Origin of the sequence: Mesorhizobium sp. WSM3864 (assembly GCF_002294955.1) — a bacterium.
In the GTDB taxonomy this organism is placed as follows: domain Bacteria; phylum Pseudomonadota; class Alphaproteobacteria; order Rhizobiales; family Rhizobiaceae; genus Mesorhizobium.
This window is the reverse complement of sequence record NZ_NSGD01000001.1, coordinates 171506-228634: the sequence shown is the minus strand read 5'-3', so window position 1 is coordinate 228634 and position 57129 is coordinate 171506. Positions and strand designations below refer to the sequence as shown.

At 63.5% G+C, this 57129-nt stretch carries 52 protein-coding genes, 4 tRNA genes and 1 pseudogene (2 of these 57 only partly in view); 26 read left to right on the top strand and 31 right to left on the bottom strand.

Translation table 11 applies throughout. The features are described 5' to 3' along the window. The 7 genes from CK215_RS01095 to CK215_RS30570 form a co-directional block, all read right to left on the bottom strand. Window positions 1-1550: the 5' portion of a valine--tRNA ligase gene (locus tag CK215_RS01095; protein WP_095829857.1), read on the bottom strand. 1234 nt of this gene lie to the left of the window's left edge; only the first 1550 of its 2784 coding nucleotides appear in the window; it begins with the start codon at window positions 1548-1550; its stop codon lies off the left edge, out of view. A gap of 219 nt (window positions 1551-1769) precedes the next feature. Continuing rightward, complete coding sequence (locus CK215_RS01090; RefSeq protein WP_095778435.1) at window positions 1770-2576, bottom strand: PopZ family protein; 807 nt, start codon at window positions 2574-2576, stop codon at window positions 1770-1772. Window positions 2577-2809: 233 nt separating this feature from the next. Further along, entirely contained in the window at window positions 2810-4204 is a 1395-nt protein-coding gene (locus CK215_RS01085; protein ID WP_095829856.1) for a TolC family outer membrane protein, read from the bottom strand. A 181-nt stretch (window positions 4205-4385) separates the two neighbouring features. Beyond that, complete coding sequence (locus CK215_RS01080) at window positions 4386-5060, bottom strand: protein-L-isoaspartate O-methyltransferase (RefSeq protein WP_095828910.1); 675 nt, start codon at window positions 5058-5060, stop codon at window positions 4386-4388. Between the two features lie 126 nt (window positions 5061-5186). Continuing rightward, a tRNA-Cys gene (locus CK215_RS01075) sits at window positions 5187-5260 on the bottom strand. A gap of 177 nt (window positions 5261-5437) precedes the next feature. Further along, window positions 5438-5698, bottom strand: a complete 261-nt coding sequence (locus CK215_RS01070) for a hypothetical protein (RefSeq protein ID WP_066999931.1) — start codon at window positions 5696-5698, stop codon at window positions 5438-5440. Next, a complete protein-coding gene (locus tag CK215_RS30570) occupies window positions 5699-5899 on the bottom strand; it encodes a hypothetical protein (protein ID WP_095780750.1) in 201 nt (66 codons plus the stop codon). It abuts the gene before it with no gap. Window positions 5900-5913: 14 nt separating this feature from the next. Between CK215_RS30570 and CK215_RS01065 the strand changes: the two genes are divergently transcribed. Further along, window positions 5914-5988 (top strand) — tRNA-Asn (locus CK215_RS01065). A gap of 92 nt (window positions 5989-6080) precedes the next feature. On the opposite strand, the gene CK215_RS01060 is transcribed toward CK215_RS01065, so the two are convergent. The 4 genes from CK215_RS01060 to CK215_RS01040 all read right to left on the bottom strand — a co-directional run bounded on the left by CK215_RS01060 (window position 6081) and on the right by CK215_RS01040 (window position 15059). Continuing rightward, window positions 6081-6971, bottom strand: coding sequence for an FHA domain-containing protein (locus tag CK215_RS01060; RefSeq protein WP_164747268.1), 891 nt, complete (start codon window positions 6969-6971; stop codon window positions 6081-6083). Window positions 6972-7864: 893 nt separating this feature from the next. Further along, window positions 7865-11011, bottom strand: a complete 3147-nt coding sequence (locus CK215_RS01050; RefSeq protein ID WP_095829854.1) for an efflux RND transporter permease subunit — start codon at window positions 11009-11011, stop codon at window positions 7865-7867. Between the two features lie 78 nt (window positions 11012-11089). Beyond that, window positions 11090-11968, bottom strand: coding sequence for a hypothetical protein (locus tag CK215_RS01045; protein ID WP_128373160.1), 879 nt, complete (start codon window positions 11966-11968; stop codon window positions 11090-11092). Then, entirely contained in the window at window positions 11955-15059 is a 3105-nt protein-coding gene (locus CK215_RS01040; protein WP_170950191.1) for an efflux RND transporter permease subunit, read from the bottom strand. The genes CK215_RS01045 and CK215_RS01040 overlap by 14 nt, the downstream gene beginning before the upstream one ends. Window positions 15060-15489: 430 nt before the next feature. On the opposite strand from CK215_RS01040, the gene CK215_RS01035 reads away from it, so the two are divergent. Then, on the top strand, window positions 15490-16794 hold the full coding sequence (locus CK215_RS01035) for a hypothetical protein (RefSeq protein ID WP_245418577.1): 1305 nt from the start codon (window positions 15490-15492) through the stop codon (window positions 16792-16794). A 152-nt stretch (window positions 16795-16946) separates the two neighbouring features. On the opposite strand, the gene CK215_RS01030 is transcribed toward CK215_RS01035, so the two are convergent. Both CK215_RS01030 and CK215_RS30565 read right to left on the bottom strand, forming a co-directional pair. Then, window positions 16947-17411, bottom strand: coding sequence for a hypothetical protein (locus tag CK215_RS01030; RefSeq protein WP_095778442.1), 465 nt, complete (start codon window positions 17409-17411; stop codon window positions 16947-16949). 771 nt (window positions 17412-18182) lie between these two features. Next, complete coding sequence (locus CK215_RS30565; RefSeq protein WP_141245436.1) at window positions 18183-18509, bottom strand: hypothetical protein; 327 nt, start codon at window positions 18507-18509, stop codon at window positions 18183-18185. On the opposite strand from CK215_RS30565, the gene CK215_RS01020 reads away from it, so the two are divergent. Next, window positions 18509-19243 (top strand): isoprenylcysteine carboxylmethyltransferase family protein, encoded by a 735-nt coding sequence (locus tag CK215_RS01020; protein WP_245418576.1) that lies wholly within the window; start codon window positions 18509-18511, stop codon window positions 19241-19243. The genes CK215_RS30565 and CK215_RS01020 overlap by 1 nt on opposite strands. Here the strand turns inward: CK215_RS01020 and CK215_RS01015 are convergent. Then, complete coding sequence (locus CK215_RS01015; protein WP_095829851.1) at window positions 19237-19416, bottom strand: hypothetical protein; 180 nt, start codon at window positions 19414-19416, stop codon at window positions 19237-19239. The genes CK215_RS01020 and CK215_RS01015 overlap by 7 nt on opposite strands. Before the next feature lie 270 nt (window positions 19417-19686). Here CK215_RS01015 and CK215_RS01010 point away from each other — a divergent pair, with 270 nt between their 5' ends. After that, window positions 19687-21765, top strand: coding sequence for a hypothetical protein (locus CK215_RS01010; RefSeq protein ID WP_095829850.1), 2079 nt, complete (start codon window positions 19687-19689; stop codon window positions 21763-21765). A 78-nt stretch (window positions 21766-21843) separates the two neighbouring features. Here CK215_RS01010 and CK215_RS31180 read toward each other — a convergent pair whose 3' ends face one another. Next, on the bottom strand, window positions 21844-22203 hold the full coding sequence (locus tag CK215_RS31180) for a hypothetical protein (RefSeq protein ID WP_170950190.1): 360 nt from the start codon (window positions 22201-22203) through the stop codon (window positions 21844-21846). 547 nt (window positions 22204-22750) lie between these two features. Between CK215_RS31180 and CK215_RS01000 the strand changes: the two genes are divergently transcribed. The 4 genes from CK215_RS01000 (at window position 22751) to CK215_RS00985 (ending at window position 25246) form a co-directional block, all read left to right on the top strand. After that, window positions 22751-23182, top strand: a complete 432-nt coding sequence (locus CK215_RS01000; protein ID WP_095778447.1) for a cupin domain-containing protein — start codon at window positions 22751-22753, stop codon at window positions 23180-23182. Window positions 23183-23364: 182 nt separating this feature from the next. Then, window positions 23365-24126 carry a copper homeostasis protein CutC gene (locus CK215_RS00995; protein ID WP_095780760.1) on the top strand — a complete coding sequence of 254 codons (762 nt, stop codon included), beginning with the start codon at window positions 23365-23367 and terminating at the stop codon, window positions 24124-24126. 14 nt (window positions 24127-24140) lie between these two features. Next, window positions 24141-24635 carry a GNAT family N-acetyltransferase gene (locus CK215_RS00990; RefSeq protein ID WP_095830146.1) on the top strand — a complete coding sequence of 165 codons (495 nt, stop codon included), beginning with the start codon at window positions 24141-24143 and terminating at the stop codon, window positions 24633-24635. Window positions 24636-24760: 125 nt separating this feature from the next. Then, window positions 24761-25246: an SRPBCC family protein gene (locus tag CK215_RS00985; protein ID WP_095778449.1), complete on the top strand. Its 486-nt coding sequence runs from the start codon at window positions 24761-24763 to the stop codon at window positions 25244-25246. A gap of 5 nt (window positions 25247-25251) precedes the next feature. Here the strand turns inward: CK215_RS00985 and CK215_RS00980 are convergent, their stop codons facing one another. Continuing rightward, window positions 25252-26274 (bottom strand): acyltransferase, encoded by a 1023-nt coding sequence (locus CK215_RS00980; protein WP_095829848.1) that lies wholly within the window; start codon window positions 26272-26274, stop codon window positions 25252-25254. 293 nt (window positions 26275-26567) lie between these two features. On the opposite strand from CK215_RS00980, the gene CK215_RS00975 reads away from it, so the two are divergent. The 4 genes from CK215_RS00975 to CK215_RS00960 are packed head-to-tail and all read left to right on the top strand — an operon-like array spanning window position 26568 to window position 29467. Then, window positions 26568-27266: a fumarylacetoacetate hydrolase family protein gene (locus CK215_RS00975; protein WP_095829847.1), complete on the top strand. Its 699-nt coding sequence runs from the start codon at window positions 26568-26570 to the stop codon at window positions 27264-27266. Further along, entirely contained in the window at window positions 27263-27913 is a 651-nt protein-coding gene (maiA, locus tag CK215_RS00970; protein WP_066999878.1) for a maleylacetoacetate isomerase, read from the top strand. Before CK215_RS00975 ends, maiA begins: the two co-directional genes overlap by 4 nt. After that, window positions 27903-28406 carry a DUF4262 domain-containing protein gene (locus CK215_RS00965; RefSeq protein WP_197504258.1) on the top strand — a complete coding sequence of 168 codons (504 nt, stop codon included), beginning with the start codon at window positions 27903-27905 and terminating at the stop codon, window positions 28404-28406. The genes maiA and CK215_RS00965 overlap by 11 nt, the downstream gene beginning before the upstream one ends. Before the next feature lie 20 nt (window positions 28407-28426). After that, entirely contained in the window at window positions 28427-29467 is a 1041-nt protein-coding gene (locus CK215_RS00960; RefSeq protein WP_095829846.1) for a zinc-dependent alcohol dehydrogenase family protein, read from the top strand. Window positions 29468-29476: 9 nt separating this feature from the next. On the opposite strand, the gene CK215_RS00955 is transcribed toward CK215_RS00960, so the two are convergent. Then, entirely contained in the window at window positions 29477-30340 is an 864-nt protein-coding gene (locus tag CK215_RS00955) for a DMT family transporter (protein ID WP_095778549.1), read from the bottom strand. 102 nt (window positions 30341-30442) lie between these two features. Between CK215_RS00955 and CK215_RS00950 the strand changes: the two genes are divergently transcribed. Further along, on the top strand, window positions 30443-31888 hold the full coding sequence (locus CK215_RS00950) for a PLP-dependent aminotransferase family protein (RefSeq protein ID WP_095829845.1): 1446 nt from the start codon (window positions 30443-30445) through the stop codon (window positions 31886-31888). On the opposite strand, the gene CK215_RS00945 is transcribed toward CK215_RS00950, so the two are convergent. The 3 genes from CK215_RS00945 to CK215_RS00935 all read right to left on the bottom strand — a co-directional run bounded on the left by CK215_RS00945 (window position 31885) and on the right by CK215_RS00935 (window position 34362). Further along, complete coding sequence (locus CK215_RS00945; protein ID WP_066999871.1) at window positions 31885-32382, bottom strand: MaoC family dehydratase; 498 nt, start codon at window positions 32380-32382, stop codon at window positions 31885-31887. The two genes, CK215_RS00950 and CK215_RS00945, sit on opposite strands and share 4 nt — an antisense overlap. A 188-nt stretch (window positions 32383-32570) precedes the next feature. Continuing rightward, window positions 32571-32999 (bottom strand): TIGR01841 family phasin, encoded by a 429-nt coding sequence (phaP, locus tag CK215_RS00940; protein ID WP_066999869.1) that lies wholly within the window; start codon window positions 32997-32999, stop codon window positions 32571-32573. 67 nt (window positions 33000-33066) lie between these two features. Then, window positions 33067-34362, bottom strand: coding sequence for a DUF445 domain-containing protein (locus CK215_RS00935; protein WP_095829844.1), 1296 nt, complete (start codon window positions 34360-34362; stop codon window positions 33067-33069). A 194-nt stretch (window positions 34363-34556) separates the two neighbouring features. On the opposite strand from CK215_RS00935, the gene rirA reads away from it, so the two are divergent. Further along, window positions 34557-35018, top strand: coding sequence for an iron-responsive transcriptional regulator RirA (gene rirA / locus CK215_RS00930; RefSeq protein ID WP_066999863.1), 462 nt, complete (start codon window positions 34557-34559; stop codon window positions 35016-35018). On the opposite strand, the gene CK215_RS00925 is transcribed toward rirA, so the two are convergent. The 5 genes from CK215_RS00925 to hemP are packed head-to-tail and all read right to left on the bottom strand — an operon-like array spanning window position 35015 to window position 39142. Next, the gene (locus CK215_RS00925) at window positions 35015-35803 is read right to left on the bottom strand and encodes a heme ABC transporter ATP-binding protein (protein WP_095829843.1); all 789 of its coding nucleotides are present in this window, start codon (window positions 35801-35803) and stop codon (window positions 35015-35017) included. The genes rirA and CK215_RS00925 overlap by 4 nt on opposite strands. Before the next feature lie 7 nt (window positions 35804-35810). Continuing rightward, the gene (locus tag CK215_RS00920; RefSeq protein ID WP_095829842.1) at window positions 35811-36911 is read right to left on the bottom strand and encodes an iron ABC transporter permease; all 1101 of its coding nucleotides are present in this window, start codon (window positions 36909-36911) and stop codon (window positions 35811-35813) included. A 6-nt stretch (window positions 36912-36917) separates the two neighbouring features. After that, window positions 36918-37811 (bottom strand): hemin ABC transporter substrate-binding protein, encoded by an 894-nt coding sequence (locus CK215_RS00915; RefSeq protein WP_095829841.1) that lies wholly within the window; start codon window positions 37809-37811, stop codon window positions 36918-36920. A gap of 11 nt (window positions 37812-37822) precedes the next feature. Next, window positions 37823-38884, bottom strand: a complete 1062-nt coding sequence (locus tag CK215_RS00910) for a hemin-degrading factor (protein WP_095830145.1) — start codon at window positions 38882-38884, stop codon at window positions 37823-37825. Window positions 38885-38935: 51 nt separating this feature from the next. Next, complete coding sequence (gene hemP, locus CK215_RS00905; RefSeq protein ID WP_066999851.1) at window positions 38936-39142, bottom strand: hemin uptake protein HemP; 207 nt, start codon at window positions 39140-39142, stop codon at window positions 38936-38938. 203 nt (window positions 39143-39345) lie between these two features. Here hemP and CK215_RS00900 point away from each other — a divergent pair, with 203 nt between their 5' ends. From CK215_RS00900 to CK215_RS00885, 4 genes and pseudogenes are all read left to right on the top strand, one after another. After that, the gene (locus tag CK215_RS00900) at window positions 39346-41535 is read left to right on the top strand and encodes a TonB-dependent hemoglobin/transferrin/lactoferrin family receptor (protein ID WP_095829840.1); all 2190 of its coding nucleotides are present in this window, start codon (window positions 39346-39348) and stop codon (window positions 41533-41535) included. A gap of 5 nt (window positions 41536-41540) precedes the next feature. Next, the gene (locus CK215_RS00895) at window positions 41541-41978 is read left to right on the top strand and encodes a hypothetical protein (protein ID WP_095828875.1); all 438 of its coding nucleotides are present in this window, start codon (window positions 41541-41543) and stop codon (window positions 41976-41978) included. A 216-nt stretch (window positions 41979-42194) separates the two neighbouring features. Further along, complete coding sequence (locus tag CK215_RS00890; protein WP_245418575.1) at window positions 42195-43055, top strand: TonB family protein; 861 nt, start codon at window positions 42195-42197, stop codon at window positions 43053-43055. Window positions 43056-43064: 9 nt separating this feature from the next. Further along, a pseudogene (locus CK215_RS00885) lies at window positions 43065-43187 on the top strand (antibiotic biosynthesis monooxygenase); the annotation flags it as partial. Between the two features lie 32 nt (window positions 43188-43219). Here the strand turns inward: CK215_RS00885 and putA are convergent. Next, the gene (gene putA, locus CK215_RS00880) at window positions 43220-46828 is read right to left on the bottom strand and encodes a bifunctional proline dehydrogenase/L-glutamate gamma-semialdehyde dehydrogenase PutA (protein WP_095829838.1); all 3609 of its coding nucleotides are present in this window, start codon (window positions 46826-46828) and stop codon (window positions 43220-43222) included. A gap of 165 nt (window positions 46829-46993) precedes the next feature. On the opposite strand from putA, the gene CK215_RS00875 reads away from it, so the two are divergent. Next, window positions 46994-47446: an Lrp/AsnC ligand binding domain-containing protein gene (locus CK215_RS00875; protein ID WP_067329432.1), complete on the top strand. Its 453-nt coding sequence runs from the start codon at window positions 46994-46996 to the stop codon at window positions 47444-47446. A 59-nt stretch (window positions 47447-47505) separates the two neighbouring features. Here CK215_RS00875 and CK215_RS00870 read toward each other — a convergent pair whose 3' ends face one another. Continuing rightward, entirely contained in the window at window positions 47506-48714 is a 1209-nt protein-coding gene (locus CK215_RS00870) for a cytochrome c peroxidase (RefSeq protein WP_095829837.1), read from the bottom strand. A 7-nt stretch (window positions 48715-48721) separates the two neighbouring features. Then, window positions 48722-49165, bottom strand: coding sequence for a FixH family protein (locus CK215_RS00865; protein ID WP_095830144.1), 444 nt, complete (start codon window positions 49163-49165; stop codon window positions 48722-48724). Between the two features lie 154 nt (window positions 49166-49319). Between CK215_RS00865 and CK215_RS00860 the strand changes: the two genes are divergently transcribed. Further along, window positions 49320-50240, top strand: a complete 921-nt coding sequence (locus CK215_RS00860) for a sugar kinase (protein ID WP_095829836.1) — start codon at window positions 49320-49322, stop codon at window positions 50238-50240. Here the strand turns inward: CK215_RS00860 and CK215_RS00855 are convergent. The 3 genes from CK215_RS00855 to CK215_RS00845 all read right to left on the bottom strand — a co-directional run bounded on the left by CK215_RS00855 (window position 50237) and on the right by CK215_RS00845 (window position 53916). Continuing rightward, on the bottom strand, window positions 50237-51259 hold the full coding sequence (locus CK215_RS00855) for an aldose epimerase family protein (RefSeq protein ID WP_095778465.1): 1023 nt from the start codon (window positions 51257-51259) through the stop codon (window positions 50237-50239). The two genes, CK215_RS00860 and CK215_RS00855, sit on opposite strands and share 4 nt — an antisense overlap. Window positions 51260-51355: 96 nt before the next feature. Then, a complete protein-coding gene (locus tag CK215_RS00850; RefSeq protein WP_095829835.1) occupies window positions 51356-52813 on the bottom strand; it encodes an NAD-dependent succinate-semialdehyde dehydrogenase in 1458 nt (485 codons plus the stop codon). Window positions 52814-52965: 152 nt separating this feature from the next. Then, entirely contained in the window at window positions 52966-53916 is a 951-nt protein-coding gene (locus CK215_RS00845; protein ID WP_095829834.1) for an AEC family transporter, read from the bottom strand. 163 nt (window positions 53917-54079) lie between these two features. Between CK215_RS00845 and CK215_RS00840 the strand changes: the two genes are divergently transcribed. The 6 genes from CK215_RS00840 to CK215_RS00810 all read left to right on the top strand — a co-directional run. After that, window positions 54080-54628 (top strand): histidine phosphatase family protein, encoded by a 549-nt coding sequence (locus CK215_RS00840; RefSeq protein ID WP_095829833.1) that lies wholly within the window; start codon window positions 54080-54082, stop codon window positions 54626-54628. A gap of 221 nt (window positions 54629-54849) precedes the next feature. Next, window positions 54850-54923: transfer RNA gene (locus CK215_RS00835), tRNA-OTHER, on the top strand. Beyond that, window positions 54924-54992 (top strand) — tRNA-Met (locus CK215_RS00830). A gap of 353 nt (window positions 54993-55345) precedes the next feature. Continuing rightward, complete coding sequence (locus tag CK215_RS00820) at window positions 55346-56491, top strand: slipin family protein (RefSeq protein ID WP_095829831.1); 1146 nt, start codon at window positions 55346-55348, stop codon at window positions 56489-56491. A gap of 177 nt (window positions 56492-56668) precedes the next feature. Beyond that, on the top strand, window positions 56669-56950 hold the full coding sequence (locus CK215_RS00815; RefSeq protein ID WP_066999801.1) for an acyl carrier protein: 282 nt from the start codon (window positions 56669-56671) through the stop codon (window positions 56948-56950). A gap of 46 nt (window positions 56951-56996) precedes the next feature. After that, on the top strand, window positions 56997-57129 hold the beginning of the coding sequence (locus CK215_RS00810; RefSeq protein ID WP_066999798.1) for a beta-ketoacyl-ACP synthase. Its footprint extends 1058 nt past the window's final position; 133 of the gene's 1191 nt are visible here — the first part of the coding sequence; it begins with the start codon at window positions 56997-56999; the stop codon falls past the right edge of the window.

Here is a 57129-nt window from a genome sequence, read left to right as displayed (position 1 = left end):
GGCGTCTGGTCAGGCCAGCCGAGCGTCGAGAACGGCCACAGCGCCGAGGAGAACCAGGTGTCGAGAACGTCCTCGTCGCGCGTCAGGATCTCGCCCGGCTTGAAATTTTCAAGCTTGTCCTCGACCCAGGCCTTCCACGGGCCTTCCAGCGCCAAATAATATTCGACCGCCGCGGCCAGCGCCTCCTCTTCGGTCTTCTCGACGAAGACGCGTCCGTCCGGCCCGTACCAGGCCGGAATCTGGTGCCCCCACCACAGCTGCCGCGAGATGCACCAGGGCTGGATGTTCTCCATCCAGTCGTAATAGGTCTTCTCCCAGTTCTTCGGCACGAAGTTCGTGCGGCCCTCGCGCACAGAGGCAATGGCCGGCTTGGCGAGCTCCGCCGCGTTGACGTACCACTGGTCGGTGAGGAACGGCTCGATCGGCACGCCGCCGCGATCGCCATGCGGCACCGTGTGGCGATGCGGCTCGACCTTTTCCAGGAACCCGCCGGTTTCCATCAGCTCGACGATCTTCTTGCGCGCCACGAAGCGATCCAGCCCGTCGAGCTCATCCCAGACGGCCTGGCGCTGCGGCGTCACTTCAAGACCGGCAAGGAATTCCTCGTTGTCCTTGAGCTTGATGTAGGCTTCGACGGTCAGGATGTTGATCGCCGGCAGCTTGTGGCGCTTGCCGACCTCAAAGTCGTTGAAGTCATGCGCTGGGGTGATCTTGACCGCGCCGGAACCCTTTTCCGGATCCGAATACTCATCCGCCACAACCGGTATCCTGCGGCCGACGATCGGCAGGATGACGTTCTTGCCGACCAGATCGCGAAACCGCTCGTCGTCGGGGTGAACCGCCACCGCCGTGTCGCCCAGCATGGTTTCCGGGCGTGTCGTGGCGACGGTGATGAACGTCTTCGGATTCTCGGGATCGAACGCCAGGCCTTCGACCGGGTAGCGGAAATGCCAGAGATTGCCGTTGACCTCATGCTGCTCGACCTCGAGGTCGGAAATGGCCGTCAACAGCTTCGGATCCCAGTTCACAAGCCGCTTGTCCTTGTAGATCAGCCCCTGCTGGTAGAGGGTGACAAACACCTCCAGCACCGCCTTGGACAGACCCTCGTCCATGGTGAAGCGCTCCCGACTCCAGTCGGCCGAGGCACCGAGCCGCCTCAGCTGATTGAAGATCGCGCCGCCGGATTCGGCTTTCCACTCCCAGACCTTGTCGATGAACTCCTCGCGCGTCAGGTCGCGGCGATGGATCTGCCTCTCCATCAGCTGCCGCTCGACAACCATCTGCGTGGCGATGCCGGCATGATCCATGCCGGGCTGCCACAGCACATTCTTGCCGCGCATGCGCTCGAACCGCACCAGGATATCCTGCAGCGTGTTGTTGAGCGCGTGCCCCATATGCAGCGAGCCCGTAACGTTGGGCGGCGGGATGACGATGGCGAAGGCTTCCGCCCCTTCCTCCGCGCCGGCGCCGGCGCGGAACGCATCGGCCTCTTCCCAGATTTTGGCGATCTTCGGCTCGACGGTCTTGGCGTCGTAGGTTTTATCAAGCATGGAGGAAGTCCGAACTGTCGGGAACAAGCGTCCGGTGTAAATCGGAAGCTCTTGGCCGAGTCAACCGCGAGAAGGATGGGCCCGCCTTGCCCAGATAGGCTTGCGGCGATCTGCGGCAAGCCCATGACTCATCGCAAGACAAATCGCGCGGCCGCATTTTCGCGGAAACAAAAAGCACCGCCCGACGGCGGCGCTTTTACGCTGAAAGCCCAGACGAAATCACTGCGCGCCGCGCGCCACGCGCTCGATTTCCTCGCGCACCAGCCGTTCGACCAGTGTCGGCAGGTTGTTGTCGAGCCAGTCCTGCAGCATCGGCCGCAGCATCTCCTCGGCCATCTCGTCGAAGCTCTTCTTGCTGCGGCTGGCGAAGGCATCGGAAAGCTCGCCGAAGGCCGCCGCGACCTGACGGCCCGCATGCTTGGACAGGATTGCCGGCCGGGCTGGCGGCAGGTCGGCCGAGGATGGCGCCGAAACGTTGTCGGGCGCCGCGGTTTCGGTGGTTGGCGCGGCAAGATCCTCCTCGTCGATCTTGACTTCGGGCGCCACTTCCGGAGTTGCTACCTTCGCCTTGACGGAGTTTCCGCCAACGGCGGCGATCTCGCGCCGCCAATCGGCGACGATGGTATCGGCACTTTGCGGCACGCTCTCCGCTGCCCTCGCGACCGCCGGGGTGTCCGGCTCGGCGGCTACCCTGGCCCCGACTTCCGCCAGGGTGGTGGGAGCGGGCGCGGTCTTCACCGGTTCAGGGCCGGTCTCGGCGATCGTCGGATCGGACGCCGCAAGCTGGGACTGTATCTCCGCCAAACTCACCGGCTTGCTGGGAGCGGATCCGGCGTTGAGCTCGGAACGGAAGGGGTCAAGGTCGGCCGTCTGCGCCGCCGGCGTCGGCCGGAGGTCCTGGCGAACGTCACCGTTGTCCGCCGCCGGTTGCTTGCGGCCGGTATCGCTGTCCTCGATGATCCTTCGGATGGAAGCAAGTATCTCTTCCATGGAAGGTTCGCGCTGCGCGCTGCTCGCTGTCGCCATCGTCACATCCGCCGCCTTTGTGACTTGTTCAAGATTTCCATTCCGGCAAGACCGGAATTCGAATCAATGCGGACAGCGTAACCGACCGATCGTCATCCGAGAATCCCCAATCTGGGGAGACGTTGGATTTCAACAGATTAGCTCGCTACGCCGCCGGCAGCCGACCGTCTGGTTCCAATGCAAAAGCGCCGCGCATCCATTGGACACGCGGCGCTTTTGGAAATGCCAAAGGTTCAGCGGCCGTCCGGCGTGCGCAGCCCGATCCACTTGTCCTTAACGGCGTTGTAGTGCTCTTCCGGGTTGTATTTCGTGACCGCCAGGCCGAGTTGGCCGGCGGACAGGCGGCCGATCGCCGACAGGATGGCGTAGCTCGCCACGACGACATCGCGCTCGGAGCTCGCCTGGTTGATCTTGGCGGTGATGACGGCGTTCTGCGCGTTGAGCACGTCGAGCGTCGTGCGCTGGCCGACATTGCGTTCCTCGATGACGCCGTTGAGCGCCAGTTGCGCGGCGGCGATCACCTGCCTGTTGGCATCCACGCTTTCGCGCGCGGCGGTGTATTGCGTCCACGCCGAAGCCACGGCCTGGCGCACCTGGTCGCGACTGACGTCGACCTCGATGCGGGCCTGGCTGAGCGATTCCTTCGATTGGCGAACCAGCGCAGAGGTGCGCCCGCCCGAATAGATCGGCACGGTAAGCGTTGCACCGATATTGGCCGAATTGGTCGTTCCTTCGGAACCCGCCGATGCAAAAACGCCGGGCGAGGTGTTGCGATACTGGCTCGAAATCCCGGCGCTGGCGGAAAGCTGCGGCAAAAGCGCCCCTTCGGCCGACTTAACCGAAAAGGCCGCGGCGTCGACGAGATGCTCGGTGGCAAGGATGGCCGGATGCTCCGCGGCGGCAATGGTGAAGGCCGAATCGAGGCTTCCCGGCAGCAGCTTTCCAACCGGCGCGGCCGCCTTGAGCTTGCCCGGCTCGTCGCCGATGATCTGGTGGTAGGTCGCAGCGCTCGCCAGCGCCGTCGCGCGAGCGCTGGCGAGTTGCGCCACCGCGGTCGCCCGCGAGGCATCGGCCTGTGCGACGTCGGTGCGGGTGCCCTCTCCGACCTCGAAGCGCGACCGCGCGGCGCGCGCCTGCTCGGTCAGGAATTGCAGGTTCTGTGCGGTCAGGACCGCGATCTGGCGATCACGAATCACATCCATGTAGGCGCTTACCGCGTTGAACAGGATGTTCTCTTCGGTGTTGCGGAGACTTTCTTGCGAGGCCCTGACCTGCGCTTCGGCGGCGGCGACATTGTTCTTGGTTTGAAAGCCGTCGAACAGCGTCTGGTCGATCTCAACCCCGAAATTGCCCGTAGTGATATTTAAGGTTTGACCCAGGTTGTTGTTGCGGCTGCTCGTGTAGTCGATGCTTGCCGATCCCCTGATCGTCGGGCGGTAGCCGGACTTGGCGATGGCCACTCCCTCGTCGGTGACACGGGTGCCCGCGCGGGCGGAATTCAGCTGGGAATTGTATTGATAGGCTTTGGCGAGCGCGCCGGTGATGGTTTCGGCGGATGCTGCCAGCGGCGAAAGCGCGGTCGCCGAAACAAGTATGGCTGATAGAAAAGTCTTGTGTAGGGGCGGCACGTATTATCCCTCATTCGTTTGCATGGGAACCACGCCGCGCACCTTTTCCTTCCGGATCAGCTAGCGCCGCGTGTTTATCGTCCCCCGCTGACAGCCCCCGAAAATGCACGTGAAGCAAATCAGCAACGATTGTTCAAGCGCAAGCGATCATGACAGCGCCTTCGCTGCAAGGCAAAACCGCTCAAAATTCGAACGCATGAGCACGTTCGAACCCCGGTAGTGGCTTAATTGCCGCATTAAATGCGCGTCTGCCGGTTACAACCCCCCCGGCCTTGACAAAAAGACGCGCAACGCCGGAGTTGCCCTGCCCCTCGACCACAACCAGCCGTCCGTCCTCGGCGAGCTGGCCGAGCAATGCCGCGGGCACCTCCTCGACGCTGCCGCCGATGAAGATGACGTCATAGGGCGCCGCGGCGGCATGACCCTGCGGTAACGGCCCGGTCACTACAGTGGTGTTCTGGCAATCCAGTGCCGAAAGGGTCGACTTCGCGGCTTCGGCAAGCGCCGGGTCGCTTTCGAGCGCAACCACCGATTTTGCGATTCGGGAAAGCAGCGCGGCCGAATAGCCGGTGCCGCAGCCGACATCGAGCACCGAATCGGTGTCGCTGATTTCGGCCAGTTGCAAAAGCTTGGCGAGCGGTGACGGTTCCATCAGATAGCGGGCACCGCCGCCACTGACGCCATCGGTGATACGGATGTCCTCGTCGATATAGGCTAGGTCCCGCTGCCCGGCGCCGACAAAAGCCTCGCGCGGCACGGAAAGCATCGCTTCGATCAGCGGCGCGCTGGTCACATCGGTGGTGCGGATCTGGCCATCGACCATCTTCACGCGGCGTTCGGAGAAATCAGCGTTCATGTCCCAACCAACCCGCTTCCCACGCCCAATTCGTGCCCCGCGCCCGATCCGATTTCCAGGCAAATGACGCGGGCCAATTCGACCGGAACCTAGCGCCCCGGCGCGACAGCGCCGGAGCCCGGGCATTGGAGGCCTCGCCCGGAATCGAACCGGGGTGCAAGGATTTGCAGTCCTCTGCGTAACCACTCCGCCACGAGGCCTTCCATGCTCCCGGCGTTCCGGGGCAACTCAATATGTTGGCGGTGAAAGGTCGTCAAGCACCGGCAAGTCATTCCCGATGCTTTCCCATTCCTCATCGAAGGCAGTGGTTGCCGATTGCTTGCGGCCGATCCCGATGGTGTCGCCGGCACCTGCCGGACTCTCTCCCTGCAAAGCTCTCAATCCGGCCGGCGGCGGCGTTCCCACCAGACCACGAAGCGGCGCCTGTGACGACGCACCAGTGCGAATTCGTAGGACAGGACCAGCAGGCCGATCGGAACCATCCAGAAACCGAGAATCGGCAGAAAGCCCAGAATCCCGCCGATTGTGAGCAGCACGCCGATCGCGATCCGCAATCCCCGCGAGCGCGGCATGGAGAAGTCGCGGCCGAAGACCGTGATCTTGCGCGCCGGTGGGTTATCGTCGTCAGTTGCCGTCATTCAAAGCCAGATCCCATCTGCGCGGCCGATGTCATAAATACCAAAGGACGACCAGCCGCATTGTTCCATGCCGGTGTCAAGCCGCTCATATGTGGGCACGCCGAAGCGATGCCACAAATCGCCGCACGAAAAACTGCAGAAAAATTGCGAATTGCTGCTTTGCAAAGCCGAAAGGTGTTTGCTATAGGCTGCGCCACTCACGTCAGAGCCTCCGTTCCCCGGTAGCTCAGTGGTAGAGCAACCGGCTGTTAACCGGTTGGTCGCTGGTTCGAATCCGGCCCGGGGAGCCAATCGCCATTGAATTTCACTGAATAAACTTCCGATTCTGCAAGCGCGCGGCGCTGGATCCGGCAGCATGCGGCAACGGTCAAGCCGGGCCGGGTCAGTCTGAGAAAATTTCGTAGTAAAGGATTTCGGCGTCGTCGAGGGACGATCTCCGTCCAGGCGAGATGACGCCGGAGCCGAAGAGAAGAATATCTTCGCGGCGCACGAATACCTCATGGTCGGGTCCCATCGACACAAATGTACCCGACGAGCTTCGCTCGATAAGCACGGCCTTGCCATTCGAAATGGTGAAGGTCGCGTGGTGCCTTGAGACCCAGGGCCGCTGGATGACGATGTTGCATTCCGGGGATCGGCCGATCGTCACCAATTCGTTGTTTCGGCAGGATCGCAACTGATCTCCATAGCGGATGACCAGATTGATCTGCCGCGGCGGGGCGGAGCGTCTCTCGATAACCGTGCCCCGGCTGACGATTTGCGTACTGAGGGCCCGATCCTCGCTCCCCAGGGTATAGACATCGAACAGTTCTTGCTTTCCCTTGAAAGCCATTTTGTCGAGGAGCCGCAGGGCACTGCGGCTATCCGCGCAAAGGGCTTCGAAGAAGCTCTGGCTGATCAGCACCTCCCCGGGGTTGGCCGTGGTGGACAACCTTGCTGTGACATTGATAACGTCTCCGAATACCGCGCCCCGCGCACGAATGACCGCCCCGAAATGCAATCCGATCCGGGCGTGCAACGGCCCTTTCGTCAGTTCGCTGCTGATTTGGAAGACGGCCCTCAGCGCCGCCTCCGAACTGTCGAACAGGCTGAGCACGTCATCGCCCTTCGAGTAAATGAAGTCACCGCCGTGCCGGGCGACGATCTCGCGTATCGCGTCGAGGCAATCCGAGATCTGCTGCAGAGCGGCATCGTCGCCGATGCGCTCATAGAGCGGCGTGCTGCCCACGACATCAGCTAGGAGGACTGCGGCCAGAAGTCTTTCCTGATCCATCGGCTCGTATCCGACCAAGAACGCAACGTATAGCATAAGTCGCCCTCCTTGCCCGCCTGGGAGCCGGTGCTGTGGTGTGACCATCTTGCACGGCGACAACCCGGCCTTGTTGCCGCCCCGGCAAATGCGCAAGAAACTTTCCACGGCTATGACCAAGGCTGCCAAGCGCACGTTGAAAAGCAAGCGGACGATGCGGTCCGGAACAGCATCCCGAAAGCGAGGACGAGGATAATAGGCGCGGCATACAGGCCGGTTCAGGGCAATGCTGGGTGGCGCGCGCGTGAGACGAGCGGGTGGAGTGTATCATTTTAATACAATCCTCAATTTGTAGACTCCTGCCATGCATCGGCAGCTAGTGTTCTCCGTCCAGGCTAGTGGAGGGAGCCGCGGACCGGGAGGAAAAAGATGTCCATCCAAAAGGAAGACTATCGCACGAACCGAGCCGACTATGCCCTTGCCGCGAAAGGCCAATCGGCCGTCGATGTGGGCCGCAACGAGATTCTAGAAAGAAGAAAGAAGACTGTCTGGCTAAGAGATCCGCGAATCGCGAGATTGGCCGCAAATCCGTGCGAAAGCCTTCCAGGACCAAAACCCAGACCGCGCGGGAATTAGCGACGCTGCTTCACCTATGGATGCGTGCCCCATCATAGCGGCAGGAGCGTATAGTTGCCGTCAGCCGGTGCCGTATTTCGTTTCCTAGCCCCCGCCGGCTAGCCCCGGCTCTGTCCGCCTGCTTTGTGAACACGGACGCGTTCCTTGCTGCTCCAAGTCCTCCGAGTTTTGTAAGTTGTCATGCTCTTTCGCTGCGCGATCGAGATGATCGCCAACGGTATAGCCGGTGGATTGGATGCGGTAGAGTCACGAACGTTCTGGTCTAGATCTCGGGCCTTGCATCAAAGGAGAGATGGTTCCAGGCCGAGACCTGTGGTCCGCGCCGGCGATCGCGCCTGCAGCGAACCGAGTCTGAGATAGATGGCAGGCACGACGAAGAGGTTCAGAAGCGTTGACGTGATCAGCCCGCCCAGAATGATGATGGCCATCGGATGTTCGATTTCCTGCCCGGGAATGTTGCCGGTAACAACCAGTGGGACGAGCGCAAGACCGGTCGCCAGCGTCGTCATGAGAATGGGCGAAAGGCGTTCACGCGCGCCGCGCAGGACAAGTTCCGGTCCGAAGGGCTCGCCCTCCTCGCGCTCCAGATGCAGGAAATGGTGGATCAGAAGCACCCCGTTGCGGGCCGCGATGCCCAACACCGTCAGGAACCCCACGAGGCCGCCTAGCGAGATGATGCCGTCGCCCAGATAGGCGGCGATGACCCCGCCGACCATAGCGGCCGGCAGTGAAAGGAAAACCAGGGCAGCGAGCCTCCAGCTTCTCAAGGAGGCCTGCAGCAGCATGAAGATTACGACCGCGGCGACGACAGAGGCATAGACGAGCCTGTTTTGCGCAGCGTTGCGTTCCGCCGCCTCGCCCAGCAGCTGGGCATGATAGCCGAGCGGAAACTCGATCTTGGCCAGGCGCTGCTCAACCTCATGGACGACGGAGCCCAGGTCGCGGTCGCGCACATTTGCACGCACGTCATGGCGGCGCGAGGCGTTCTCGCGTTTGATGGTGCTGGCCACCGGGGCAATCTTGACTTCGGCAACGTCGCCGAGCCGGACCTGACCGCCGTCGGGAGTATCCAGGAGAACGTTCTGCACGTCGTCGAGGCCGCGCCGCGATTTGGGCGTCGACCATACCATGACGTCATACACCTTTCCGATGCGATGAACGTCGCTCACCTCGTGACCGGCGAAGATCACGGCAGCAGCGCGACGAACATCGCCGGGCTTGAGACCTCTGGAAGCCGCCTTGGCGACATCCACGGTGACCTGAATTTGCGGTACCGTCTTCTGCGGCTCCTCGTGTAGGTCGATCAGGCCCTCGATGCCGACCAGGGCGTCGCGGACCCTCACCGCCTGCTCGCGCAACGCCGCCGCGTCAGGCCCGAAAATCCGAACCACTATCGACTCGCTCGATCCGGTGAGCACTTCCTTCACGCGTTCGCGAAGGTAGGTCTGGACGTCGCGATAGATACCGGGATAGCCGTCGACCGTGTCCTGAACGGCTTTCAGGGTCTTGTCATAGTCGACCTTTGGATCGACGCTGATCCAGTTCTCCGTGAAGTCGATGCCCACCACCTCGTCGGCCACCAGCGCCCGGCCGATGTGAGCGCCGAAGTTGCGCACTCCGGGAATGGATCTCAGTTCTTTGCTGGCAGCTACCGTCATCCGATACATCTCGGCGTGCGATGTCCCGGGCGGCGTCAGCCAGTGCATGAGGAAGTCACGTTCCTTGAAGGAGGGCAGGAGCGAGGTTCCGAGCAGCGGCCAAACGCCCAATCCCGCGACCACGACGAACGCGGTGATCCCAAACATCGCGCGAGGAGCAGCGATGATCCTCGACAGCATGGCGGCATAGCCTCGCTGCAACCACCCCACCAGCGGCGAGACGCGCTCGATCGGCGCTCCTTGAAGCAGGATAAGGCAGAGTGCCGGCGTCACCGTCAGCGCCACTGCCATCGAAGCGAGGAGCGCGATGGAATAGGACGTCGCCAGCGGCACGAAGAAAGTGCCCGACAGACCGCCCATGAAGAACACAGGAATGACCGAGATGACGATGATGAGGGTTGCGGCGACGATCGGGCTGCGGATCTCGAGCGATGCTTCCAGGATGACTGATGCCACCGATTTGCCAGCGCCGCTGCGGCGATTCTCGCGCAATCGCCGTGTGATGTTTTCGACGTCGATGATAGCGTCGTCCACCACCGATCCCACCGCCACGACGAAGCCGGCCAGCACCATCGTGTTGATGGTCGTCCCGAGCCAGTAGAGAACAAGTCCCGCGGCGACCAGAGAGAGCGGGATCGCCAGCAGGCTGATGAGCGCCACCCGCCACTCGAACAGGAAGGCGCCGAGAACGCAGACCACCAGGACCGATCCCACCAGCAAGGCCATTGTCAGATTGTGGATCGAGAGCTCGATGAACGTCGCCGGGCGGAAGATCTGCAGGTCGACGTCGATACCTTTGAGGCCGTCCTTCATTTCGGCGAAGGCTGCCTCGACGCCGCGCGTGACCTCCAGCGTGTTCGCCCACGGGAACTTCTCGACGATCAGCATCATGCCGGGACCGTCATTGATCACAGCGTCGCCGATCGGCAGCGGTTCCCCCCAGGTGACGTCGGCAAAGTCCGCCAGCACCAGTTGCTCGCCGGCCTTTGACTCGACCGGAATTCTCTTGACGTCTTCCAGCTTCACGCTGGACGCTACGTCGGCGCCGACATACAGCCGCTGGTTGGCGGTGTCGATGAAGCCTACGGTCTGGCTCTTGGCTGAGCTCGCCATCGGCAGCAGGCCGAAGTCCAGCGCATCGGCCGAAGCCTCCATGACCTCGTTCAGCGTCACGCCGCGTTTCAGCATGCGCGCGGGATCGACCTGGATCTGCAGCTGTTTGAGCTTTTCGCCCCACATCGCCACGTTGGCGACGCCGGGCACGCGCAGCAGGCGGAAGCGGATCTTCCAGTAGGCGGTCATCGACAGGTCGAGCTGAGTGAGCTCCTTCGACGAGAGGCCGATCTTCATGGTCCTGCTGGTCGACGACAAGGGCTGCAGCATGACGGGCGGGCTCGAGCCGAACGGCAGTCTGGCCGACGCAAGCTGCACGCGCTCCTGGACGAGCTGCCGCGCGTGCATGATGTCGGTTCCCCGCTTGAAGATCATGACAATGGAGGACAGCGACATCACGCTCTTCGAGCGGATGACGTCGAGTTCCGGTGTGCCGCGCAGTGCATCCTCGAGGGGAATGGTGATCAGCTCCTCGACCTCGGCGGTCGACATGCCGATACCCTCGGTCTGAATCTCCACCAGCGGCGGGGAGAATTCCGGGAAGACGTCCACGGGCATCTTGCGGAACACGTCCAGACCCAGCAGCACCATCAGCGCTGCCGCGGCCAGTACCAGATACCGGTATTTCAGATTCGTGCCGATGATCCAGCGGAACATGGCCCTGTCCTTTGTTCGGATGATTGGACGCCGGCTAACTCAGGCGTTCGCAAGCGGCGGAATGTCTTTCACGCCCGCTCAGTGCCCGCCAAACTTCAGTTCAACCCCCATCAGCTCGACCGCGCCGACCGACACGACCGGCGTACCGCTCGCTGGTCCGTCCGACAGAACTGCTATGTCGCCGAGGACGCGCTCGACAGCCACCTTTTGGCGGACGAAGACGAGCGGCTCCGGGTTGGAGTAGAGCCAGCTGTTCCCGTGCTCGTCGTAGATAACCGACGAGTAGGGCACGATCTTCGCCATCCTGCCGCTCTCCGGCGCCTTCATCGCCACGAACGCATGATCGCCGGGCTTGACGCCGCTGCTTGCCTCGAGGAATTCAAAGAACCGCCCGTCGTCCCGGTCCGTCACCGCCACCGGCCGCGCCTTGTAATATTTACCGGAGCGGCCTTGGCCGGTCAGCAGCACGACGACTAGACCATCCTTATCCTCGTCCGCCGGGTTGGCGACGCCGAAAATCTCGGCAAACTCGTCGTGGTCGCCGGTCTCGTCGTCGTCATCCTCGTCGGCGACAACCGCGATCAACATCTGGCTAGCCGCGTCCACAGGCACCTTGATCAGGGATTGCCGTGCTTGGCCGCTTTCACCGGCCGGCGCGATGGAAGCCGTCTCCGTAATTGCATTCACCGACGGTTCACCGCTCGCAATCTCGACCTGGGCGTTCATCATCATCCACCGCTTCGCCATCTCCTCGCGCACCGCTTCGGTCTGGATGCTCAGTCGTTTGGAGGCCTGTTCGGTCAGAACCACGCGTGGAAATGGTGAACCTGCGACCTCTACCAGCTTGGCAGGCGCGCCGGCGGGCGACTCCGCGGCCGCGAAGGATCCCGTGGCAACCACGACGAAAGCCACACCGGCGACGAGGGATGACGTAAGAAAAAGCCTATTGCGAAGCATGTGCAACTCCTCCAAGGCGTCGTGAAACCGGGCCGGAATGGAGCATCATGGCCGGTAGGACGAACAGATTGATCAGGACTGAAATGACTGCGCCTGCGATCACAACCCATGCCATTGGATGCAGAATCTCCAGACCGGCGGCGCTGCCCATGACCACTGCGGGAAGGAAGGCGAGGCAGGTGACCAGCGTGCTCGTCAGCATGGGCGCGAAGCGCTCGCGCGCGGCCGCAGCGACAAGATCCGGCCAGGATTCGTCACCTTCCCCGGTCTGATCGACGCGGCTGGCCAGAACCAGACCGTTGCGGAGTGCAAGCCCGAGGACGGCGAGAAGTCCGGCAAGCGCCCCAACCGAAACGGTGCCCGTTACCGCCACGAGGATCGCCGCGACGCCACCCGACACTGCCATCAGCGAAAGGAACATGCCGGTCGCCAGTCGCCAGCTTTGCAGCGCCGCCTGCAGCAGGAAGAAGATCAGGACTGCAGCCGACGCTGCGAAGAGCGCCACCTGCAGCATGGCTGCACGGCTCTCGGCATACTCGCCTCGAACGTAGGCATGGTATTCGAAGGGGAGTTGCACCTTCTTGAGTTCTGCCGCCACGTCTTCCGCCACTGCCGTGACGCTGCGGCCTGCGACGCTGGCGTGAACGTCCATGCTGCGCGTGACGCCGTCACGCTCGATGGTGCTCAACTGCGGCACCATCCGCACCTCGGCGATATCGCCGAGGCGTGTATGCGGGCGATCAGGCGTTTCGATCAGAAGATTCTCGACGTCGGCGATGCTGCTTCGTGCGTTGGGAGTCCCCCAAACGACCACGTCGAAGACCTTTTGCTGCTCGAACAGATTGCCAACCTCGAGCCCGGCGAAGACCGTCGCTGCCGCGCGCCGGATGTCCCCCGGTTTCAGTCCACGTGCGGCCGCCTCCGCAACGTCGACCTTGACCTCGATTTCGGGCGAGAAAGCGTTCTTGTCGAGACGTACGGAGTTGATGCCGTCAATGGCGGCGATTCTCGCCGCGACGAGCTTTGCCTGCTCTTCAAGCACGGCCGTCTCGGCCCCTTCGATGCGGACCACCACTGGTTCGCCGGCGTCGGCGAAGATCCGCCCGGCCGTACTGGCCAGATAGCCTTCAACCTTCACCTCGAGGTCCGCGAAGCCTTCCATCGTGTTGCGAATTTGCGACAGTGCCGCGGCTCGGTTCCCCCGCTCGTCGAGGCCAATCCAGAGCTGCCCGGATTCGATGCCGGTGACCTGGTCGCCCGTGATGGCCCTGCCGAGATGGCCAGCGACGGAGCTGACTCCGTCGATTGCGCGGACTTCGGATTCCAGTCGCGCCATCGTCCGGATCATGGCGGGCAAGGATGCACCCGGCGCGGCCTTGAACGAAACGCGGACGGTGCCTTCGTCAAAGGACGGCGACGGCGACCACTTCAGGGCGGGCGTCGCCGCGAGTAGCGCCAACGCACCGAGACCCACGATCGCATAGGCAGGACCGGTCGTCGCCGAGAACTTGCCCAGCAGCCGCCCGTAGGCTGCACCGAACAGCCGCGCCACCACAGGTTCGGACCTGTTTCCTGCTGCGCTGCCCGAGCGGAAAAAGACCATCGCGAGGGCGGGCGCCGCCAAGAGCACGACGACCATGGCAGCGGCCACCGTGACGCCATAGGCCTGAGCCAGCGGCCGGAAGAATGCCGCGGTTTCGCCGTCGAGTCCGAGTATCGGAGCGACCGCCAGCAGACCGATCACCGCTGCATAGATCATTGGCTTGCCGATTTCGCCGATCGCATCGAATAGAGGCGCGGCGAGCGGACGGACGCCACCGGCGCGGAGGCGCCGCCCGATGGCCTCGGCAGCCACTACCGCGGTGTCGACCACGAGGGAAAGCGCGGCCGCGAGGCCGGCCAGGTGGATCAGGTTGAAGATGGGGCTGCTGAAATAGAGAGCGACAAGTGCCGCGACATACGACAGGACGATCGCGACGACGGCGATGCTCGCCGCGCCGACCGGCGTCAAGGACAGGAAGAGGGCTACTGACACGACCACCATGGCGGCGATCACCATCCGGACCAGATTGGCCAAGGCGCTGTCGACGTAGTCGGAGGCGCGGTAGAGGGAGGCGTCGACGTCGATGCCCGGCATGCCTTGGCTCAACTCCGCGAGCGCAGCTTCGACCCCCGCTACGACCGCTTTGGTGTCGACGTTGGGAAGCTTCTCGACGACGAGAATGAGGCCAGGCTGTCCGTTGATCATCGCATCGCCGATCAGCGGCGGATGGCCTTCGACGACCTCGGCCACGTCTCCTAGCCTGAGCGCGGAAGACGGGACAGCAACCTTCGTCAGGTCGCTGGCCTTGCTGATCGGTTGCACATGCTGGATGCCGAGCCTCTGGTTCGGCGTGTCGATCCAGCCTCCGCTTCCGAGTACTGACGCTTCCAGATAACTGAGCGGCGAGACCCAGAGCGAATCCCCGGCGCTCTCTACGGCTTCATCGAGCGAGACGCCAGCCGATTCGAGGCGCTGAGGTTCGATTTGCACCTGAAGCTGGCGAGCGCGCTGGCCCCAGATCGCGACGTTGGCGACGCCCGGCACGCTGAGCAGCTTCGGCGTCATCGTCCACCGGGCCAGCACCGACATGTCGATCAGCGACACGGTCTTGGACGACAGTCCGACGATCATGGCACGGCCTGCCGCCGACTTGGGCTGCAGCATGGTGGGTGGCTTCGAGACATTGGGCAGGGCCCAAGCCATCGTAAGACGCTCCTGCACCATTTGTCGGGCTTTCATTGGATCCATGCCGGGCTCGAAGGTGAGCAACACCGAAGCCATCCCCGGCACCGACTTGGAATGAATCGATTTGAGGAACGGCGTCGCGGTCAGAATCTCTTCGAGATTGATGGTCACCAGGCTTTCGACTTCGCCTGTCGACAAGCCGAGCGCCTCGGTCTGCACCTCCACGACCGGCGCCCCGAACTCGGGAAGAGCGTCGATTCTGGCCTTGGGAAGAAGAACGGCACCCGCCGCTACCAGGAGTATCGCGGCTGCTATGACCAGATGCCGAAATTCCAGACTCAGCTTGACGAGCGTTTGCAGCACGGCAATCCCCCACGATTCCGCGGCGCGCGAAACCGCGCCTGCGACAGATCAGAGACAGTCCCAAAGCGTATCATGCGGGAGGGCGCCGCATAATTAATCAATATTGCAAGGCGCTTTTACCGTATATCCGGCGACCTCTAACTTTCGGAGTAGAGAAATAGTTCATACAAATTTATTATGATCGTGACTCACGCGTGAGTGCTCGCGTCGGTTGCGTGGGAGTGCGCCTCCAGCAAAAGGCTGGGCGTGCCGTGGCGCAGTTTGCTTCGGTCCGGGAGTGCCATGCGAACGAGGAAGGCGAAGCGGGACCGCCAATTTGCTGCGCCGGCGGTCCTCGGCGAGCGTACCGGGCGCGGAATAGCAAAGAAGTGTTGTAGAGATGCGACACGTTTGCGTTTGTATCGGACAAGTCGCGTTTGTAAGGGACAAAATGACGAAATCGCAGTTGCCACAGTGGACTCATCGGATATCATCGACGCGTGGTGCATCTCATGGGGGCTCGCAGGTCATTCGCCTTTTTATCTTAGCACTTAGTGGCATAGGGCTGCTGTACTCTTCGGCTTCGGCACTGGCAGAGGAGCACGAGCGGGCTCTGGCCGAAGAAACGATACCGGCTCTGGCCGAGGAATGCGCTGCGCCCTGCGCGGGGTACGAGGCTACCGCGGAGCTGCAGAACGACTGGATATTTGGCGCACATCCGTCTTTCCTGAGATCCGATGTGTTCTTTCCGAAGTTGGAGCTCGATCTTTTCTACGCGCCGACGGATTATCTTCGGTTCGTGAGTGCCATCATTACCGAGCCCGTGGTCGACCCGGAACCCGGGGAGAATGCGGCCTTTCAAGGGATCGGCACCTATGTCGGTGAGCTCTATGCTCTCGCTAAGGTCGATCCCCTGACCGTGAGGGCCGGAAAGTTCGACACGGTGTTCAGCCTGGCCAGCGAAGCCCTGCCGGGGATACACGCCCCGGATCTGGCGTCTGTTTTTGACGCTGACGAACGTCTGGGTGGCGAAGCTGTTGTTGGCTTCGAGGGCTTTGGGCTGAACAATGCCTTGGCCGCGACGGTATTCACGACCGACCGGACGTTCCTCAGCGAGTCGCTCTTTACCAACCGTGGACGGACCACGCTGGCGGATGGCGGTGCCGGCAACACCACCGGTTTATCCTCATTCTCGGTTACCCTTGATGGCTGCAAAGGGGCGGAAAAGGGCGATTGTTACAAGGACGGTGAATTCGGCTATCGGCTCGGCATCCGATACCAGAAGCCCGGGCTGTCCGCCGACACAGGGGAGGAGGAGGAAGAAGAAGAAGAGGAACCGCTGCCGGGGACCGGCAATGAATTGGCCTACCTTGCTGCCGCCACTGGAAGCTTCGACCTTAACGGGAACACACTGAGGCTTCTCGGCGAATCGGCCTACCTCAAGCATTTCGACGGCGGTCCGGACGACGCTCTGCTTCTCACCGGCTCTGTCGCGCTGGAAGTGCAACCTATGACCTACATAGCCACCTACACGCAGCAGCGGAACTTTGTCGCCGACGGTCCGGACACCCGCGAGCAATTGGCGGATTTCGAAGTGATTTATGCGTCCGGGGAAGAAGACGCGCCGTCCGGCGCGGCGAAATGGAACCTCGGCGCCGGCTACACATTCGCGGAGAATGCTGAGGACGAGAGAACGCACACCTTCAGTGTGCGCGCGACGCTCCAGTTCGGTGGACACGTGAAGTTAGGCAGGTAGGCTCGATCGTCCGGATGTCCGACGCTTGTTGACGGCTGCCTTCTGCTGAACTCGAGTGAGGTCCGCAAGCCCGTCTGCATGCGCCGAACTTGTTCCTTCCCTCAGGCTGATTGAAGCTATTCAGTGACCCTTCAGCACAAGAGTTGCGTCCATCAGCCCTTCACTTCCTTTCCATCCGGATCGAAGACGGGCTGAACGTTCTTGCCCTTGTAGCTTATCTGGAACTCGTAACTTACCTTGCCGTCGCGCATCAGCTTCTCCGCGAGCTTGATCTTTCCACCTGCGAATTTCGTATCAACGGCCGCGCGCACCGACTGAGGCACCGCTTCCATCGGAATTGATTCCTCGACGACGATGACCTTACCATCGCGATGGTAGAGCACATCGCGCGTCATTGCGCCCTCGACGCTTGCTATCTCGAAAACCAGTTCTCCGTTCTCGACCTCGCGGGCGCATGCCTTGACCTTGGCGACGGGAAAATCCTTGTGGAACATGTCCCGCACCACCAACGGCACCTTCTTGCAGGCTATCGGCTGTTCCGCGGCCGACGCGCCGGCCGCCCCGGCAAGCACGAGGACGAATGCGCCGGGCGCCAGGCAGTAACGAACAGGTTTCATGGGGGACCTCCTTCATATGACCTCATCGGCTTTCACGGAGCACCAACACTGGAGTCGACCAGACAAGCAGCAGTGCCGCTTTGCCGCCTCTGCCGCGGCGCCGAGTTGGCTTACTCCTAGTGGCTCTGCGGCGGTGTGCGGCTGTACGTATTTGCGCGAGCTTCGCCTGCGGCACTGCGACCCACCAATGGCAAGTGTTGCGGGACCCACGCGCCGCGCTACCCAGCGGAGCGTAGGCTGGCTAAGGCAGCCTGAGCGACCGTTGCCCGACATTGGAAACCCAAGATAGGACAAAGCGCGCCGGCGGACCGATAGCCCAAAACGGCTTTGCCGGCCTAACCGAAAGCCGTAGCGGCTCATGCGAAGTTCCGGACGCCCCCAGCGGAGGTGGCGCCGTTCCGGGGACCGTCGTCGCTCCCGTCGCGATCATGCCTTTTTTGCAGCCGCAGCTCCAGCGCCTGCTCGGCGACGACTTCCTTCAAGCGCTACAATGAGCCGAAATCCCGCTGTCGGTTAAGCCCACTCTGGCGTTGATGTCGGACATCACGGACGAGGCCCCTTCGCAAAAAGGGGTAATCCCTTCGCAAGCGAGTCAGCTCAACTGCCGAATCGTAAAGCCTAACGACTGCAGCGATAAATAGGCGCGTCAACCTGAAAGCGTGCTGGCAGGCACGAGGGAGCCTGCACTGAATGTCTCGCGGAAGTGTCGCCGTAGCGCCCGGCTCATCTGCTCACGTCTTCGCGCCCGAAGACCCTAACAAGTCCTATGGGTCACGAAAGGCGTTTTGCCTGCAGCGCCGTTTGGGCCGAGGAAGCCAAGAACCCGGCCGGCGCGCAGGCGGAACGATCGACACAGAAGCGACCTCCATCCGCATCCTGACGACCATTCTGCAGCCCATCACGGGACATTTTGTCAACGGAGACGCGGGCTGGCTGCGCGTCGAACTTCTTGATCCGACCAAAACACCTCCAAGCCGCCATCTCAACAACGAAATCCCGAACGTCCTGATCCGCGCCGAGATGCCGATTCTCGCCTTCGAGGCCGAGGGCGGGCGGCTCCAGGACGTCTTCCTTCAGCTTACCGAGGAGACGATCCAATGATCGATACCCCTCCTGTTCAACCGCACGGCCAGCAAAGCCTGGCAAGCGCAAGCGAGCCGCATATCGGGGGGTGCCGTCAAAATGCGGAGCCCAGAAACGCGGCCTCTTCATTGCCGGGGGCCTCGATGAGAGTTCAGTCAGTCAATCAAAGGATGCGAATAAACGCCGCTCGGGCAGCGGGGCTGGTTGCTGCAACCGTTATCCTGTTTTCGCACCCCGGATTGGGTGGGGGCGTACATGAACTGATCCAGATGGCGGGTCTCGGCCTGGTCCTCACCTGCTTCGTTGGCAGAATGTGGAGCATTCTCTATATCGGTTCAAAGAAGAATCTGGAGTTGATTACCTCCGGCCCCTACTCGTTGACCAGAAACCCGCTCTATCTCTTTTCTACGCTTGGAGCAGCTGGGATCGGATTGATCCATGGATCGATCGCCGTCGCTCTGGCGCTGGGATTTTCCAGCTATTGGATCTTGGTCATCACGGCAGCCAAAGAGGCCGAACACCTGAAGACGATCTTCGGCTCGCAATACGATTCCTATGCGCGCTATACGCCGCTGTTCTGGCCGAAACTGTCCCAATATACGGACTCTGCCGAAGTTGTCTTCTCCCCGAAAGCGCTCAAGCGCAACTTCCAGGATGGACTGTACTTCCCCGCAGCCTATCCCGCCATTGAAGCAATCGAACAACTGCGAGCAGGCAGTTACCTGCCGATCCTCATGACGATCTACTGAGATCCGCCAAGTGCCAGATCCTCTCTCAGCAGCAGGACCAAGTGGCCTGCCGATTTCGGCATCGTCACCAGTTCGTCGAGCTTGATGAGGTAGCCGCGGGAGTCTTGGCGCTCGTGCCGGGCACCGCGATGGCCATTTTGCATGGCCGAACTGTCGCCCAGATGGTTGACCACCGAGGTCTGTGACCTAGCTTAAACTTTACGATGGAGCTTCCAGACTCCGAAATGGTGGCATGGCGCGCACCGTGGGAGAACTCCCCGGGACGTTGAAGATGGAGAGGCGCGAGCTGGCTTTCGACCGGCGCCCAGCCATGCATCGACAAAATTCCCCCAGTACTGGGGCCGAAGCGATGACAACTTCGAAGGCAGGCAGTTAGCCAGGGCGAGGAGCCACACACCGCGTCACGAGCTTAAAGTTACATCGGAAACCGCGCAGGTACGGCAATGTCAGATCTTGCCGGGTTTTACGCAGACGACACAGGTCTCGCTCTCCTGGGCGGGATGACAATATTTGTATTGGTAGGCTTCTTCCTTGTGGTCCGGCGTATCCTCATCGCAGCGAGACGGCGTCACCAGTATGGCTACCTGAGCGAAAGCACGCCTATTCCCCTCGATGAGGCTTCTTGGGCCTGGGATCGCCCACGCAATCTTGCAGCCAAGGCGGCTTCTTCCCGGGCCGCCGTGCCCCCGGCCCCGGATGTTCAGGGTCTAAACTCCGGTAAGTCCGGGGTGCGAAAGGATTATCTCAACACGACGCCCGAAGCGGGCGAGAACTCGCGCGAGGACCTGCCCAATGCTTTCGCTCCGGCGACAAGCTTCGCCATGGCCTTACCTCCCCGTGTTCGCAGGCCGACGAGCCCCTTGTTACGCTTGAGCGTCGCCGCAATTTGTCTGGCCGTGCCGCTTGGCTATGCGTTGACGAGACAAAAGCCGGTCGAAAGCGCCCCCGCTGTTTCGCGGGCCGATAGCTACTCCCTTCCCGATCTTTCACGCCGCTTGGAGATTCCTGCCAGCACGGCATTGGATATGCCCGAATCAGCCGACGCACCCACGAGCGGCGAATTGCCGAACCCGGATCTCAACGCTGCCGAAGCACAGGTCGAGGCAGCTCGTGCTCAGGCAGCAGCTGCCACGGAATTGGCTGGCCAGGAGCACCGAGCGATGGAGGAGGAGCGCGCCAGGAGTGCCTCTCTGGAGAGTGCGCTCGCTGAGACGCGCAAGCAGATCGAGGTGCTGAAGACAAGCATGGCAGCCGCCGACGACGCCAACGAGGAGCGTTTGCGCAACGAACTTGTGGCAGCCCGCACGCTCGAGGCATTGCGGTGGATTGCGCAAGATGTCCGCGCGCGGATCAGCGAAACCATCGACCATGTCTTTATACAGATGCCCGCTGCTCGCCTCGAACGGGAGCGAACCGAACAGATGGCGCGCGACCTAGCGCAAGCGCGAGCGCAAATTGAACAGCTGGAAGCCAAAGCCGCCGGGGATCGCGCCAAAGCCGAGGCTTCGCTGGCGCAAGCGAGCGGGATGCTTGACGAGGAGCGCCGGAAGTCGGAGGACCTTCGTGGCGACATCGCTGAAATGGAGCAGTCCAAGGCCGCGATCGCGGACACGGCTGAGCGGGAACGGACCGGTGCCGCCACGACGCGAGCAAGGGTTGAGCAGACTGCTGCCGAGACGGCGCAGGCACTGGCGCGGGAACAGGCTTCGGCAGTCGCGGCCCGTGCGGACCTCGACAAAGCCCGGCTCGAGCGCGACGCGGCCGAACAGGAGCGAGCCAAGGCCGTCTTAGCCAAAGAGCGTGCCGAGCAGACTGCCGCCGAGACGGCGCAGGCTCTGGAACGCGAACGCGCTTCAGCAATATCGGCCCAAGAGGACGTCAACAGAGCCCGCCTCGAGCGCGACGCGGCTGAGCAGGAGCGAGCTAAGGCTGTCTCGGCGAAAGTGCATGCCGAGCAGGCTGCAACTGAGACAGCGCAGGCGCTGGAGCGCGAACGCGCTTCGGCAGTCGCGGCCCGTGAGGACCTCGACAAAGCCCGGCTGGAGCGCGACGCGGCGTTGCAGGAGCGAGACAGGGCTGTCGCAGCGAGAGAACGTGCTGAGCAGACTGCTAGCGAGACGGCGCAGGCGCTGGAGCGCGAACGCGCTTCAGCAATGTCGGTCGGAGAGAACCTCAACAAAGCCCGCCTCGAGCGTGACACAGCCCGCCAACTTTTGGGACAGGCCGCCATGAGGCTGAAGGAGGCTCTGGACAAGCAACGTGAAGCGACGGTTTCTTTCGCCCGCGAGCTGGCCGCCGCGCGCGCCGATAATGACAAGCTTCGGGCTCAGCGAAGCGACGCTCAGATCGAGCCTCCGCTGAAGCCGCGCACTGGCCGCGCATCGGCCAGCGCAGGTCAGACGAAAGCTGTCAGCCAAAAGAAGTCTACGTCCAGCAAGGTTCGCAAACCGGCGCGCGAAATCCGTGTGCGTGCCATCACGCTTCCGTTTTCCCTCCGGCCAAGCCATTCGACGTTGGACTGAGCTGGAACGACTGCCCTGGAAAATCGGGCGCTGGGCGGCATGAACTCGGACGTAAACGGCGAGGGCTCGCACTGTGCGCTATGTCAGCCCGATCACGCTGCCTTTCGCGTTCAATTCGCAGCCGACCGGCGCCTGGCGCGTCTCGACGCCGTTTTGATATCCGTAGTCGATGCTGACCTGGACGGGAGCCGATATCCTCTGACGGCTCAACCGCCGTACGGAACCTGCACTGCTGACGCGCACACTGGTCGCGCCAAACTGAGCTGCGGCCTGCTCGATTGCCTCACGGCAGGCACGAACGATGTTGTCCGGGACACCCGGCAGCACTTCGATTGGATGGACTGCCAGTGGAATAGCGCTGTCTTCGAAGGGCAGCAGGGCGGGCGGAAGGTCGAGCGACCTTCCGCCGTTGCCGGCTACGCCCGCCCTTGACGTCACTGACCCGGTTGTGGTGGGGCTGCTTCCGTCATCGTTAGAAGGTGGGGACGGTGGGTCAGACGGCGGACTGCCGCCGGAGCCACCGGGATCGCCGCTAGTTCCGTTGTGCTGACCGTTGTTGCTGCCAGCGCCATGACCTCCGTTATTCCCGTGATCGCCACCAGCGTTATGACCTTGGCCGCGCTCGCCGCCGGCCGCCGCTCCCGCGCAAGCTATCGCGACAGAGCACGCGAACGCGAAATGGGCCAAGCTGGATCCCAAATATTGACGCACGGCACCCTCCAAAGGAGCTTCGGCCGGCCGTCCTTCCGCCGCATGCCGTCAGAACGACGCAGCACCCTCAAGGCAAACTCGCGACTACGCCAGGGAAACTAACTAGGGGATGATTCCGGTCTATCAAGGGACTGGGTGCGGCAGCACCCAAGTGCGGGGCAGATTTGAAGGACCTGGCAGCTGATAGTTCATACAGCCCGGGAAGCCCAAAACCCTTTCTCCTTGCGTGTCGACAGCGCTTAGGCGATTTTGCCGATCATTTCGGGAGGAAATCGTGCGAAACATTCCGGCATCGGCGCTGCTGCTGGCGGCCGCTTTTTATGCAACCACCGCCGACGCTCTGGACAGTTCGGCCACACCTGTTGTCGTGACGCCATTGGCGTCGAAGACGACGACGGCATCCGGCCAGCCGATCAAGCTGCCGCAGAAGAATGTCGAGGTCCAGGTCTCGGCCTATCAGATCGCGCCCGGCGCGACGCTGCCGGTGCACAAGCATCCCTTCCCGCGCTATGCCTATGTCGAGGCAGGCACCCTCAAGGTCACCAATGTCGAGACCGGCAACAGCAACACCTACAAGACCGGCGATTTCATCGTCGAGATGATCGGCCAATGGCATCAGGCGACCAATATCGGCAGCGATCCGGTGAAGCTGCTGGTGATCGACCAAGTCGAACAAGGCGCCAAGAACACAATCCTGAAGCAGTAGCGAGGCAACGGGGCTCAGCTGTTCCGCGGTAGGGCGGCGCTCCAAGGCTTGAGCAATCAATAACTGCGAGCCGAACAAAACCGGAAGCGCAAAGTGACCGCTTCGCTTGCTGGACCGATTGATGCGGCTTTCGCCTCGATCGCCCCGATGCTAGGGCTGCGCTTTCTCTTCAACATGGATGGATGATGGTGACCGCCGCTCAAAGGCCCCTGATAGAACTCTGCGTCGAAGGCATTGACGGGCTGCTTGCCGCGCAGGCCGCCGGCGCCGACCGGGTCGAGCTTTGCGCCAGCCTCGTCGAAGGCGGCATTACGCCGAGCCTCGGCACGGTGCGCGTAGCACTCGAACGTGCGACTATTCCGTTTCATGTCATCGTGCGTCCGCGCGGCGGCGATTTTCTCTACAGCGAGGCGGAATACCAGTCGATGCTGGCCGATATCGGCGCGCTGCGCGATCTCGGCGTCGCCGGCGTCGTCGTCGGCTGCCTGACCGCTGACGGCGCAATCGATGAAGCCAGGATGAGCGAACTGGCGCGCGCCGCCGGTCCCCTCAACGTCACCTGCCACCGCGCCTTCGACATGACGCGGGACCCGGCCGAGGCGCTCGAAGCGCTGATCCGCTGCAAGGTCGGCCGCGTGCTGACCAGCGGGCAACGCGACACGGCGCTGGAGGGCTTCGATCTGCTCGCGCGCTTGGTTCGCCAGGCCGGCGCACGCATCATCATCCTCGGCTGCGGCGGGCTGGCGCCCGACAATATCGGCGAGGTCCGCCGGCAAACCGGACTGACCGAGATGCATTTCGCCGCGCTTGCCGACGTGCCGAGCGCCATGCGCTACCGCAACCCGCATGTCGGCATGGGCGGCACCGATCTCGATCGCGAGTACCGCAACACGGTGACCGACCAGGACTTGGCGGCGGCAACGATCGCGGCCGCGAGGGTCTGATGCGGGAAGTGACGATGTCGAAAGATCGCTCGCCGATCGAACGCGTTTCGCCTGCCGACGAGGCCGCCATTCTTGCTCTCAACAACGAGCATGCCGCCGAGTTGTCCTGGCTGGAGCCGGAGCGCCTGTCATTCCTGATCGGGCAGGCTTTCTATACGCGCCGCATCGGGGCGCTCGAAGCCTTCATCATGTGCTTCGATCAGGATGCCAGCTACGAAAGCCCGAACTTCCTCTGGTTTCGTGAGCGCTACCCCCGCTTCGTCTATGTCGACCGGGTGGTGGTCGCGGCCGAAGCGCGCGGCCGCGGCCATGCCCGCCGTCTCTACGAGGATCTGTTCGAGCATGTCAGGCGCGCATGCCACACGATCGTAACCTGCGAGGTCAATGCCGATCCCCCGAACCCCACATCGGATGCCTTTCACGCGGCGCTCGGCTTTGGCGAGGTCGGCGATGCCGTGATCCACGGCGGCAGGAAGTCGGTGCGCTACTACGCCAAGCCGATCGACTAGCGCATGGCCCTGGAAGCCAGAGGCTTTCAACCATGAGCCAAACAAGGTCTCATGCGGCCGCCGCACTGGCCACAAACAGAAGCTGCAGCTAATGTATCGTCTTCGCGTGCCGGGGGCGTGACATCATGCCAAGCAACGTCTTCCGCTTCGACGAGAGTTGGAACATTCCCGATGCCACGCCGCAGGAAGTGTGGGACGTTCTGTCCGACGCCGAGTTGCTGCCGCTCTGGTGGGGCGACGCCTACAAGGAAGTCGAGCCGCTCGACAAGAAAGGCAAGGCCGTCGTCGGGTCACGGGCAAGAGCCAGGGCGCGAGGCGCCCTGCCCTACGAGCTGAACTTCATCATCGAGGCCGCGGAGCTCGAGCCTGGCCGGCTGGTGGTGGTCAAGACCTTCGGCGATTTCGACGGCCTGTGGCGGGCCGAACTGTCGCCAGCCGGAAGCGGAACGCATGTGAAGCTCACCTGGCAGGTCATCGTGGAGAGGCCGATCCTCAAACTCCTGGCACCCTTGCTCAGGCCGGCTTTCGCGTGGAATCACCGCTGGACCACACCTCGCGGCGAAGCCGGGCTTCGGCGCTATCTCGCCGCACAAAAAACCGGCAAGGCCTGACCTCCTCACCAATTGCGGTTGAGCCAGCCGCGCGCCGGTTTCTCGACGATGTAGTAGCTCGCCAGGGCGCAGGCGAAGACTGCGGCCAGCATCGGGATCGGCGCCACGTCGCGGTCATGGACGAATTTGTAGAAGGGCTGCTGCCACAGATAGAGCGAGTAGGACCACAGCCCCAGCACCACCATCGGCCGCGACGACAGTAGGCCGGTCAGATAGCCGCCGGCGAAGTCGAGCGTGTTGACGGCGAGCGCCAGCAGCGGCACGCCCAACAGATAGTGCAAGGGCGTCGGCACCGGATCGAGGAACAGCAAGATACCCCCGACCGCGGCCCCCAGCGCCAGATGCCGGTTCCTGAGGAATGCCGGCAGGTGTCCATCGGCCTTGAGCAGGCAGATAGCCGCCGACAGCAGGATCGAGGCGATATGCACGTCGGTTCGCCAGTAGCTGGTTTCGTAGTCCATGCCGAAGACCCAGTAGGAAATAGCGCCGTTGGCCATAGCGAGCAGCGACAGCATGACAAGCAAGCGCACGACATTCGCGCGCCTGGAAACCGCCACGCTGATCAGCGCCAGGATGACATAGGAATGCTCCTCGATGGCAAGCGACCAGATATGGTCGAGCGCGCCCGCGCGATTGATGAGAATGCCGGCATAGTTGTAGGTGAATGTCAGCGCGGTAAGCGCCGCCTTCCATTTGAAGGCAATGAAGGTGCCGGAGAGCCCGATCATGACGGCAATCACGAACACCAGCAGGGCTGGATAGACGCGGGCGAAGCGGCGCTTGAAGAATTTCTTCAGCGGAAAGCGCTCGACGAACAGGATTTCTCCCATCAGCCGGCCGCTCAGCACGAAGAAGAACTCGACGCCGAGCACGCCGAGGTTGATGCCGCGAATCGGAAAGAAATGGCCGATCAGCACCAGGGCGATCGACAGGCCGCGCCAGCCGTCGAGATAGGCCAGCCTTGCCCGTGCCGCTTTGTCGGCTGCGGCCCGCGGCAGGACGCCGGCCGTCGCGGAGATGTCGGTCATGCCCGTCCCTTGCAACTCGAGGTCCCCGGCAAGCCGTGCCTGGAACCGCTTCGTTTTCCCCGCCGCATTTATTTTGCAGTGCGGAATAATCTTGTGCAAGTGCGAAGCAGCGAATTCACAGGCAGTTCCTGCCAAGCGATTGCGAACACAAAAGAAAAAGGGGCCGCGGGCGGGTCCTGCCGCCGCTTGGTGAAGCCGCCATAGTCGGCAATGTTTCGTGGCCTAATGCCTTGCCCGCCTGCCGAAATCGGCCGAATGTGCGGATCGATTCATATCCAACGCAGAGACCGCCTATGGCAGACTTCGTCCTCCCTCCGCCCGCGATCGCTTCGGTCGCGGTGACCGGCTCGGCGGAACGGTTTGCCGTGCGCCGCATCTTCTGCGTTGGCCGCAACTACGCGGCGCATGCGCGAGAACTCGGCAATGACGAGCGCGATCCGCCCTTCTTCTTCACCAAGCCGGCCGACGCCGTGGTCGACAGCGGCGCAGAGATCCCCTACCCGCCGCTGACTGGCAATCTCCACCACGAGATCGAGCTGGTCGTGGCGATCGGCAAGGCCGGCTTCCGCATCCCCCTCACCGAGGCGCTCGCGCATGTCTGGGGCTATGGCGTCGGCGTGGACCTCACTCGCCGCGACCTGCAAGACCAGGCGAAGAAAGCGGCTCGCCCCTGGGACTGGTCGAAGGCCTTCGACTTCTCCGCGCCTTGCGGCCCGCTGCTTCCCGTCGCAAATTCCGGCCATCCCGAAAAGGGCCGCATCTGGCTCGCTGTAAACGGTGACATAAAACAGGACGGCGACCTCGTCGAGCTGATCTGGCCCGTCGCCGATGTCGTCTCGATCTGCAGCGAAGCGGTCGAGCTCCAGCCCGGCGACCTGATCTTCACCGGCACGCCGGCCGGCGTTGGTGCGGTTCAGGCGGGCGACAAGATCACTGGTGGCGTCGACGGCATCGGCGCCGTCGAGGTCACCATCGGGCAGCCGAAGCGATGAGCGACCTCGTCCTCCATAATTATTATCGCTCCTCCACCTCCTACCGGGTGCGGATCGCGCTGGAGATGAAGGGGCGTGTCTACACCTATGTGCCCCACCATCTGCGCCATGGCGAGCATCTCGAGCCCGCCTATCTCGCGGTCAATCCGCAAGGGCTGGTACCGGCGCTGGTGCTCGACGACGGAACGCTCTTAACCCAGTCGCTGGCGATCATCGAATATCTCGACGAGATCGAGCCCGAGCCGCCGCTGCTGCCCAAGGATGCGCTGGGACGCGCCAGGGTCCGGATGCTGGCGCAGATGATCGCCTGCGACATCCATCCGGTGAACAATCTGCGCGTGCTCACCTCGCTGCGCACCTTGTTCGGCGCCGGCGACGAGGATGTCGTCAACTGGTTCCGGCATTGGGTGAATGAAGGTTTCCAGCCGCTTGAAAAGATTCTGGCCTCCTCGCCCGAGACCGGCGGGTTCTGCCATGGCGATACACCGGGGCTCGCCGATATCTGCCTTGCCGCCCAGGTCACCAACAATGCCCGCTTCGGCGTCGAGATGGCGGCCTATCCGGTGATCTCGCGCATCCACGCCGCCTGCATGGCGCTGCCGGCGTTCCAGAAGGCTGCGCCGCAGAACCAGATCGATGCCGAATAGAGTAGCCAGGGATCCCGACGAAGCTAAGACGCTCGCAGATATCGAGGAGTATGGCTGTCATATTCTCTACGTGCTGGAGGACGGCGAGCACCCGCCATTCGCTTACTCGGTGGGGATAGAGTACAATTTCAAAGCCCCTGAGCTGGTCGTCATCGGGCTCAAGCCGGAGCTTTCGCAGACCATCATCAACGAGTATTGCCGACGAGTGCGCAGCGGCGACAGGTTCAAGGTTGGAGAGCGGGCGCCGGGTTTCCTGGGAGGTGGCTTCGACTGTCAATTCGGTGCGGTCCATCCCGACCACTACCCTGAATATTTCGGTTGGGGCCTATGGTTTTACGACGGGATTATGCAGCTTATCTTCCGACAAACTCCGGTGTTTGGCCATGGGATGCCGAAGCCGGCGAGTGGTTTTGGAAGCGGCAACCATTGCTCGACCAACCACCATGGCCGACTTAGCTTGGGACCTATTACCCAAAATCGCCCTGCCCTTTGAACTGGATAGAAAGCACTCCCATGAAAGCTGTCGTCTTCGAAAAATTCGGCGAAGCTCCCACGATCCAGACCGTGCCTGACCCCAAGCCGGCGGGGGATGGCGTCGTCATCAAGGTCGAGGCGACCGGTCTTTGCCGCAGCGACTGGCATGGCTGGATGGGTCATGACGACGGCATCACGCTGCCGCATGTCCCCGGCCATGAACTGGCGGGCGTCGTCGTCGCCGCCGGCAAGCAGGTGAGCCGCTGGAAGGCCGGCGACCGCGTCACCGTGCCTTTCGCCGTCGGCTGCGGCCGCTGCTTCGAATGCAACTCCGGCAACCATCAGGTCTGCGAGCACCAGACCCAACCTGGCTTCACGGGCTGGGGCTCGTTCGCCGAATATGTCGGCATCGAGCATGCCGACACCAATCTCGTACGCCTGCCGGACGAGATGGAGTTCGCCACTGCCGCCAGCCTCGGCTGCCGCTTCGTCACCTCCTTCCGCGCCATCGTCGACCAGGGCCGAGTGACGCCCGGCGAGTGGGTGGCGGTGCATGGCTGCGGCGGTGTCGGTCTCTCGGCGATCATGATCGCCAGCGCCATGGGCGCCAATGTCATCGCCATTGACCTGACCGACGAGAAGCTGGAGTTTGCGAAAAAGATCGGCGCGGTCGCGACCATCAACGCTTCGACCACGCCCAATGTCGTCAAGGCCGTCAAGCAGATCACCAACGGCGGCGCGCATATTTCGATGGACGCGCTCGGCCATCCAACCACGTGCTTCAACTCGATCGCCAATCTGCGCCGGCGCGGTCGCCATGTTCAGGTCGGGCTGATGCTGGGCGACCATGCCCGCCCGCAAGTGCCGATGGACAAGGTCATCGCCTTCGAGCTCGAAATCCTCGGCAGCCACGGCATGCAGGCCTACCGCTATTCCGCCATGATGGACATGATCCGCACCGGCAAGCTGAAGCCCGAACTGTTGGTCGGCAAAAGGATCAGCCTCGATGAGGCGCCAGCCGCATTGATGGCGATGGGCGGCTTCGAGGGCATCGGCATCGGCGTGGTGACGAAGTTTTGAGTAGGCTTCCTACCTGGCGAACTTCTTCGCCCCGAACACGCAGGCCACCACGCCGAGCGTGACAACCACCATCAGCGGGCTGACCTGCTCGTGCAGCAGACTCGCCGCGAGCGCCAGGCCGAAGAAGGGCTGCAGCAGTTGCAATTGCCCGACCGCGGCGATGCCGCCCTGCGCCAGGCCGCGATACCAGAACACGAAGCCGATCAGCATGCTGAACAGCGAGACATAGGCGAGGCCGATCCATGCGCCGGAGCCGACAGCGGCAAAAGACGGCGGCAGGGTCGCAAAGCTCAACGCCAACATGACCGGCAGCGACAGCGCCAAGGCCCAGCAGATCACCTGCCAGCCGCCGAGCTTGCGCGACAGCGCCGCACCTTCCGCATAGCCCAGCCCGCAAGCGATGATGGCTGCGAGCATCAACCCGTCGCCGACCGGTGAGGCGGTGACGCCTTGCGACAGCGCGAAACCCGCGACGAGCGTGCTGCCCAGGCAGGAAAACAGCCAGAAGGCCGGGCGCGGACGGTCGCCGCCGCGCAGCACACCGAAGATCGCTGTCGCCAGCGGCAGCAGGCCGACAAAGATGATGGAATGCGCCGCAGTAACATGTGTGAGCGCCAGCGCCGTCAGCAGGGGAAAGCCGACCACGACGCCCAGCGCAACGACGACCAGCGAGACCAGATCCCCGCGATCCGGGCGCTTCTCGCGGAATAGGAACAGCATTGCGATGCCGAGCAGGCCAGCGATCGCCGCACGGGCCGATGTCAGGAAGGTCGGGTCGAAATCGACCACCGCCACGCGCGTCGCCGGCAACGAGCCGCTGAAGATCAGAACGCCGATGAAGCCGTTGAGCCAGCCGTTGAAACTCTTATCCATCATCCGCTCCGTTTGCGCTTCTGTACCGGCGCAGCGCATGGCGTTGCCAGAGACAATGGGGTACAATTCCGCAAAACTGTATTGGTCGACAGGGAAGTACAGATGGACACGCCCGACCCGAAGGCGACGAATGCCGGAACGCTCGTCGAAGCCGTCATGTCGGCAATCCGGCAGCGGATCGCCGCGCGCATCCTGACGCCGGGCGCGCGCTTGCCTTCGATCCGCGCCTTCGCCGGCACGATGCAGGTGTCAAAATCTACGGTGGTCGAGGCCTATGAGCGGCTTGCGGCGGAAGGCACGATCCGCTCGCGGCCGGGCTCCGGCTTCTTTGCCGCCGGCCCGCTTGCGCCGCTGTCGCTGGCCGAGATCGGCCCGCGGCTCGACCGCGCCGTCGACCCGCTCTGGGTCTCGCGGCAAGCACTGGAGGCAGGCGACGATATGCTGAAACCGGGCTGCGGCTGGCTGCCGGCTTCCTGGATGCCTCAGGCCGCGTTGCGGCAAGCACTGCGCGGCGCCGCCCGAGCCGACGATGCGACGCTTGCCGACTACGGCACGCCGCTTGGCCTGCCGGCACTGCGGCAGCTGCTTGCCCGCCGCCTGTCGGCGCACGGCGTCGAGGCTTCGCCGGACCAGATCATGCTCACCGAGTCCGGGACGCAGGCGATCGACCTATTGTGCCGCTTGCTCCTCGAGCCGGGCGATACGGTTCTGGTCGACGATCCCTGCTATTTCAACTTCCATGCGTTGCTGCGCGCGCACCGCGCCAAAGTGGTCGGTGTCGCGATGACACCCTCAGGGCCCGATATCGACCTCTTCGCGCAAGCGCTCGCCGAGCACAAGCCGCGCCTCTACATCACCAATTCCGCGCTTCACAACCCGACCGGCGCGGTGCTCTCGCCGCTTATAGCGCACCGGCTGCTCAAGCTTGCCGATCAATCGGATCTTGCCATCGTCGAGGATGACATTTTCGCCGATTTCGAGCACACGCCGGCGCCGCGGCTCGCGGCCTTCGATGGCCTCGGCCGCGTCGTCCAGATCGGTTCCTTCTCGAAGACGCTGTCGGCTTCGGTGCGATGCGGCTTCATCGCCGCGCCCCGCGACTGGATGGAACGGCTGATTGACCTCAAGATCGCCACGACTTTCGGCGGCGGGAGGCTCTCCTCGGAACTGGTGCTGACTCTGCTGAAGGACGGCAGCTACCGCAAGCATGTCGAGCAGTTGCGCACCCGCCTGTCGCGCGCAATGGCCGAAACAGCCGGCAGGCTGAAAGCAATGGACGTTATGCCCTGGATCGATCAGGCGGCCGGTATGTTCCTGTGGTGCCGCCTGCCCGACGGCATCGACGCCGCCGATGTCGCCCGCCATGCGCTGGCGGATAATGTCGTGCTGGCGCCCGGCAACGCCTTCAGCCTGTCGCACTCCGCCGGCCGCTTCATGCGTTTCAACGTCGCCCAATGCGCCGATGAGCGCAACTTCAGAGTGCTTGAAAGGGCAATGGCCGCGTCCCGCCGCAAAGGCGCGACGCAGCCCGGCAGCGGCAGAACTTAGGCGCCTGCCCGCTTGCGGCGCTCATACATCATCACCAGCGTCTCGGCAGTCAGCGCCGGCTTCTGCTCGCCCTCGATCTCGACGGTGTTCGCGGCCTTCATCAGATATTGGCCGGGGCCGCGGTCTTCCATGGTGAGCAGCGTCGTGCGCAGCCGGATACGTGCGCCGGACTTCACCGGCGCCAGGAAGCGCACTTTGTCGAAGCCATAGTTGAAGGCGGCTTGCGTGTTTTCCGGCACGATGCCCATCTCCAGCGCCAGCGCGCCGATGATCGACAGCGTCAGATAGCCATGCGCGATCGTAGTGCGGAACGGGCTCTGCCGCTTCGCGCGCTCCGGATCGACATGTATCCACTGGTGGTCGCCCGTGCATTGGGCGAACTGGTCGATGCGCTGCTGGTCGACCGTCGTCCAGTCCGAGACGCCGATCTCCTGGCCGGCCATTGTCCGCAACTGTTCAAAGGTCGGCGGCGTCCTCGGCCGATTTTCCGTCATTCCTGCTTTCCTGCTGGCTTCTGCCAATCTCCCGACCATGAACCGGCGGCTCCTGTCAATTCGCGGCGCCTCGATTTCACCCTCAGAGTTGACGGATTTACGGCAAGCCGCGAACGCGCAGCCGCACGCGCCGATTGCTCAGCCGCCTGAACCCGATCCGGAAAACCCGAATAGGCGTCCTGGATTGCTCACTTCCCGTCGTAGCCGGCCCGGATTTCCGCCATCGCGTCCTTGATCCTGTCGCGCAGGATTTCGACCGATTCGGTGCCGGATTTCCGAACCAGGTCGGCGACCTCGCCGGCATTCTTCAGCGTTGTCTCGAAGGATTTCCTGGCGAAATCCACCTGCTTCGTCATCAACTCCTGCGGATTGCCCGGAGGCTGGTAGTTGCGTGCCATCCGGGTAATTTCGCCGAGCGCCTCCTGCACCATTTCGTGCTGTCTCGACAGAATGGATGACGCGCCGGCGGCGCTTGCCCTGGCCGACTTCTCCAGAGCCTCGAGATTCCTGCGGTGGTGATCGAGGATCGCCTGGATGTCGACCTTCGGCAGCTTCAAGTCGCGGCCGAACCTGCTGAAGATGTCCAGAAACGAGTCGGATTCCGGTTGTCTTGCCATGTCGTCGCCTCCCGATCTGCCGCTTTTACAGCGCCCACTAGGGAGAATAGTGCGCGCCCGGTCCGCGTCAATTGAGGAGAAGCAGCCGCTCCGCCGTATAGAGTGCCAAGCCGGCCAGACCGCCGATCACCATGCCGTTGAAGCGGATATACTGCAGGTCCTTGCCGATATTGATCTCGATCAGCCGCGTCAGCTGGGCCAGATCCCAGCGCTTGACCTGATCGGCGATGAATTTCGACACGCCGCTCTTCTGGCTTTCGACGAAGGAGGCGAGCGCCACAACAAAACCCTGGTTCATGTCGGCCCTGATCTGGGCATCGTCGGCCAAATGTCGTCCGACCTCGACGAACAGGTTGGCGAGGTGCTCGCGAATCGTCGAATTGGCCGCGTTGGCGTCCTGCTCGATGAACAAGCGCAGGCTTGCCCAAGTGTCGCCGGCGAGAGCCCTGACTTCTGGACGGCCCAGGAAATCGCGCTTCAGCTTTTCGGCGCGCCTTGCATATTGCCTCGAGGTCCTGAGCCGCTCGACAAAGCGAAGTACGAAACGGTCGAACTCGGCGCGCGCCGGATGATCGGGATCGGCCCGCACCTCCTCCAGCAGCAACCCGGCGGAAGCGACAATCTTCTTGAGCAGATAGGCGTCGGCGCGAAACAGGTTGAACAGCGACGGCAGTTCCTCACGGATCTTTTCGCGCATCGTCGCCAGCGCCTTCTCGTCGTTCAGGAAGCGCCCGACCACCCTGGTGAACTCGTCGAACAGTTTCTGGTGGCGCCGGTCGTCGGTGAGCGCCGACAACAGCTCCGCGGCTAAAGGCGCCAGCGGCACTTTTTCGATCTGCTCCAGCAAGCGGCTGGTGACGAAGTCGCGCAGCCCGGACTGCTCCACGGCGGTCAGCGTCTGCGGCACCAGGCGGGCGACGAATCGCGACAGGTCGGCGGCGCGTTCGGCGTCGGCCAACCAGTCGGCGACGAGGGCCGCAAAGTCGACCTCGGCGAGCTTTTCCCGCACGGGCTCCGGCGCAAGGAAATTGGCCTCGATGAACCGGCCGAGATTGTCGGCGATGCGGTGCTGGTTCTCGGGAATGATGGCCGTGTGCGGGATCGGCAGGCCGAGCGGGCGCCTGAACAACGCCACGACCGCATACCAGTCGGCCAGCCCGCCAATGATCGCCGCCTCGGCGAACGCGGCAACAAAGCCGAGCCACGGATGGGTGACCTCTAAAGACTTGGCGAGCGCGAAGACAAGGATGCATAGGCCAAGCGCTGCCGCGGCGACGAACTTGGTCCGCCGCAATGCCGAGAGCTTTGCCTGCGCATCGGCGTCGAATCGAACCGGCGCGAGGGCCTGAGCTGATTGTGACATGGAAAGGCCTTCCCTATTGCACCCGGACTTATCTAGGGCCTGCGCCGGCGAAACGCTCGCTCAAAGCGCATTGCGATGCGATGGCGGACTCGCACAAAAAGTTGACAAGATAATTCAGCTATGTAGCGGTCCAGTCTGGAATTGCTCCAAACTATGGGCCATATTCGGCCCAAGCTAATCTCGCGAGGATCACCATGCGGCTCACGCGCCAGACGAACTATGCGATGCGCATACTGATGTATTGCGCCGCGAACAGCGATCGGCTGAGCCGCATCCCCGAGATCGCCACCGCCTATTCGGTTTCGGAGCTGTTTTTGTTCAAGATCCTGCAGCCGCTGGTCGAGGCCGGCCTGGTCGAGACGGTGCGTGGCCGCAATGGCGGCGTCAGGCTCGGCCGCCCGGCAGAGCAGATCAGCCTGTTCGACGTCGTGCGCGTCACCGAAGAGAGCTTCGCCATGGCCGAGTGCTTCGAGAACGACGCCGCCGAATGCCCGCTGGTCGACAGCTGCGCCTTGAATTCGGCACTGCGCGAAGCGCTCAACGCCTTCTTCGCCGTGCTCTCCCGCTACACGATCGCCGACCTCGTCGCGGCGCGCCCGAATGTGCGCCACCTGCTTGGCATCGACCTCCTGGAGCAGCGCGCCCCGGCCGCCTAAGCTGCCGATTGCGGCAACACGAACGGAACGCTTCCAGCAGGCAGTGCGCCGACCTTGAGCCGGCAGTCGAACACCTTTTCGATCAGCTCGTCATTGAGCACGTCTTGCGGTGAGCCGGCGGCAGCCAGCTGGCCACGAGAGAGCACGAAAATCCGGTCGGCATACATGGCCGTCAAATTGAGGTCGTGCAGGATCGCCACCACGCCGCCGCCGCGCCGGGCGAAATCGCGCGCAATATTCATGATGATCAGTTGGTGCTTGACGTCGAGGCTGGAGACAGGCTCGTCGAGGAAGAGGTAGCGCGGCCTGCCCTCGAGAACCGGCGCCCAGACCTGGCAAAGCACGCGGGCAAGCTGGACGCGCTGCTGCTCGCCGCCTGAAAGTTCCTGGTAGAAACGGCCGGCAAAGCCGTCGAGATCGACACGCGCCAGCGCCCGCTCGGGCAAGTGCGCATCCTCGCCGGGCAGCACCCCGGAACGCCCGCCGATCAGGCCGAGACGAACGATCTCTAGCACCGTGAAGGGAAAGGACAACGTGGTGAATTGCGGCAGCACCGCACGATGCGTCGCTGCCTCCACCGGCTTCATGGAAACCAGGTCTCGGCCATTGAGGATGACAGTGCCGGTATAGGAGAGCTCGCCCGTCAGCGCCTTGTGCAGCGTCGTCTTGCCCGAGCCATTGGGTCCGACGATTGCCGTTACCTCGCCCGGCCGCGCCGTGAAATCCACGTGCGACACGATGCGCCTGGAGCCGATCGCTACGGAGATGTCCCGGGCCCCGATCATCGGCTGCTCACAGATCAATGACGCCGCGCTTGCGCAGCAGGATCCACAGGAAGAACGGCGCGCCGGCCACTGCCGTGACGATGCCGATCGGCAGTTCGGCCGGAGCGACGATGGTGCGGGCGACCGCGTCGGCAAGCAGAAGCAACGAGGCGCCGAGCAAGGCCGAGGCCGGCAACAGGTAGCGGTTTTCCGGACCGATGGCGAGGCGCAACAGATGCGGCACGACGATGCCGATGAAGCCGATGCCTCCGCTGACGGCGACCGACGCACCGACCGCCGCCGACACGCCAACGATAGCCGTGTATTTTAGCCGCTGAACCGGAATGCCGAGATGGCCGGCGGTCGCCTCGCCGAGCGCCAGCGCATCGAGGCCGCGCGACAGGAACGGCATCGTCGCCAATGCCAGCAAGATCACCGGCCCGACCGTGCCGATTTTCGGCCAAGTGGCGCCGCCAAGCGAGCCGAGCTGCCAGAAGGTGAGGTCGCGCAATTGCCTGTCGTCGGCCACGAAGACCAGTAAGCCGGTGAGCGCCATGGCAAGGGCGGCGATCGCCAGGCCGGCGAGCAGCATCGTGGCGACTGACGTCCGGCCGTGGCGCGTCGCAATGGCATAGAGCAGCAGCGTCACCGCCAGGCCGCCGAAGAAGGCTGCCAGCGGCAGGGCAAGCGTGCCGAGGGCGAGCGTGACAGGCGCAAGCCAGGTTGTGCCGAGCACGATGATTGCCACCGCGCCAAGGCTCGATCCGGCCGAGACGCCGATCAGGCCGGGATCGGCGAGCGGGTTGCGGAACAGTCCTTGCATCACCGCGCCGGAGACGGCGAGCGCGGCGCCGATCAGCACGCCGAGCAGCACGCGCGGCATGCGGATGTCATAGACGATCAGCCGGTCGCGCGCGGCGAGCGCCGTATCGGCCGGCACGCCTCCGGTCAGCCAGTCGCGGATGACGCGAACGGCGGACGCGTCCGAAGCGCCCGAGGTCAGCGACAGGAATATGGACAGCGCAAGCGTGACAGACAAAAGCAGGATGACGATCCTTGCCCGCGCCGAGCGGTCGCCATCGGATGCCCTCACCCTGCCCGCCGGCCCCGCAATCGACTGTTCGGCCATCACCGCTCAGTCCGCGACCTGATTGCCGTAAAGCGAGACGGCGAGGTCGTGGATCGCCTCAGCCGTGCGCGGCCCGAAGCCCAGCAGGTAGCCGCCATCCATGCTGATCAGCTTACGGGCAGCTCCCGCGGGCGTCGAGGCGATCGAGGGTTTGGCGAACAGCTCATCTTCCGAGATCGGCGGACCGGCGTTCTTCATCATCAGGAGCACATCGGGCCTTGCGGTGACGATCGCCTCATCGGACAGTTGCTTGTAGCCGGAGAAACCCTCGACCGCGTTGACGGCGCCGGCAAGCTTGATGATACCGTCTCCGGCCGTATCGCTGCCCGCGGCCAGGATCTTGCCGCCCTGGATCGACAGCATGAACAGGACGCGCTTGCGCTCCTTGATCGCGGCCGTCTGCTTTTCGGCCGACTTCAGCTTCGCGTCCGTCTCCGCAGCGAGCTTCTCCGCCTTGGCCTCGACCCCCAGCGCCCTCCCGACGGTGCGGATCTTTTCGAGGATGCCTTCATGGCTGTAGCGCTCCGGCACCTCGATAAAGGGCACGCTCGATTTCTTCAGCACGTCGACGGTTTCCTTCGGGCCGCTGCCATGCAGGGCTAGAATCCCCGATGGATTGACCGACAGAACGCCCTCCGGCGACAGCGCGCGCATATAGCCAACATCAGGCAATTTCTGCGCGGCTTGCGGGAAAGAGCTGGTCGAATCACGGGCTACGAGATGACCTTCCTCGCCGAGCGCATAGACGATCTCGGTGATCGAGCCGCCGATGGAGGCAATCCGCGAGGTGTCGGAGAAGACGGCCCTACCTTCATCGGCTCCGGCAGGCAGAGCGGCGGCGGCAAGCAGAACGCCGATCAGCGGCGCAAGCGTAGAGCGGAAACGGTGAACGACACGCATCGAGTCTCGCCTCATGCAGCGGTCGGGCTGGGGATACGGGGCAGGTTCTCGGCCAGGAAGCGCCAGTCTTCGCGCTCGCCCTCGCCTTCATGGCGCTTGCCGAAGAACTGTATGATCATGCCCCCCTTGGCGTCATAAGCCTCGAGCGACGTGACATAGCCATCCTTGGTCGGCTTGCGCACCGCCCAGACTTCATGGATGTGATCGGTCCTCAGATGCAGGTGGAAGGTCTCGTCGAGCACGTTGATCCACGGCCCCATCGGCTTGACCGACTTGATCGGGCCGGAATGGATCTGGATGCAGCCGCGGTTGCCGACTAAGCACATGATCGGCATCTCGCCTTCCGCCGCGTGGTGAAACATGGCGCTGACGGCATCATTGTCGAGCAGCCATGCATAGTCCTGGCCGACCATGCGCACCGCCTCACGGCGGCTGAGCTTCAGCGTCTTCAGCATGCCGAAGAACTGATGCACGTCGGTCATCCGGCTCCAGCGGTCGCGGAGGTCGTCGATGCTGGCTACCGAGGCTTGCACCTCCACTTCGTCCTCCGGCGGGCTTGAGGCGATTGCGATCGTCGGCTCCTGGTTCGACGATTCAAGGCTCGCCACCAGCTTCTGGTAAGCATAGAGGTTCGAGGCCGCCCGCAGATGCACCTTGTGAACGGCCTCGCCGGCCGCATCGAAGAACTGCAGGCTGCGGCGGATCTCGCCCCCGTCGCGTTTCTCGACGGCAAAGCCATGTGCCCACACTTTCGGGAAGATGCGCAGGTCGATGTTCTCGCCGAGCACCATGGCATTGTGATTGCCAGTGACGACCTTGTCGTAGACGCCGATCTTTTCGTGCACGGCGCTTTCGTTGCGGGTCAGTGCCATCACTTCGCCGACCGCTTCGAGGCCGCTCAGCAGGTCGTTGACGCGCGGCTCCACGCGCACGGCGCCATGGCCGCAATGTGCCGCGACCAGCTCTGCTTCCGAAATGCCGAGTTGGGCCGCCGAATCGCGCTCGCGCATCTTCGGATTGTCTTCCCGCGCCCGCCGGATCTCGTCCAGCGACGGCTTCACGCGTCGGTCCATATCGTTCACCTGCCCACTTTTTTGTCTGCTCTGTTCGCCTGCCGATCGTGCTTACTTGTTGAGGATCAGCTTGCCCTGGCGGGTGATCTTCAGACGGTAGAGCGCGCCGTGATGTTCGATGCCGATCTCATGCTCGCCCTGGAACAGCGCGTTGCTGGAGAGCGTGCGCACTGACATCGCCACGCGGTCAAAACGCGCGGGCACGTCGTCGGAGCGGCGGCCGCGGTAGCGAAAGTCGCTTGGGTTATGGCTGTTCATCTCATTCGGTCCCTTTTTCCTGTGCCGGCCACCGGGCCGGTCGCCTCGTCAAATGCCGATTAAATTCTTGACTCGATTTCTCATGTTTACTAGTCGTGCATTACCGGACTAAATGAGTCAACATTTAAGACGCCGGACGCGATCAAAAATGCGAGCGAGCCCCGCGCCAGCCAGCATCGAGCCTGAGAATCTGGAGTTGGGGCATGGGGTTGGTGAATTGGGGACGGCCGACAGATCGGCCGATGGCGAAGGAAATGGCGGCCTTGCTGGCTGGCGCGGCGGCAATCGCGCTCTGTATGCCGGCGGCCAAAGCGCAACAGGCCACCCAGCCGGCGGCTGACCAGCAGAGCGACCAGACAAAGAAGACTGACCAGAAAAGTGCAGGCGACTCGACGCTGCTCGACAAGATCCTCGTCATTAGCCGCACCGGCGAGACGGCGATCCAGTCGCTGGCCTCGGCCAGCCATGTCGACAAGGAACAGCTTGAGCGCCGCATGGCGACGAGGCCGAACGAGATGCTGCTTGGCGTGCCGGGAGTTGCAGTGCAGGCCGACGCGCGACGCGTCAGCTCCAGCATCAACATCCGCGGCCTGCAGGATTTCGGCCGCGTGGCGGTGATCGTCGACGGCGCCAGGCAGGATTTCCAGCGCTCCGACCACGGCACGCAGTCGACCTTCTATGTCGATCCCGAGCTCATCAAATCGGTCGACGTGATCCGCGGCCCGGTCGCCAACACCTATGGCTCCGGCGCCATCGGCGGAGTGGTGTTCTTCGAAACCAAGGACGCCGGAGATTTCCTCAAGCCGGAAGAGACCTGGGCCGGATCGCTGACCGGTCGCTATGAAACGAATGGCAAGGGCTGGACCACCAGCGCTAGCGGCGCCTATCGCTTCGACGAGAACTGGGACGTTTTGGGCAACATCGTCTACCGCGACTACGGCGACTACAAGAACGGTGGCGGCGACACCGTTGCCGGCACCGGCTTCGACGTGCTGAGCGGCCTGCTCAAGACCACCATTCGCCCGACCGAGAACAGCGAGTTGAAGCTCGGCTGGATCGGCTCGAAGGACGGGTGGACGGAGACCAGTGGCGGCGTTCCGGCCAACGATGTCGACCTGAAATCGAATACCTTCACCGCCCGCTACAACATCACCGACGATGCCAAAAGCTGGCTCGATCTCCACATCAACGCCTCTTACAACAAGACGCTTCTCGATCTGACGACGCTCTTCCCGCAGAACCGTTTCGATCCGACGACCGGCCTGCCCGTGGTGCTGCCCGCCGGGTCGCTCTCGACTTTCGATGTCGGGACGACCGGCATCGACATATGGAACACGTCGCGATTCGAGACCGCCGGCATTGCGCATGAGTTGACTTACGGCGGTGACTGGGTCGGCGACGACGTCGAAACCGGGGGCACAGACGGCGGCGACAGCTTCTACACGCCGTCAGGTAAGCGCAACGTCTCCGGCGCCTATGTCCAGGACAAGCTGACCTGGGAATGGCTGGAGGTCATCACCGGCCTGCGCTACGACAGGTACAGCCTGAAGGAATCCGAGCACGAGACATCAGGCGACCGGCTGTCGCCGCGCATCACCGTCGGCGTATCGCCCTTCGAAAGCGCTGACCTCGCCGGCCTGCAGTTTTACGGCACCTATGCGGAAGGCTACCGCTCACCCTCGCTGACGGAGACGCTGATCAGCGGTAACCATCCGGCCGGCGTCACCTTCCCCTTCCTGCCCAATCCAAATCTCAAGCCTGAGACCGGCAAGACCGTCGAGTTCGGCGTCAACTACAAGCAGAACGACATTTTCGAAGGCGGCGACGCTCTGCGGCTCAAGGCCGCCTATTTCAACAACAATGTCGAAGACTATATCGACGGCGTCACGCTGTCGGCCTTCGACCCGACCAGCGGCTGCCCGTTCGGCCCCGGCATCCCGATCTGCTTCCAGTACCAGAACTTCGCCAAGGCCAAGATCAACGGTTTCGAACTGGAAAGCGTCTATGACGCCGGCTGGGGCTATGCGGGCTTCTCGGCCTCGATCGTCAACGGCCACACCATCTCGTATGAGGGCGAGCGGGCCGACCTTGCCACCATCCCCTCCTCGCAGGTGACGGCGCAGCTCGGCCTTCGCTTCCTCGAGGACAGGCTCACCGTCGGCGGTGAGGTGCAATATAACGGCAAGCCCAAGGGCAATCCGGTGGCCAAGGACTATACGCTGGTCAATGCCTTTGCCAGTTACCAGGCGACCGACAACCTCAGGCTCGACGTCCGCGCCGACAATCTGTTCGAGGTCAAATACACCAATCCGCTCAACGCAAGCACGACTGCCGTCCTCTACGAACCGGGCGTCACGCTGAAGCTTGCGGCAACCATGCGTTTCGGAGGCTGAGAACCATGAACTTGACGACATCGCTCCGTCTCTTGACATCGGCGCTGGCGATGTCGCTCGGCCCGGTGCCGGCATGCGCCCAGTCCGCGCCGGCGCCGGCCCTTAATCTCGAACTCAACGCCGTGCAGCCTTCGGACAAGGGCTGCCGGCTGACCTTCGTCGTCAACAACGCGCTCGGCGCCGACCTGTCGAAGGCCGCTTTCGAGATCGCGCTGTTCAATGAGTCAGGCGTTGTCGACCGCCTCACCGTGCTCGATTTCAAGGACCTGCCGCTCGGCAAGACTAAAGTCACGCGCTTCTATCTCGCGGGCGCCGAATGCGGCAAGCTCGGCCGCGTGCTGATCAACAGCGCGACGGAATGCGCTGGAACCGGCGTCGAGCCGACGGCCTGCATGCGCGACCTGAAGACCTCGACTAAAACCGCCATCGCCTTCGGCGTATAGAGGTGGGGATTGCATCCGGCCCGCCAGGAGATGCCATGGCGTGGGCCATAGGCGGCAACCGATCTTGATTTGACAATTTCTTATCGCGTACAGCAGGTCTCGGCGCGAGACATGCAGGACATCAATCACTCCTCCGATGCAGGCAGCGAACCGGCGATCACGCCGGCCGAGCCGCTCATGCAGCCGCGGCACTCGGCCGGGCATCGCAAATGGCCGGTGGCGATCATCGCTTCCGGCCTGCTCCATGGCGCTGCGGCGGCCGCGTTCCTGTTCGCGCCTGCCGGGATATTCGACTCCATGGACGCGATTCGGGCCGAGGGCACAGATCAGTCCGGCGCCAACGTCACCGGCAGCGCCCTGGACGACCAGTCGTCCGGCGCCGTGGATGTCACCTTGGTGCCCGAACTGCAGCCGGTGAAACGCCAGGCCGCGCAGCCCGCACCGCCGGTCGAAGCGCAGGAACCAGCAAGCGAACCCTCGACGCCTCAGCTTCCGCCGCAAGCCGTCAAGGAAGCCGCTTCCGCGCCGGATATCGTGGCGGCCACCAGCCCACGCGAGGATGACCAGACTGTCCCCGACGACAGCAAACCTACGCCCGCGACCGAACTGCAAAGCGCTGAAGCGCCCCTTGCCGAGCCTCAACAGCCACCGGTCCCCAGTGCGACATCGAGCGCCCCAGCCCCATCGGCAGCGGCAGACCAGACCAATGCAACCGGCGGCACGGCGGATGGCGATACACGCGACGCGCCTGTTGCCGCCAGCAAGGGCAAGAAACAGGCCGCTGCCGGCAATGCCCTGGAATCCCACTACAGCGGTGAAATCCAGAAGAAACTTGCGCGCGCCAACCGTCGCGTTTCGAAATCGATCCAGGCCAAGGCTCGCAACAACGCCAGGGTGGTTTTCGTCGTCGCGGCCGACGGCAGCGTCAGCGACCTGCAACTCGCTGAAAGTTCAGGGTCCTCCGAGCTCGATCAGTTCGCTTTGACGCTGGTGCGCAAGCAAGCCCCGTTCCCTCCCATTCCACCCGAGACCGGAAAATCAAGTTGGGTGTTCAAGGCGCGGATCGGCCCTTTTTAAAGCCTCCGCGATTTCATCGCCTGGACGAAGTCGGAGAACTTTCGCGCCGCCCATCGCAACGCCGGCACCGCCAAGGTGCATTATCTTGGCCACCCCGAGTTCGAAGGGTTTTTGGTCGTCGAGGGCGCCTGACCGCCGCTAACGCGGCGGCCTTCCGCACCTGATTAGGCCGCAGCAAGCAGGCTGGCATTGCCGCCGGCCGCCGTCGTGTCAACGCAGACCGCGCGCTCATGCGCATAAGCCGCCGGATTAAGCACTTCGCCGACCAGCGGCACGATCGGCCCGGCGCGCTCGGCAACCACCTTGCGCACGATGCGCGCCGCTTCCGGCGTGCCGGAGAAGGCAACGACGTCGACGCGCAGCGAGCGTGCCTCGACCGGGTCCGGCCGGCCGTCGATCGCCGCCAGCGGCAGGCCCTTGCCGGTCAGCGCCGACAGCGCCGCCGGCGCGCCTGGCGCCACTGCCAGAACGGCATTGCCGGCGGCTAAAGCCTGGATTGTCTGCGCAAGCAGCGTCTCGGCATCCGGCCCGAGGCAGAGCACCCGTCCGCGCGGCGCCAGCGACAGCGTGTTGGCCTCGCCGGTCGGGCCCGGCAGGTCGACCTGCCCGAAATCGAGGCTCGCTGCGGCGGCGATGGCCGCAGCCCCCTTGCCGCGCAGATGTTTTCTCAGAATCGCCACGCGATCTGGTCGCGTCGACCAGCCGCCAAGCGTCGGGTCCGGCAGATTGTCGGCGAGTTCCGTCGCCGTCACCTTGTGGCCGTCGCCGACTTCCGTGCCGGCTTGGGGGCCCTTGCGGAAGCGGCGCAGATAATGCGGCCCGCCGGCCTTCGGCCCGGTGCCGGACAGACCCTCGCCGCCGAAGGGCTGCGAGCCGACGACGGCGCCGATCTGGTTTCGGTTGACATAGATGTTGCCGGCATGGATGCCGTCGACGAAATGCTGGACGCGGCCCTCGATGCGGGTGTGCAGGCCGAAGGTCAGGCCGTAGCCCTTGCGGTTGATGCCGGCAATCACCGCGTCGATGTCGTCGGCGTCGAAGGTGGCGACATGCAGCACCGGGCCGAACACTTCGCGCTCCATCTCCTCGATGCCTTTGACCCGAAAGACATGCGGCGCGACGAAGCGGCCGGCAGCCGGCGCTTCGAGCTTGGCGATGAGGCGCCCCTCCAGCCCCTTTTTCTTGCAGTAGTCGCTGATCGAGGCCTGCGCCTCATCGTCGATGACCGGGCCGACATCGGTCGAGATCAGCCACGGATCGCCGACATTGAGGGCCTCCATCGCGCCCTTCAGCATGGCCAGCATCTTCTTCTCGACATCCTTCTGCACGTAGAGCACGCGCAGCGCCGAGCAGCGCTGCCCGGCGCTCTGGAAGGCGGAGGCGAGGATGTCGCGAACCGCCTGCTCGGGAAGCGCCGTGGAATCGACGATCATGGCGTTCAGCCCACCCGTCTCGGCAATCAGCATGGCATCGGGCGCCGCCGTTTCGGCCAGCTGTTTTTCGATCAGCTTGGCGACCTCGGTCGAGCCGGTAAAGCAGACACCTGCGATGCGCGGGTCGGCGGTGAGCGGCGCTCCGACCGACGCACCGTCACCCGGCAGGAGCTGGATGATATCCTCCGGCACGCCGGCCTCGCGCAGCATCTCGACGGCGCGGAAGGCGATCAGCGGCGTCTGCTCGGCGGGCTTGGCGATCACCGAATTGCCGGTGACGAGCGCTGCCGCGATCTGGCCGGTGAAGATGGCCAGCGGGAAATTCCACGGCGAGATGCAGACGATCGCGCCACGGGCTTCAGTGCCCGCTTCGGCATTCGCCGCCTCGGCCGCATAGTAACGCAGGAAATCGACCGCCTCGCGCACTTCGGCGACGCCGTCGGCCAACGACTTGCCGGCCTCTCGAGTGGCCAAAGCGAAGAACTCGGCGGCATTGGCCTCGTAGAGGTCGGCGGCGCGGTTGAGGATCGCGGCGCGCTCGGCAACCGGGCCTTTTGCCCAGGCCGGTTGCGCCTCCACAGCGATACGCACGGCCGTCGCGACCTGCTTGGCCGCCGCCTCATGCACGGTGCCGACGACCTCATCGGGCTTGGCCGGGTTGACGATCTGGCGCGGCTTGCCGTAGCCGGCGGCGCGCGTGATCGGCTTGGCATGCCAGCGATCCGCTCCCGCGAATTCCGCCCGTGCCCTGTCGATGGCTGCAAGAGTCACCGCGTCACTGATGTCGAACCCTTTTGAATTGCACCGGTGGGCGCCGAAGATCGCGGCGGGCCGCGCGATCGCCGGATTGGCGGCGGGCCCTTGTTTCTCTAAAGCCTCCAGCGGGTCGCGGGCGATTTCTTCCGGCTCGACCTCCTCGTCGGTCAACTGGTGGACGAAGGAGGAGTTGGCGCCGTTTTCCAAGAGCCGCCGCACCAGATAGGCGAGCAGGTCGGAATGCGCACCGACCGGCGCGTAGATGCGGCAGCGCGTCCTTTCGGCCTTGCGCACCGTCTCGTGCAGCGATTCGCCCATGCCGTGCAGACGCTGGAATTCGAAGGAGTCGCGATCCTTCGCCATCGACAGGACGGCAGCCACCGTGTGCGCGTTGTGGCTGGCGAATTGCGGATAGATGCGGTCGGTCATCGACAGCAGTTTTCGCGCGCAGGCCACATACGAGACGTCGGTGTTGGTCTTGCGGGTGAAGACCGGATAGCCGGCAAGCCCAAGCGTCTGTGCCCGCTTGATCTCGGTGTCCCAATAGGCGCCCTTCACCAGCCGCACCATGATCTTGCGGTCGTATTTTTTGGCAAGCGCATAGAGCCAGTCGATGACGAAGGCCGCGCGCGGGCCATAGGCCTGGACGACGACGCCGAAACCATCCCAGCCGGCAAGCTCCGTTTCGGCGAGCACGCGTTCGATGACGTCGAGCGACAAATCGAGCCGGTCGGCCTCTTCGGCATCGATGTTGAGGCCCATGCGCGAATGCCGCGCGGCAAGCGCCAGCGACAACAGCCGCTCGGCCATTACCGGCAGCATCTTCTCCTTCTGCGCCACCTCATAGCGCGGATGCAGTGCCGAAAGCTTGACCGAAATGCCGTGGTTGTAGCGAATGTCCGGGCCATTGGACCCCGCGTCGAGCGAGGAAATCGCATCCGCATAGGCGCGGTGATAGCGCAGCGCATCAGCCTCGGTGCGGGCCGCCTCACCCAGCATGTCGAAGGAATAGAGATAGCCCTTCTGCGTCATCGGACGGCCGCGCTTGACCGCCTCGGCGATGGTGCGGCCGAGCACGAACTGCTCGCCCATTTCGCGCATCGCCGCCGCCACGGCCTTGCGGATGACCGGCTCGCCGAGCCTGCGCACCATGGCGCGCAGCGTGCCTTCGATACCGCCCTCGCCTTCATCGAGCACGCGGCCCGTCAGCATCAGCGCCCAGGTCGAGGCGTTGACGAAAATGGAACTCGAGCTGCCCGAATGCGCCGACCAGTCATGGGGCGCGATCTTGTCGGCGATGAGATCGTCCATCGTCTCGGCATCGGGAACGCGCAGCAGCGCCTCGGCGAGACACATCAGCGCCACGCCTTCCTTGGTCGACAGGCCATAGGCCGAAAGAAAAACCTCCATCAGCCGAGGGTCGCTCGAGCCGCGCACCGCGCGCACCAGATCGGCCGCACGCGCCGAGATCGCCTTGCGCTCTTCCGCCGAAAGCCCGGCAGCCGCGGACAGTCGCCTCACCGCCTCGTCTTCGTCGGGCAAATAGTTGGCGCGGATCTGCTGGCGGATGGCATCGAGCGGCATGTCGGATCCATGAGAGCAAGCGTTAGCGAGCGGGTCTGGCGGTCGCCGGACCGATTGGCGCAAGCTAGCACAGCTGGGAGCCCAGGTCGGTCCAAAGAAATCGACGTGACAGTCCATTCGAGCTATCGTATAGGCTTAGCTCCCGCCATTTTGACCGTAAGACCGATGAACGAAGACCAATTGGACCGCATTGACCGCAACATCCTGGCCGCGCTCGGGCGCGACGGCCGGCTTTCAATGTCCGAGCTGGCTTTGAAGGTCGGGCTGTCGAAGACCCCGGTGCAGGCCCGTGTGAAGCGTCTTGAGAAGGAGGGCTACATCAGAGGCTATCGCGCGATCATCGACCGGGAGCGCATGGGCGAAGGCCATGTCGCCTTCGTCCAGGTGAAGCTGTCGGATACGCGCTCGGCGGCGCTCGACGCGTTCAACCGCGCGGTGCAGGGCGTGCCGGAGATCGAGCAGTGCCATATGATGGCGTCCAGCTTCGACTATCTCCTGAAGGTCCGCACCACCGATATCGCCGCCTACCGCCGCGTGCTCGGCGAGCGCATTTCGGCCCTTCCCCACGTGGCGCAGACTTCGACCTTCGTAGCGATGGAGACCGTGAAGGATCGCTAGCGGAATTCCAGGAAAGATGCGCAGCGGTTTTCCGTCCGGAATTGCACAAAATTAAGACTCTACTCCGACAGAGTCTTCAGAAACGCCACCAGAGCCGCGCGCTCGCGATCGGAGAGCTCGAGCGGGTGGATCTCCGAAACGCCTTCGACGCTGGACGCCGCTTTCGAATAATGCGCCACCACCTCGTCGAGGGTCGAGAACTGCCCGGCATGCATGTAGGGCGCACGCGTAGCTGCCCCCCTGAGCGACGGCGTCTTGTAGGCGCGCACGAGTTGCTGCCCGTCCTTCACCATGAAGCGCAATTCGCGGCAGGCGCTTTCATCGCCGTCGCGGAACTTGCCGAAGCAGCTGAACGGGTCCGCCTGCACTTGAGCGACGGCATCGACCCGGCCGCGGTCGGGCGGCAGATCCTTGACCGGCGGCACGCCGGTGTTGTGGAACGAACTGTCGGTGAAGCGCGGCCCATTATGGCAGGTCACGCAATTGGCCTTGCCGATGAACAGCTTCAGCCCGAGGATCTCTTCCGGCGAGAAGGCAGCATCGCCTTGCGGCTTGGTGCCGGTCGCGAGGTCGATGGCGAAGCGGTCGAAACGCGACTGCCCAGGTTCGATCGAGCGCTCGAAGGCCGCGATTGCCTTGCCGATATTGGCAAAGACGCGGTTGACGTCTTCGGCCTGGCTGGCTGGCATGGCGTTCCATGCCGCCTTTTCGGCCTCGGTGCCGAGAGGGCTGGCATTGGCCGGCACGGTGGAAAGATCGGGCAGCGGCCCGAAAATGCGCTCATAGCGCTCGCCGAACCGGTCCTTGATGTAATGCGCGAAGGCCGCGCGGTTGCCGGCCTGCTCCAGCGGGTTTTCGAGCGGTGTCAGCGCTTGCGCCCACAAACTGTCGCGACGTCCGTCCCAGAAGAACCAAGGATCGCGCGCCACGCCGGCCAGCGGCATGGTTCGGCGATTGGTGTGGCCGACGCCGACCGCCCGCGGCAGGTCGTCCTGGAACTGACGGTCGATCTTGTGGCAGGTCGAGCAGGACACCGTGCCGTCGCGGCTCATGCCGACATCGAAGAACAGCGTCGATCCGAGCGCTGCAGCGGCCGGCACATCGGCATACTGGTTCGTCGTGTCCGCTTTGAGCGCCGGCAGCGTGTTCAACGCCAGCGAGGCGATGGTCTTCTTCTCGGCGTCGCTGAACTCGGGCTCGCCGCAACCGCCAAGCCAAGCGAGCGCAGCCAGAGCGGACAGGCTTGCGAGGCGGAGAAGACGCTTCATCGGCCGCTCACAACACGATGTTGAAGACGACGGAATCGGAACCCGCCGCCGCCGAGATCGCGAAGCGCAATTGCCACCAGCCGGTCATGGTGAATTTCACGCCGTCGATGCGGTAGCGTCCCGCCCCCATATAGTCGGTCGCCTGCGGGCTGGTCGGCAGGCCGTGATTGTGCTGCGGCATGCCGCCGGAAACGGTGATCGCGGCCCCCTCCACCGGAGCGCCGGCGGCGGTCTTCAGCGTCAGCAACCAGGATTGCAGCTCGCCCTGCCGAATGACGCCGCGCTCCGGCTCGAAGCTCGCAACGAACAGGCCGCTCGCCGTCTTTTTCGAACGCGACTTATCGGGGCCTGGTGCCGAATGCGGCGTCGTCAGATAGACGACTGTCAGGATGCCGACCAGCAGGGCAGCAAGACCGAGACCCGCAAGAATGTAACGCCATATCGATGCCAAACCGGCTCCTCTTCGGCTGATAACGTCACAGGCTGCGCGCAGCATCCCTCCCGCCTGTGGGAAATCGCTTCTGGCGCAAAAATCGGCCTGCGCCAAGCATGGCGCTGCCGGCTGCAAAAAGCTACAGCACCAAAGCTTTAGGAGGACAAGTCATATGGAAGCCAATGGTGTCGCGTCGATCGGCGAATGCATGCTCGAACTGTCGGGCCAGGCAGGACCGAACTGGCGTATGGGCTTTGCCGGCGACACTTTCAATACGCTATGGGCGCTGCATGCGCTCAATCCCGGCCGGCCCGCGACCTATGTCTCGGCGTTCGGTGACGACCCTTTTTCCCGCGATCAGATCGCGTTCTTAGCCCAGAACGGCATCGGTATCGGCAGCAGCCCGGTCATTGCCGGCGCAAGGCCGGGCCTTTACGCCATCACGCTCACCGGAGCCGAGCGCGCCTTCACTTACTGGCGAAGCGATGCTGCCGCGCGCCAGCTTGCCTCCGATGCAGCGGCACTGGCGAAAAGTCTTGAAAACCAGGCGCTTGTCTATTTTTCCGGAATCACTTTGGCAATTCTGGATGATGCCGCGCGCAAAACCCTGCTTTCGGCCGTCGCGACAGCACGCGCGGCGGGTTCGCTGGTCGCCTTTGACCCGAATTACCGTTCCAGGCTGTGGCCGAGCCGTGAAACCGCTGAGGCTGCGATCTTGGAAGCGCTCGCCGTCGCGGATATCGCATTGCCCACTTTTCCGGATGAGCAGATGCTGTTTGGCGATGAGGCGCCGGAAACAACTGCCAGGCGTCTCGGAGGAGTGGTCGGCGAGGTTGTCGTCAAGAACGGCGAGCAGCCGGCATTGATTGCCGTGGACGGCGCCTCGGAAACAATCGAGGCAGTGCATGTCGCCTCGCCTGTCGATACCACCGGCGCCGGCGATTCCTTCAACGGCGGCTATCTCGCCGCCCGGCTTGCCGGTCACGACCCAGTCGACGCGGTTCGGCGCGCGCATCGGGTGGCTGCGGCCGTCGTACAGGTGCGCGGCGCGCTCGCGCCGTTCGAGATTCTAAGAACAGCCTTTGGGATCTAGCTAGGGAGCCGGAACCTGTATTCCGTCACCTGATGGTAGATCTGGCCCGGCCAAAGCGTGGCCTGTGGGAAATAGGGCCGGTTCGGCGCGTCGGGCCAGGTCTGAGCTTCGAGGCAGAAGCCTGAAAAGGCTTTGTAGCCGCGCCCGTCCAGCCCAGGGGAGGACGGCGCGACATACTGGCCGATATAGAGCTGCAGGCCGGGCTCGGTGGTCCAGACTTCCATTTCGACGCCGGAACTGGCGCCCTGCACCCAGGCTGCCTGGTGCAGCGGTCCACGGCTGGAGGCGAGGCAGTAATTCAGATCGTAGGGAAGCTGCTCGCCTTCCGATTCCATGCGCAGCGGCCGCGCCTGGCGGAAGTCATAGGGCGTGCCGTCGACGGGCTTCACCGCGCCGGTCGGGATCATCTCTGCGTCGACGGGCGTATAAGCGCCGGCATTGAGCATCAGCCGGTGGTCGAGAATGTCGCCCGCGCCCCCGTCGTCGAGATTGAAGTAGGAGTGCTGCGCAAGATTACAGAGCGTCGGCTCCTCGCATGTGGCGGTCAGTTCCATGCTGAGCGTGCCGGGGATCTTCAGCCGGTAGGTGCAGGTGACGTCCAGCGCGCCTGGAAAGCCCATCGTGCCATCGGGATCGTGCAGTGTCAGCGTCACGAAATCGCGCCCGTGCAGCGAGACCGACCATGGCCGGTGGAAATAGCCCTCCGAGCCGCCATGCAGCGTGTGTTTCCCTAGAAAATTGCGCTCGGTCTGGTAGCGCTTGCCGGCGATGGTGAAGCGGCCGTCGCGAATGCGATTGGCGAAGCGGCCGACGACGGCGCCGAAATAGGCGCGGTCGGTCTCATAGGGCTCGAACTGGTCGTAGCCCATCACCAGCGGCGCATCATGGCCGGCGAGCCGCAGATCCTGGATGATCGCGCCAAGCCCGATGATGTTGGCCGTGAGACCACCGCCACGGATGGTGAAGCGGCGAACGGCCTCGCCCGCCTGCGTCGTGCCGAAGACCTCGCCGTCCTTCATCGCTGTGCCCGAAAACGTCAGTTCATTGATCTGTGGACTACGCCGGCCGTCTCCGGCAAGGGCAGGCCTGATGCCTGCCCCACCAGTCGAGCGGTGTCAGAGGCCGAGGCCGCCGATGCAGACATATTTGGTGTCGAGATAGTCCTCGATGCCCTGATGTCCGCCTTCCTTGCCGAGGCCCGATTCCTTGACGCCGCCGAACGGCGCCTCGGGCGTGGTGATCAGGCCTTCATTGACGCCGACCATGCCGTATTTCAGCCCTTCCATGACGCGGAAGGCGCGGCCGAGATCGCCGGTGTAGAAATAGCAGGCGAGGCCGAACTCGGTGTCGTTAGCCAATGCGATCGCTTCTTCCTCGGTCTCGAACTTGAACACCGGGGCGACCGGCCCGAAGATCTCTTCCTTCATGAAGCGCATCTTGGGCGTGGCGTCGGCGATGACCGTCGGCTGGAAGAACGAGCCGCCGAGCGCATGGCGATTGCCGCCGGCAACGACCTTGCCGCCCTTCGAGGTGGCATCGGCGATCAGTTCCTCGACCTTCTCGACCGCTTTCTCGTCGATCAGCGGCCCCTGCTGCACGCCTTCTTCCAGGCCGGAGCCGACCTTCAGACTGTTGCTGGCAGCGGCCAGCTTCTCGACGAACTTGTCATAGATACCCGCCTGGACGAGGAAGCGGTTGGTGCAGACGCAGGTCTGGCCGGAATTGCGGTACTTCGCGGTGATGGCGCCGGTGACGGCGCGATCGATGTCGGCATCGTCGAAGACCAGGAACGGAGCATTGCCGCCGAGTTCCATTGACACTTTCTTGACCGTCGTCGACGACTTCTGAATCAGGATCTTGCCGACCTCGGTCGAACCGGTGAAGGTGATCTTCTTGACCAGCGGGTTGGCGCAGATCTCGTCGCCGATCTCGCCGGCCGAACCGGTCAGGATGTTGATGACGCCCTTGGGGAAGCCGACCTCTTCGGCGAGCGCGCCCCAGGCGAGGCCCGAATAAGGCGTCTGCGAGGCCGGTTTGACCACGGCCGTGCAGCCCGCGGCCAGCGCCGGTCCGAGCTTGCGGGCGAGCATCGAGGACGGGAAGTTCCACGGCGTGATGGCGGCAATGACGCCGACCGGCTCCTTCGTCACCAGGATGCGGCGGTCGCCCCAGGGCGACGGCACGATGTCGCCATAGGTGCGGCGGCCTTCCTCGGCGAACCACAGGATATAGCTCGCGGCCGAGCCGATCTCGCCCTTGGATTCGAACAGCGACTTGCCCTGCTCGATGGTGAGCAACTCGGCCAGCACGTCCTGATTGTCCATCATTGCGTCGTGCAGCTTGCGCAGAAGCTTCGAGCGCTCGAGCGCGGTAGTCTTGCGCCAGCTCTTGAATGCTTCATCGGCGGCCTCGACGGCGCGGCGGGTTTCGGCCTTGCCGGCCTTCGGCACGGTGCCGATCTTCAGGCCGGTCGCCGGATTGTTGACGTCGATGGTCTGCCCGCTGTCGGCCTGCACCCATTCGCCGTTGATGAGATTGGCCTGGCGCATGAAATGACTGGTTTTCTGAAGCATGGTCTGGCCTCCGTTTCGGCGCGCTGATCGGCCGTTTTTCTGGATATTCGGGGGCGTGCAAGGCTGCACGCCGGCGCATTGCTCTTACCTAGGGAAAGCCCGGCAAGCAATCACAAGATGGCATATGGGGGTTGGGCCAGCAAAAACGAGCGCTAGCCGAACACGTGCAGGACCACCGTCAGCCAGAAGGATGTGGTGAGCACCGCGCTGGCCGTGGCGATCGTCATCTGGTTGGACGCCAGCGCCTGGCCGGTGTTGAATTGGACGGCGATGAGATAGGAATTGATGCCGGAAGGCAGTGCCGCCACGACGACGGCGACCTTTGCCGTCAGCGGCGGCAGGCCGAGCAGCCAGACCGCGAGCAGCACCAAGGCCGGCATCAGGAAGAGTTTCAGCGCCGACAGCGCGAGCGCCGGGCGGATGTTGCCGGATATGCCGAAGCGGCACAGGCTGAGCCCCATCGCAAACAGCGCCACCGCCCCGGCCGTATCGGCCAGCGCGTCGACCAGCCGCCCGATCAGCGGCGGCATCGGCGCGCCGGTGAAGCGCCAGGCGAGCCCCGCGAGAATGCCAATGATAAGCGGGTTGACGAGCAGCCGCCTGAGGAAATTCCGGATGACGCGCAACGGATGCACGGACTCCTCGCCGCGACGGCCGAACATCTCGAACAGCACGATTGACGCCATCATCATGACAGGCAGGTGGATCGAGACCAGCAGCGACAGCACCTCGAAGCCGCTGGTGCCGAATATGCCGAGGATGAAGGGCGCGCCAAGCAGCACGACATTGGAATAGGCCGAGGACACGCCGCCGACGATGCCGGCACGGGCATCGCGGCCGAAGAGGCGCGTCATGACCAGGTGCCCGGCGGACCAGGTGACGGCAACCGCCGCAAAATAGGCGCTCCACAGCGACCATGGCGCCACGCCATGGAAATCGGACTTCACCATCGTCTGGAACAAGAGCAGCGGCATAGCCACGTTGACGGCGAATTCGGATATGCCCTCACCACTTGCCGGCTTCAGATAGCCGGTAAGGCCGGCGAGATAGCCGAGCGCAACGAGACTGAAGACGAAGAGGACGGTTTCGGTGAGCGGCGTCATTGTTCGGGCGGAGACATCCTTCGCGTGATAGGCAAGCCTCGAGCGCCGTGCAATCGGCCGTTATCCGGCCGACCGTTGGTCCTCTGCTTGTTTTTCAGCCGGCTTTGCGGTCCCTATATGCCGAACATGGCCCCGGCCTCTCCGGCCGCCATAAGGACTTCACATGCTGCGACTTGCCCTGGCGCTTTTCCTGCTTGCCGTTCCCACCCTCGCCCATGCAACCGACGCCGGCTGGGCACTGCTGCGCGATGGCGGCCATATCGTGCTGCTTAGGCATGCCTTCGTCACCGGGACCACCGATCCGGCGAATTTCGACATCGGCAATTGCGCCACCCAGCTCAACCTGTCCGAGCGCGGCAAGCAGCAGTCAAGCCGCATCGGCGCGCTGTTCGCGGCGCGCGCGGCGCCCATCGAGCGTGTGCTCTCCAGCCGCTACTGCCGCTGCCTTGACACCGCCCGCATCGCTTTCGAGGCCGAACCGAAACCATTTGCGCCGCTCGACCTGCTCAAGACCGACTCGGCTGAGAAGGCCGCTCAGATGGAGGCGGTGATGAAGGAGATCCGGGGCTATTCCGGCTCTGACAATCTGGTGCTGGTCACGCATCTGGAAAACATCCAGGCGCTCACCGGCGTCGCGCCGCGCGAGGGCGAGGCCGTGGTCGTGGCGCCGGATGGCGATGGCCTCAAAGTGCTCGGCCGCGTCACCTTCTGACGGCATAGGTCTGCACAGCTCAGCGCTGTGGCCGAAATGACACAGCCGCAAGAAGCCGCAAGCCCCCGCGACAATGCCGCTTGCGACAAGCCGTCGCAGGGTCTATAGGCGCGCTCCCGGTCACGAAAACCGAAGCGAGCACAACGGTTGGAGCTTTCGTCTCCGCCCGCGCAGCCGGCTTTGCCGCGCTGTGTACGGCGCCGTTTCGGAGTGTTGGGATCGCCGATGTAGCTCAGAGGAAGAGCGCCGGATTTGGGTCCGGAGGTCAGGGGTTCGAGTCCCTTCATCAGCACCACGGATAGCTCAGTTTGGTTAGAGCGTCAGACTCATAATCTGATTGTCGAAGGTTCGATTCCTTCTCCAACGGCCTGTTAAGCTGACACCTTTGGGTGGTGTTATCCAAAACGGTCCGGGGACCGGAATGCAGAAGACCTGACGGACGGCTAAGCCTTCGGGCCGATGCCGTATCGAACGGTCCGATGCCATCGGCTCGCGGCCAGGCTCGCGGTGACGATCAAGGCGCGGCAATGCCGGCAAAGTAGCCTTCGGGCGCCGGCGCCCGCCTTGCCGCCCCGCGATCCGCTCCCGAAGGCCCGCCGCCTGGCGATGCCACCGGTCTCCGGATCATCCGTGCCGGGAAACGAAACGAGAAACGAAAGGACGATCGACGCATGACGTGACGCCTCGCATGGGGCCATGCCCGACAGGAGTAAGACAATGAAGACCATTCTCGAAAAGGTTCTGGGACGCCAGCGCGTCCTCGTGAAGGAAAATGAACGTGCCGTCGCCCTCTACAAGGGCGAGATCCAGGCTGTCCTGATGCCGGGCGAACATTGGCTCGACAACCGGCGCGGAAACCTGGAAATCTCCAGGCACGACCTGAAGAACCCGGAATTCGTTTCGGCCTACGAGAAGGCATTGTTCGACAAGCTCCCGGATGTGGCCGCGCGTCACTTCACCGTGGTTCGCACCGGGCGCACCGACATTGCCGTGATCGAGCGCGACGGCGCCCTTCATGCCGTTCTCGCTCCGGATCGCAAGCTCGTGCTGTGGACGGATGCCGGCCCGTGGACGGTGACCTCCGTCGACACGGCGGCCGATCTGGCCGTCGATCCGGCCTTGATGCGCCGGATCGGCCAGGCCCGAAAGACGGAACACATGTTCCTGCATCCGGTCGTGGACGGTCAGGTCGGTCTGCTGTTCGTGGACGGCGTCTACACCCGCACGCTTGCCGCGGGTGTGCACGCCTTCTGGAATGTCGGGCGCATGGTCCAGGTGAAGGTCGTCGACCTCAAGCGGCAGTCGCTTGATGTCGCCGGGCAGGAAGTGCTGACCAAGGATCGCGTGACGATCCGCGTCAACATCGCCGCCGAATACCGGGTCGTCGATCCGGTGACGGCGGTGAGCACGGTGAAGGACTTCTCGGAAGTCCTCTACCGCGCCCTGCAGTACGCCTTCCGCAAGACGCTCGGCGCGCTCACCCTCGACCAGATCCTCGACAAGAAGATCACGGTCGATGAGGAGGCAGCCGCCAAGGTGCGTTCCGACATGGCCGCGATCGGCCTCGAGGTCAGCGATATCGCGCTTAAGGATGTGATCCTGCCGGGCGAGATGCGCGAGATCCTCAACCAGGTGGTTTCGGCCGAGAAGCAGGCCGAAGCCAACGTCATCCGCCGCCGCGAGGAGACGAACGCCACGCGTTCGCTGCTCAACACGGCCAAGGTGATGGCCGAGAATCCGGTGATGCTGCGGCTGAAGGAGCTTGAGGCTCTCGAGGCCATCGCCGGCAAGGTCGAGCGCCTGACTGTCCACAACGGGACGGGCGGGCTGCTCAACGATCTGGTCAAGCTCCGCGAAGGCTGAGCTTACGCCACGTAAAATGGGAAGGGCCGCCGGTTGCCCGGCGGCCCTTCTTGCGTCCACAAAGCCGGCATCCCATCTGCGCCCGGCGTGTCAGGCCTTTTCCTGCCCGGAAAAACCGATTAGACAGCGCCAAAACAAGATGCGGACAGATTCCGCCCGCAACCGAAGGAAGAGCCCTTGTCCACCACGTTCGAGAAAGTCGCCAAGATCATTGCCGACACCAGCGAGATCGATATCGACACCATCACGCCCGAAAGCCATACCATCGACGATCTCGGCATCGACAGCCTCGATTTCCTCGACATCGTCTTTGCCATCGACAAGGAATTCGGCATCAAGGTGCCGCTCGAGAAGTGGACGCAAGAGGTCAATGACGGCAAGGCTTCGACCGACGACTACTTCGTCATGCAGAACCTGTGCGCCAAGATCGACGCGCTGGTCGCGGCCAAGGCCGCCTGACGAGCGCGACCTTGCCCCGCCTCCAGCCTGACCAGCAAAGCCGCTCATGAGCAGCCCGCGCGACGTCGTCATCACCGGCATCGGCCTTGTCTCTTCGCTGGGAGAAGGACCGGACGCGCATTGGCAGAAGCTGACCCGGCCGGGCGTTGAGCCGGTGCTCGATGCGACGCGCTTTGCGC

Bases quoted from the DNA above. Each gene is read 5' to 3' on its own strand.
- CK215_RS01090 (WP_095778435.1), bottom strand. From the start codon at position 2,576: ATGGCGACAGCGAGCAGCGCGCAGCGCGAACCTTCCATGGAAGAGATA.
- CK215_RS01080 (WP_095828910.1), bottom strand. From the start codon at position 5,060: ATGAACGCTGATTTCTCCGAACGCCGCGTGAAGATGGTCGATGGCCAG.
- CK215_RS01070 (WP_066999931.1), bottom strand. From the start codon at position 5,698: ATGACGGCAACTGACGACGATAACCCACCGGCGCGCAAGATCACGGTC.
- CK215_RS01060 (WP_164747268.1), bottom strand. From the start codon at position 6,971: ATGGATCAGGAAAGACTTCTGGCCGCAGTCCTCCTAGCTGATGTCGTG.
- CK215_RS01050 (WP_095829854.1), bottom strand. From the start codon at position 11,011: ATGTTCCGCTGGATCATCGGCACGAATCTGAAATACCGGTATCTGGTA.
- CK215_RS01045 (WP_128373160.1), bottom strand. From the start codon at position 11,968: ATGCTTCGCAATAGGCTTTTTCTTACGTCATCCCTCGTCGCCGGTGTG.
- CK215_RS01035 (WP_245418577.1), top strand. From the start codon at position 15,490: ATGACGAAATCGCAGTTGCCACAGTGGACTCATCGGATATCATCGACG.
- CK215_RS01030 (WP_095778442.1), bottom strand. From the start codon at position 17,411: ATGAAACCTGTTCGTTACTGCCTGGCGCCCGGCGCATTCGTCCTCGTG.
- CK215_RS01020 (WP_245418576.1), top strand. From the start codon at position 18,509: ATGATCGATACCCCTCCTGTTCAACCGCACGGCCAGCAAAGCCTGGCA.
- CK215_RS01010 (WP_095829850.1), top strand. From the start codon at position 19,687: ATGTCAGATCTTGCCGGGTTTTACGCAGACGACACAGGTCTCGCTCTC.
- CK215_RS00995 (WP_095780760.1), top strand. From the start codon at position 23,365: ATGATGGTGACCGCCGCTCAAAGGCCCCTGATAGAACTCTGCGTCGAA.
- CK215_RS00990 (WP_095830146.1), top strand. From the start codon at position 24,141: ATGTCGAAAGATCGCTCGCCGATCGAACGCGTTTCGCCTGCCGACGAG.
- CK215_RS00985 (WP_095778449.1), top strand. From the start codon at position 24,761: ATGCCAAGCAACGTCTTCCGCTTCGACGAGAGTTGGAACATTCCCGAT.
- CK215_RS00980 (WP_095829848.1), bottom strand. From the start codon at position 26,274: ATGACCGACATCTCCGCGACGGCCGGCGTCCTGCCGCGGGCCGCAGCC.
- CK215_RS00975 (WP_095829847.1), top strand. From the start codon at position 26,568: ATGGCAGACTTCGTCCTCCCTCCGCCCGCGATCGCTTCGGTCGCGGTG.
- maiA (WP_066999878.1), top strand. From the start codon at position 27,263: ATGAGCGACCTCGTCCTCCATAATTATTATCGCTCCTCCACCTCCTAC.
- CK215_RS00965 (WP_197504258.1), top strand. From the start codon at position 27,903: ATGCCGAATAGAGTAGCCAGGGATCCCGACGAAGCTAAGACGCTCGCA.
- CK215_RS00960 (WP_095829846.1), top strand. From the start codon at position 28,427: ATGAAAGCTGTCGTCTTCGAAAAATTCGGCGAAGCTCCCACGATCCAG.
- CK215_RS00955 (WP_095778549.1), bottom strand. From the start codon at position 30,340: ATGGATAAGAGTTTCAACGGCTGGCTCAACGGCTTCATCGGCGTTCTG.
- CK215_RS00950 (WP_095829845.1), top strand. From the start codon at position 30,443: ATGGACACGCCCGACCCGAAGGCGACGAATGCCGGAACGCTCGTCGAA.
- CK215_RS00945 (WP_066999871.1), bottom strand. From the start codon at position 32,382: ATGACGGAAAATCGGCCGAGGACGCCGCCGACCTTTGAACAGTTGCGG.
- phaP (WP_066999869.1), bottom strand. From the start codon at position 32,999: ATGGCAAGACAACCGGAATCCGACTCGTTTCTGGACATCTTCAGCAGG.
- CK215_RS00935 (WP_095829844.1), bottom strand. From the start codon at position 34,362: ATGTCACAATCAGCTCAGGCCCTCGCGCCGGTTCGATTCGACGCCGAT.
- rirA (WP_066999863.1), top strand. From the start codon at position 34,557: ATGCGGCTCACGCGCCAGACGAACTATGCGATGCGCATACTGATGTAT.
- CK215_RS00925 (WP_095829843.1), bottom strand. From the start codon at position 35,803: ATGATCGGGGCCCGGGACATCTCCGTAGCGATCGGCTCCAGGCGCATC.
- CK215_RS00920 (WP_095829842.1), bottom strand. From the start codon at position 36,911: ATGGCCGAACAGTCGATTGCGGGGCCGGCGGGCAGGGTGAGGGCATCC.
- CK215_RS00915 (WP_095829841.1), bottom strand. From the start codon at position 37,811: ATGCGTGTCGTTCACCGTTTCCGCTCTACGCTTGCGCCGCTGATCGGC.
- CK215_RS00910 (WP_095830145.1), bottom strand. From the start codon at position 38,884: ATGGACCGACGCGTGAAGCCGTCGCTGGACGAGATCCGGCGGGCGCGG.
- hemP (WP_066999851.1), bottom strand. From the start codon at position 39,142: ATGAACAGCCATAACCCAAGCGACTTTCGCTACCGCGGCCGCCGCTCC.
- CK215_RS00900 (WP_095829840.1), top strand. From the start codon at position 39,346: ATGGGGTTGGTGAATTGGGGACGGCCGACAGATCGGCCGATGGCGAAG.
- CK215_RS00895 (WP_095828875.1), top strand. From the start codon at position 41,541: ATGAACTTGACGACATCGCTCCGTCTCTTGACATCGGCGCTGGCGATG.
- putA (WP_095829838.1), bottom strand. From the start codon at position 46,828: ATGCCGCTCGATGCCATCCGCCAGCAGATCCGCGCCAACTATTTGCCC.
- CK215_RS00875 (WP_067329432.1), top strand. From the start codon at position 46,994: ATGAACGAAGACCAATTGGACCGCATTGACCGCAACATCCTGGCCGCG.
- CK215_RS00870 (WP_095829837.1), bottom strand. From the start codon at position 48,714: ATGAAGCGTCTTCTCCGCCTCGCAAGCCTGTCCGCTCTGGCTGCGCTC.
- CK215_RS00860 (WP_095829836.1), top strand. From the start codon at position 49,320: ATGGAAGCCAATGGTGTCGCGTCGATCGGCGAATGCATGCTCGAACTG.
- CK215_RS00855 (WP_095778465.1), bottom strand. From the start codon at position 51,259: ATGAAGGACGGCGAGGTCTTCGGCACGACGCAGGCGGGCGAGGCCGTT.
- CK215_RS00850 (WP_095829835.1), bottom strand. From the start codon at position 52,813: ATGCTTCAGAAAACCAGTCATTTCATGCGCCAGGCCAATCTCATCAAC.
- CK215_RS00845 (WP_095829834.1), bottom strand. From the start codon at position 53,916: ATGACGCCGCTCACCGAAACCGTCCTCTTCGTCTTCAGTCTCGTTGCG.
- CK215_RS00840 (WP_095829833.1), top strand. From the start codon at position 54,080: ATGCTGCGACTTGCCCTGGCGCTTTTCCTGCTTGCCGTTCCCACCCTC.
- CK215_RS00820 (WP_095829831.1), top strand. From the start codon at position 55,346: ATGAAGACCATTCTCGAAAAGGTTCTGGGACGCCAGCGCGTCCTCGTG.